At 68.4% G+C, this 56,495-nt stretch carries 53 protein-coding genes (2 of these 53 cut by a window edge); 38 read left to right on the plus strand and 15 right to left on the minus strand.

Annotated features, from left to right (window positions below):
• The 17 genes from ACLJPX_RS14190 to ACLJPX_RS14270 form a co-directional block, all read left to right on the plus strand.
• Positions 1–1,069, plus strand: the 3' portion of a protein-coding gene (locus tag ACLJPX_RS14190) for a non-ribosomal peptide synthetase (RefSeq protein ID WP_410600480.1). It extends 728 nt beyond the left edge of the window; 1,069 of the gene's 1,797 nt are visible here — the last part of the coding sequence; the start codon falls outside the window, past its left edge; the stop codon is at positions 1,067–1,069.
• Positions 1,070–1,116: 47 nt separating this feature from the next.
• On the plus strand, positions 1,117–4,185 hold the full coding sequence (locus ACLJPX_RS14195; protein WP_410600481.1) for a condensation domain-containing protein: 3,069 nt from the start codon (positions 1,117–1,119) through the stop codon (positions 4,183–4,185).
• Between the two features lies 1 nt (position 4,186).
• Positions 4,187–4,525, plus strand: coding sequence for an acyl carrier protein (locus ACLJPX_RS14200; RefSeq protein WP_410600482.1), 339 nt, complete (start codon positions 4,187–4,189; stop codon positions 4,523–4,525).
• Positions 4,526–4,528: 3 nt separating this feature from the next.
• Positions 4,529–7,981 (plus strand): thioester reductase domain-containing protein, encoded by a 3,453-nt coding sequence (locus ACLJPX_RS14205; protein WP_410600483.1) that lies wholly within the window; start codon positions 4,529–4,531, stop codon positions 7,979–7,981.
• The gene (locus ACLJPX_RS14210) at positions 7,978–8,961 is read left to right on the plus strand and encodes a 3-oxoacyl-[acyl-carrier-protein] synthase III C-terminal domain-containing protein (protein WP_410600484.1); all 984 of its coding nucleotides are present in this window, start codon (positions 7,978–7,980) and stop codon (positions 8,959–8,961) included. Before ACLJPX_RS14205 ends, ACLJPX_RS14210 begins: the two co-directional genes overlap by 4 nt.
• On the plus strand, positions 8,949–10,517 hold the full coding sequence (locus tag ACLJPX_RS14215; protein WP_410600485.1) for an amino acid adenylation domain-containing protein: 1,569 nt from the start codon (positions 8,949–8,951) through the stop codon (positions 10,515–10,517). Before ACLJPX_RS14210 ends, ACLJPX_RS14215 begins: the two co-directional genes overlap by 13 nt.
• 43 nt (positions 10,518–10,560) lie before the next feature.
• A complete protein-coding gene (locus ACLJPX_RS14220) occupies positions 10,561–11,802 on the plus strand; it encodes an MFS transporter (RefSeq protein WP_101610568.1) in 1,242 nt (413 codons plus the stop codon).
• Position 11,803: 1 nt separating this feature from the next.
• Positions 11,804–12,865, plus strand: a complete 1,062-nt coding sequence (locus ACLJPX_RS14225) for a MupA/Atu3671 family FMN-dependent luciferase-like monooxygenase (protein WP_410600486.1) — start codon at positions 11,804–11,806, stop codon at positions 12,863–12,865.
• Positions 12,862–13,428: a flavin reductase family protein gene (locus tag ACLJPX_RS14230; RefSeq protein WP_410600487.1), complete on the plus strand. Its 567-nt coding sequence runs from the start codon at positions 12,862–12,864 to the stop codon at positions 13,426–13,428. Before ACLJPX_RS14225 ends, ACLJPX_RS14230 begins: the two co-directional genes overlap by 4 nt.
• The gene (locus tag ACLJPX_RS14235; protein ID WP_410600488.1) at positions 13,425–14,279 is read left to right on the plus strand and encodes a hypothetical protein; all 855 of its coding nucleotides are present in this window, start codon (positions 13,425–13,427) and stop codon (positions 14,277–14,279) included. The genes ACLJPX_RS14230 and ACLJPX_RS14235 overlap by 4 nt, the downstream gene beginning before the upstream one ends.
• 78 nt (positions 14,280–14,357) lie before the next feature.
• Positions 14,358–15,515 carry an acyl-CoA dehydrogenase family protein gene (locus ACLJPX_RS14240; RefSeq protein WP_410600489.1) on the plus strand — a complete coding sequence of 386 codons (1,158 nt, stop codon included), beginning with the start codon at positions 14,358–14,360 and terminating at the stop codon, positions 15,513–15,515.
• Positions 15,516–15,524: 9 nt separating this feature from the next.
• Positions 15,525–16,742, plus strand: coding sequence for a hypothetical protein (locus tag ACLJPX_RS14245; protein WP_410600490.1), 1,218 nt, complete (start codon positions 15,525–15,527; stop codon positions 16,740–16,742).
• A complete protein-coding gene (locus ACLJPX_RS14250; protein ID WP_410600491.1) occupies positions 16,739–17,638 on the plus strand; it encodes a 3-hydroxyacyl-CoA dehydrogenase family protein in 900 nt (299 codons plus the stop codon). Before ACLJPX_RS14245 ends, ACLJPX_RS14250 begins: the two co-directional genes overlap by 4 nt.
• The gene (locus ACLJPX_RS14255; protein ID WP_199192894.1) at positions 17,635–17,907 is read left to right on the plus strand and encodes an acyl carrier protein; all 273 of its coding nucleotides are present in this window, start codon (positions 17,635–17,637) and stop codon (positions 17,905–17,907) included. The genes ACLJPX_RS14250 and ACLJPX_RS14255 overlap by 4 nt, the downstream gene beginning before the upstream one ends.
• Positions 17,904–18,662 (plus strand): 4'-phosphopantetheinyl transferase family protein, encoded by a 759-nt coding sequence (locus tag ACLJPX_RS14260; RefSeq protein ID WP_410600492.1) that lies wholly within the window; start codon positions 17,904–17,906, stop codon positions 18,660–18,662. Before ACLJPX_RS14255 ends, ACLJPX_RS14260 begins: the two co-directional genes overlap by 4 nt.
• A gap of 68 nt (positions 18,663–18,730) precedes the next feature.
• Positions 18,731–19,993 carry a sulfite oxidase gene (locus tag ACLJPX_RS14265; protein ID WP_410600493.1) on the plus strand — a complete coding sequence of 421 codons (1,263 nt, stop codon included), beginning with the start codon at positions 18,731–18,733 and terminating at the stop codon, positions 19,991–19,993.
• Position 19,994: 1 nt separating this feature from the next.
• A complete protein-coding gene (locus ACLJPX_RS14270) occupies positions 19,995–20,519 on the plus strand; it encodes a winged helix-turn-helix domain-containing protein (protein WP_410600494.1) in 525 nt (174 codons plus the stop codon).
• On the opposite strand, the gene ACLJPX_RS14275 is transcribed toward ACLJPX_RS14270, so the two are convergent.
• On the minus strand, positions 20,506–21,699 hold the full coding sequence (locus ACLJPX_RS14275) for a type I restriction endonuclease (RefSeq protein ID WP_410600495.1): 1,194 nt from the start codon (positions 21,697–21,699) through the stop codon (positions 20,506–20,508). The genes ACLJPX_RS14270 and ACLJPX_RS14275 overlap by 14 nt on opposite strands.
• A 251-nt stretch (positions 21,700–21,950) precedes the next feature.
• On the opposite strand from ACLJPX_RS14275, the gene ACLJPX_RS14280 reads away from it, so the two are divergent.
• The 3 genes from ACLJPX_RS14280 to ACLJPX_RS14290 all read left to right on the plus strand — a co-directional run bounded on the left by ACLJPX_RS14280 (position 21,951) and on the right by ACLJPX_RS14290 (position 24,640).
• Positions 21,951–22,787 carry an alpha/beta fold hydrolase gene (locus tag ACLJPX_RS14280; protein WP_410600496.1) on the plus strand — a complete coding sequence of 279 codons (837 nt, stop codon included), beginning with the start codon at positions 21,951–21,953 and terminating at the stop codon, positions 22,785–22,787.
• Positions 22,788–22,833: 46 nt separating this feature from the next.
• The gene (locus ACLJPX_RS14285) at positions 22,834–23,418 is read left to right on the plus strand and encodes a DUF7010 family protein (protein WP_410600497.1); all 585 of its coding nucleotides are present in this window, start codon (positions 22,834–22,836) and stop codon (positions 23,416–23,418) included.
• A gap of 94 nt (positions 23,419–23,512) precedes the next feature.
• Entirely contained in the window at positions 23,513–24,640 is a 1,128-nt protein-coding gene (locus ACLJPX_RS14290; RefSeq protein ID WP_410600498.1) for an acyl-CoA dehydrogenase family protein, read from the plus strand.
• A 108-nt stretch (positions 24,641–24,748) separates the two neighbouring features.
• Here ACLJPX_RS14290 and ACLJPX_RS14295 read toward each other — a convergent pair whose 3' ends face one another.
• The gene (locus ACLJPX_RS14295; RefSeq protein ID WP_410600499.1) at positions 24,749–25,195 is read right to left on the minus strand and encodes a MerR family DNA-binding protein; all 447 of its coding nucleotides are present in this window, start codon (positions 25,193–25,195) and stop codon (positions 24,749–24,751) included.
• Positions 25,196–25,324: 129 nt separating this feature from the next.
• Here ACLJPX_RS14295 and ACLJPX_RS14300 point away from each other — a divergent pair, with 129 nt between their 5' ends.
• The gene (locus ACLJPX_RS14300) at positions 25,325–26,122 is read left to right on the plus strand and encodes a TIGR03084 family metal-binding protein (protein WP_101610556.1); all 798 of its coding nucleotides are present in this window, start codon (positions 25,325–25,327) and stop codon (positions 26,120–26,122) included.
• Positions 26,123–26,220: 98 nt separating this feature from the next.
• On the plus strand, positions 26,221–26,862 hold the full coding sequence (locus ACLJPX_RS14305) for a histidine phosphatase family protein (RefSeq protein ID WP_410600500.1): 642 nt from the start codon (positions 26,221–26,223) through the stop codon (positions 26,860–26,862).
• On the opposite strand, the gene ACLJPX_RS14310 is transcribed toward ACLJPX_RS14305, so the two are convergent.
• The 4 genes from ACLJPX_RS14310 to ACLJPX_RS14325 all read right to left on the minus strand — a co-directional run bounded on the left by ACLJPX_RS14310 (position 26,859) and on the right by ACLJPX_RS14325 (position 31,228).
• On the minus strand, positions 26,859–28,064 hold the full coding sequence (locus tag ACLJPX_RS14310) for a cytochrome P450 (protein ID WP_410600501.1): 1,206 nt from the start codon (positions 28,062–28,064) through the stop codon (positions 26,859–26,861). The genes ACLJPX_RS14305 and ACLJPX_RS14310 overlap by 4 nt on opposite strands.
• Before the next feature lie 37 nt (positions 28,065–28,101).
• Positions 28,102–28,806, minus strand: a complete 705-nt coding sequence (locus tag ACLJPX_RS14315) for a TetR family transcriptional regulator (RefSeq protein WP_410600502.1) — start codon at positions 28,804–28,806, stop codon at positions 28,102–28,104.
• A gap of 106 nt (positions 28,807–28,912) precedes the next feature.
• Positions 28,913–29,851 (minus strand): alpha/beta hydrolase family esterase, encoded by a 939-nt coding sequence (locus ACLJPX_RS14320; RefSeq protein WP_410600503.1) that lies wholly within the window; start codon positions 29,849–29,851, stop codon positions 28,913–28,915.
• A gap of 138 nt (positions 29,852–29,989) precedes the next feature.
• Positions 29,990–31,228, minus strand: a complete 1,239-nt coding sequence (locus ACLJPX_RS14325) for a glycoside hydrolase family 3 N-terminal domain-containing protein (RefSeq protein ID WP_410600504.1) — start codon at positions 31,226–31,228, stop codon at positions 29,990–29,992.
• Positions 31,229–31,537: 309 nt separating this feature from the next.
• Here ACLJPX_RS14325 and ACLJPX_RS14330 point away from each other — a divergent pair, with 309 nt between their 5' ends.
• From ACLJPX_RS14330 to ACLJPX_RS14340, 3 genes are read left to right on the plus strand one after another with little or no spacing between them, the layout of a single operon-like run.
• Positions 31,538–31,888: an ArsR/SmtB family transcription factor gene (locus tag ACLJPX_RS14330; RefSeq protein ID WP_101610550.1), complete on the plus strand. Its 351-nt coding sequence runs from the start codon at positions 31,538–31,540 to the stop codon at positions 31,886–31,888.
• A gap of 29 nt (positions 31,889–31,917) precedes the next feature.
• On the plus strand, positions 31,918–32,403 hold the full coding sequence (locus ACLJPX_RS14335; protein ID WP_410600505.1) for an SRPBCC family protein: 486 nt from the start codon (positions 31,918–31,920) through the stop codon (positions 32,401–32,403).
• 5 nt (positions 32,404–32,408) lie between these two features.
• Complete coding sequence (locus ACLJPX_RS14340) at positions 32,409–32,984, plus strand: TIGR03086 family metal-binding protein (RefSeq protein WP_410600506.1); 576 nt, start codon at positions 32,409–32,411, stop codon at positions 32,982–32,984.
• Between the two features lie 6 nt (positions 32,985–32,990).
• Here the strand turns inward: ACLJPX_RS14340 and ACLJPX_RS14345 are convergent, their stop codons facing one another.
• Positions 32,991–33,473, minus strand: coding sequence for a MerR family transcriptional regulator (locus ACLJPX_RS14345; protein WP_410600507.1), 483 nt, complete (start codon positions 33,471–33,473; stop codon positions 32,991–32,993).
• Between ACLJPX_RS14345 and ACLJPX_RS14350 the strand changes: the two genes are divergently transcribed.
• Positions 33,472–34,566, plus strand: coding sequence for an alkene reductase (locus tag ACLJPX_RS14350; protein ID WP_410600508.1), 1,095 nt, complete (start codon positions 33,472–33,474; stop codon positions 34,564–34,566). The two genes, ACLJPX_RS14345 and ACLJPX_RS14350, sit on opposite strands and share 2 nt — an antisense overlap.
• 28 nt (positions 34,567–34,594) lie before the next feature.
• Positions 34,595–35,920 (plus strand): amidase, encoded by a 1,326-nt coding sequence (locus tag ACLJPX_RS14355; RefSeq protein WP_410600509.1) that lies wholly within the window; start codon positions 34,595–34,597, stop codon positions 35,918–35,920.
• Positions 35,921–36,001: 81 nt separating this feature from the next.
• On the opposite strand, the gene ACLJPX_RS14360 is transcribed toward ACLJPX_RS14355, so the two are convergent.
• The 4 genes from ACLJPX_RS14360 to ACLJPX_RS14375 form a co-directional block, all read right to left on the minus strand.
• Positions 36,002–37,117 (minus strand): cell division protein DivIVA, encoded by a 1,116-nt coding sequence (locus tag ACLJPX_RS14360; protein ID WP_410600510.1) that lies wholly within the window; start codon positions 37,115–37,117, stop codon positions 36,002–36,004.
• 118 nt (positions 37,118–37,235) lie between these two features.
• Positions 37,236–39,227 carry an SDR family oxidoreductase gene (locus ACLJPX_RS14365; RefSeq protein ID WP_410600511.1) on the minus strand — a complete coding sequence of 664 codons (1,992 nt, stop codon included), beginning with the start codon at positions 39,225–39,227 and terminating at the stop codon, positions 37,236–37,238.
• A 99-nt stretch (positions 39,228–39,326) separates the two neighbouring features.
• Entirely contained in the window at positions 39,327–40,013 is a 687-nt protein-coding gene (locus tag ACLJPX_RS14370; protein WP_410600512.1) for a class F sortase, read from the minus strand.
• Between the two features lie 13 nt (positions 40,014–40,026).
• Positions 40,027–41,496: a SpaA isopeptide-forming pilin-related protein gene (locus ACLJPX_RS14375; protein WP_410600513.1), complete on the minus strand. Its 1,470-nt coding sequence runs from the start codon at positions 41,494–41,496 to the stop codon at positions 40,027–40,029.
• Positions 41,497–41,810: 314 nt separating this feature from the next.
• Between ACLJPX_RS14375 and ACLJPX_RS14380 the strand changes: the two genes are divergently transcribed.
• From ACLJPX_RS14380 to ACLJPX_RS14400, 5 genes are all read left to right on the plus strand, one after another.
• Positions 41,811–42,647 (plus strand): Bax inhibitor-1/YccA family protein, encoded by an 837-nt coding sequence (locus ACLJPX_RS14380; RefSeq protein WP_410600514.1) that lies wholly within the window; start codon positions 41,811–41,813, stop codon positions 42,645–42,647.
• Between the two features lie 73 nt (positions 42,648–42,720).
• Positions 42,721–43,242: a hypothetical protein gene (locus ACLJPX_RS14385; protein ID WP_410600515.1), complete on the plus strand. Its 522-nt coding sequence runs from the start codon at positions 42,721–42,723 to the stop codon at positions 43,240–43,242.
• Between the two features lie 225 nt (positions 43,243–43,467).
• Entirely contained in the window at positions 43,468–43,953 is a 486-nt protein-coding gene (locus ACLJPX_RS14390) for a hypothetical protein (RefSeq protein ID WP_410600516.1), read from the plus strand.
• Positions 43,954–44,165: 212 nt separating this feature from the next.
• A complete protein-coding gene (locus ACLJPX_RS14395) occupies positions 44,166–45,434 on the plus strand; it encodes a YeeE/YedE family protein (RefSeq protein ID WP_410600517.1) in 1,269 nt (422 codons plus the stop codon).
• 235 nt (positions 45,435–45,669) lie between these two features.
• Positions 45,670–47,202, plus strand: a complete 1,533-nt coding sequence (locus ACLJPX_RS14400) for a DHA2 family efflux MFS transporter permease subunit (RefSeq protein WP_410600518.1) — start codon at positions 45,670–45,672, stop codon at positions 47,200–47,202.
• 84 nt (positions 47,203–47,286) lie between these two features.
• Here the strand turns inward: ACLJPX_RS14400 and ACLJPX_RS14405 are convergent, their stop codons facing one another.
• A complete protein-coding gene (locus ACLJPX_RS14405) occupies positions 47,287–48,507 on the minus strand; it encodes an acetyl-CoA C-acetyltransferase (protein WP_101610537.1) in 1,221 nt (406 codons plus the stop codon).
• 181 nt (positions 48,508–48,688) lie between these two features.
• Between ACLJPX_RS14405 and ACLJPX_RS14410 the strand changes: the two genes are divergently transcribed.
• The 6 genes from ACLJPX_RS14410 (at position 48,689) to ACLJPX_RS14435 (ending at position 54,731) form a co-directional block, all read left to right on the plus strand.
• A complete protein-coding gene (locus ACLJPX_RS14410; protein WP_410600519.1) occupies positions 48,689–50,059 on the plus strand; it encodes a cystathionine beta-synthase in 1,371 nt (456 codons plus the stop codon).
• 233 nt (positions 50,060–50,292) lie between these two features.
• Complete coding sequence (locus ACLJPX_RS14415; protein ID WP_410600520.1) at positions 50,293–51,687, plus strand: hypothetical protein; 1,395 nt, start codon at positions 50,293–50,295, stop codon at positions 51,685–51,687.
• 152 nt (positions 51,688–51,839) lie between these two features.
• Positions 51,840–52,397, plus strand: coding sequence for a hypothetical protein (locus ACLJPX_RS14420; RefSeq protein WP_410600521.1), 558 nt, complete (start codon positions 51,840–51,842; stop codon positions 52,395–52,397).
• Positions 52,398–52,433: 36 nt separating this feature from the next.
• Positions 52,434–52,904: a hypothetical protein gene (locus tag ACLJPX_RS14425; RefSeq protein WP_410600522.1), complete on the plus strand. Its 471-nt coding sequence runs from the start codon at positions 52,434–52,436 to the stop codon at positions 52,902–52,904.
• A 42-nt stretch (positions 52,905–52,946) separates the two neighbouring features.
• Positions 52,947–53,522 (plus strand): hypothetical protein, encoded by a 576-nt coding sequence (locus ACLJPX_RS14430; protein ID WP_410600523.1) that lies wholly within the window; start codon positions 52,947–52,949, stop codon positions 53,520–53,522.
• 51 nt (positions 53,523–53,573) lie between these two features.
• Entirely contained in the window at positions 53,574–54,731 is a 1,158-nt protein-coding gene (locus ACLJPX_RS14435) for a cystathionine gamma-synthase (RefSeq protein WP_101610532.1), read from the plus strand.
• A gap of 130 nt (positions 54,732–54,861) precedes the next feature.
• Here ACLJPX_RS14435 and ACLJPX_RS14440 read toward each other — a convergent pair whose 3' ends face one another.
• From ACLJPX_RS14440 to ACLJPX_RS14450, 3 genes are all read right to left on the minus strand, one after another.
• Positions 54,862–55,140 (minus strand): hypothetical protein, encoded by a 279-nt coding sequence (locus ACLJPX_RS14440; RefSeq protein WP_410600524.1) that lies wholly within the window; start codon positions 55,138–55,140, stop codon positions 54,862–54,864.
• A 130-nt stretch (positions 55,141–55,270) separates the two neighbouring features.
• Positions 55,271–56,137, minus strand: a complete 867-nt coding sequence (locus ACLJPX_RS14445; RefSeq protein WP_410600525.1) for a ferredoxin — start codon at positions 56,135–56,137, stop codon at positions 55,271–55,273.
• An 8-nt stretch (positions 56,138–56,145) separates the two neighbouring features.
• On the minus strand, positions 56,146–56,495 hold the 3' portion of the coding sequence (locus ACLJPX_RS14450) for a hypothetical protein (RefSeq protein ID WP_410600526.1). 103 nt of this gene lie beyond the right edge of the window; only the last 350 of its 453 coding nucleotides appear in the window; its start codon lies off the right edge, out of view — the gene reads right to left on this strand; it ends in the stop codon at positions 56,146–56,148.

Here is a 56,495-nt window from a genome sequence, read left to right on the forward strand (position 1 = left end):
CACCGAGGAAATCACCACGATGTTCCTCACCACGTCGCTGTTCCACACGGTGGCCTGGGAGCGTCCTGACGCATTCGGCTCGATGAAGAACCTGGTCGTCGGCGGGGAACAGCTCGACCTCGCCGCGGTCCGGCGGGTGCTCGCCGCGCGGCCGCCCGCCCGGCTGGTGAACGGTTACGGGCCGACCGAGGCCACCGCCTTCGCCACCTTCTTCGCCTGCACCACCGAAAGCCTGGCCGGTGCCGAACGGATCCCCATCGGGTACCCCCTGCAGAAGACGACGGTCCACGTAGTGGACGAAGACCTGAACCCGGTGCCCGCCGGGGAATCGGGTGAGCTGTGCCTCGGTGGGCCCGGGGTGGCCACCGGCTACCTGAACCGCCCCGAACTCACCGCGGAACGCTTCGTGATCGCGCCGTCCACCGGTGAGCGGGTGTACCGGACCGGAGACCTGGTCCGCGAGGTCGCCGGTGGTGTCTTGGAAATGCTCGGCAGGAAGGACCGGCAGATCAAGCTGCGCGGCTTCCGGATCGAGCTGGAGGAGATCGAGCGGGTCGCGGTTTCCACGGGTCTCGTCGATGCCGCGTTCGTGGAAAAGGTGGGTGAGGGGGCGTCCGCCGAGCTGGTCGCGTTCCTGTTGCCCGCCAAGGGAACAGACGAAGACCCGACTGACGCGCTGGCGGGGGAACTGACCGCGAAACTGCCCGGCTACATGATTCCCGCCCATTGGCACGTGCTGCCCGAGTTGCCGGTCGGCGCGACCGGGAAAGCGGACCGCGCCCGGATGCTCGCGTTGTTCGCCGAAGCGGGCCGCGACGAACCAGCCGGAGACGATTCTTCCGACGACCCGGTTCTCAGTCAGGTCAAGGGAATCCTGCGAGACGTGCTGGGCAGGTCGAACTTCTCCGCCGCCGACAACTTCCTCGACATCGGCGGGAATTCCGTCCTCGCCGTCCAGGTCGCGTCCCGGATCCAGCAGCGGTACGCGGTTCCGCTGGAACCGGCGGACGTGCTCCTCGCCGAATCCTTCGACGCGCTGGCGGTCCACGTCCGCACGGCGGCGTCGTAACCGATGGCCATCCGCGTCCACGGAGCAACGAACCACCGGGGGAACCGTTGACCAACTCGACCTTGCCCGCGCTGACCCGGTCGGGCGCTCGTGTCGCGCCGCTGTCGTTCGCACAGGAACGGCTGTGGTTCATCGACGCCACGACACCGGGTTCGGTGACCTACAACGTCCCGATGTTGATGAACTGGCGCGGCCGCGCGGACGTCGAAGCGCTGCGCGCCGCTTTGACCGCCGTGGTGGCGAAGCACGAGATCCTGCGCACGACTTACCAGGTCCGAAATGGACAGCCGGTGCAGGTGGTCGGGGACCTCAAGGACGCCGGGGTCGCCGGGGCCGCCGAGGCCGCCGAGGTCGAGGTGATCGAGCTCGACGGCGTCGCGGACGCGGGGCAACGGATCCGTGCGGAAGCCGGGGAACGAGCCGCGAAACCGTTCGACCTGGCCGCGGGTCCGCTCCTGCGCTGTACGGTGTGGCGCGGCGCTCCGTCCGGGGACGCGCTCCTGCTGGTGATCCACCACATCGCCGTCGACGGCTGGTCGATCGCGGTGCTGCTGGAAGATCTCGGCAAGGCGTACCAGGACGCGATCGAGGGACGGCCGGCGTCGTTGCCCGGACTGGACGTCCAGTACGCCGATTTCGCGGTGTGGGACCGCGCGGCCGGTGCCGATCCCGAGCTGCGGCAACGGGTCGCCGACCGTGCGGCGGATCTGCTGACCGTGCCCGGCGGGGTGAACCTCACCGGCCGACGGGCCAGGGCGGGCTCCCCGGAAGGTGCTGTTCCCGGTGCTCAGCACACCTTCACGGTGCCCGGACCGGTGGTCGCGGACCTGCGAGAGCTGGCGAAGACCCTGCGCGCGACACCGTATGTGCTGCTCTTCGCCGCGTTTCAGCTGGTGCTGCGGCGGTGGTCCGGGCAGCCGGAATTCCTGGTGGGGACACTCGCCGCCAACCGCCCGCATCCGGACCTGGAGAAACTGGCCGGGTTCTTCGTCAACACCGTGCCGCTGAAATGCCGTTCGGAAACGGACTGGACGTTCGCCGAACTCTGCGGGCAGACCCGGAAAGAGGCGTTCCGGTCCCTTACCTACCAGCGGATCCCGTTCAATCAGCTGACCGCTGAGGTCGCCGCGGCGAAGGGCGCCCGCGTCGGACTGGTGGACGTGGGATTCGCGCTGCAGAACGTGCCGGCGCCGAAGCCGCCCGCTCCGGAGTTGTGGACTCCGCCGGTCCAGCTTCCGACCGGTACGGCCAAGTTCGACCTCCTTCTGTTGCTGGAGGAGGCACAGGACGAGATCACCGGCATGGTCGAGTTCGCGACCGATCGCCACCCCGGCGGCATGGGCCGGTTCGTCGGCGACGATTTCCTGGCCGTTCTCACGAAGGCGGTGGCCGAACCCGGCAGTACCGTTCGCGACCTGCTCGCCGGGATCGACGACGTCGACGACAGGCTGGCGGGCTGGGAGCCGGACCCGGAGGACGTCGCGGAAGAGCCCGAGTGGCCTCCGGCCGAGGTTTGGCGGGGCGAGTTCACCGAGGAGCAGCGGTGGGCCGCGGACCTCTTCGTGGACGTGCTGCCCAAGGTGGCCAAGGGAGATCTGACGCTCACCGTCGCGGACCTGGTTCCGGAGACGAACTTCTTCTCCCTCAGCGGGCATTCCCTGCTCGCGGTCCACATGCTTTCCGAGGCTCAGCGGCGCCACGGTATCTGGGTGCCCCCGGCCGACTTCCTGGCCGACCCCACGGTCGCCGGGCTCGGCCGGTTGCTCGCCGCGGGTGCCGAAGCACCGGCCGGAAAGCCCGTCGGCACGGCACCGGATCCGGCGGACCGGTACCCGGCGACTTCGGTGCAGCAGCGATTCTGGTTCCTCGACCGGATCGCCGGGCTGCGGTCGGCTTACGTGCTCCCCATGGTGATCGAACTGCGGGGCGCGATCGACCAGGACGCGCTCCGCCGGGCGCTTCAGCAGGTCCTCGGCCGCCATCCCGCGTTGCGTTCCCGGTTCGAGCTCGACCGGAAGCTGCGGCGGCTCTTCTACCGCACGGACTCGCCGCCTCCCGAGATCATGGTGAGCGACGGTGAACGGTGGGACGACGCCCGGCTCGAAGCCCGGCTGGCGAAGGTGAGCTGGGACGGGTTCGACCTGGCGACGGGAGCGCTCGCGCGCGCCGAGGTCATCACGCGGAAAGACCGGATGCTGGTCGTGGTCAGCGCGCACCACATCGTCAACGACGGGTGGTCGCAGCAGATCCTGTCCGAGCAGCTGGCCGAGGCCTATCGGGCCGAGCGGGAAGGCAGGCCCGCCGAGCTTCCGGCATCCGTCCATCCATCCCAAGTGGACGGTTCGAATTCATCCGCGGCCGCCTCACGGGAAGAGCGGGCCGCCGTGCGAGTGTCCGAACTGGACGGTGCCCCGACCGATGTGCTGCTCCCGTACGACCGGCAGCGGACGAACACCCAGCCGACCCTCGGCGCGTCCCGCCGGGTGAAGCTCGGGGAAGAACTGACGGCCCGGCTGCGCGAGGTCTGCGGCGAACTCGGCTGTACCACCTTCATGGCGACAGCGGCGCTGCTCGCGAGCACCCTCGGCGGCCGGAGTGGGCAACGGGACTTCCTGTTCGCGATCCCTTGGGTGGGCCGGGACGCGCCGGAGTCCGCGAACGCGGTGGGCATGTTCGTCAACACGCTGGTGCTCCGGGTGGATTCGAGTGGTGAGCCCACTTGGCGGGAGCTGCTCGGCCGGGTCCGTGAGGCGAGCGTTTCCTGCTACCGCAACGCGGACGTGCCGTTCGACGCGATCGCGTCGGCGGTGCATCCCGACCGCGGCCTCGACCGGCCGCCGGTGACGCCGGTGTACCTCGCTTCGGCCGACGGCGTGCCGACGCCCGCCGAGCTGTCTCCCGGCATCGAAGCCCGCTACCTCCCGCTGCGGCCGCTGCACGTCAAGTACGAGTTCGAGCTCACCGTCACCGAACTCGCCGACGACCTGCTGCTGTCCGCTTCCTATCTGACCGACCTGTTCGACGAAGACACCATCACCGATCTTCTCGCCACGCTCGTGACGAAGGCGATGAACCTGACGGCTGATCCGGATGCGAAAGCGAATAAGGGGAACTGAAGTGAACGAGACCGTGATCGCTGAGCCCGACATCGTCGGCAAGGTGCGAAGCGCGTGGGCGGACGCGCTCGACATCGCCGTCGAAACCGTTCCGCTGGAGGTCAACTTCTTCGACGCCGGTGGCAACTCGCTGCTGTTGCTGCTGCTCTGGGAGCAGCTCAACGGAATGACCGAACGCGACCTCAGAGCTGCCGACCTCTTCGAGCACAGCACGGTGGTGGCACAGGCCGCGTTGCTCGGCAGCGAGGAGACCGCCGGACCCGCGGAGCTCGGCGGTCGCGAACGCGGCCGGTTGCTCGGCATGGCACGGCGCACCCAGTCGACCGAAGCGGGCAACTGACCCATGACGAACGAGACCGATATCGCGGTCGTGGGCGCCGGTTGCCGTTTTCCCGACGCCTGGACCCCGGAACGCTTCTGGCGGAACCTCGACGCCGGTGTGGTTTCCATGCGGGAACAGGACGAGGACCGGCTCCGGGCGTCCGGTGTGTCCGATGCGGACCTGAAGGCGCCTGACTTCGTCCGGGTGGCCGCGACCCTGCCGGGAGCGGAAGACTTCGCCGCCGAGTTCTTCGGGGTGTCGCCCACCGAGGCCGAGACGATCGACCCGCAGCACCGGCTGCTCCTGGAAAGCTGCTGGGAGGCGCTGGAGTCCGCGGGACATCCGCCGCGCGCGGACGGTCCGGTGACCGGCATCTTCGCGGGAGGCGCGCCGAGCCGGTACTCGGCCGCGCTGCTCGCGGCGAAGACCATGGAGTCCGGGCTGATCGAGGCGTTCGACGACCTCGGGCTGACGCTGGGCGGCCTCGGGGACCTGATGACGTCGAGGATCGGCTACAAGCTGGGGTTGCGCGGGCCGACCGTCGGCGTGCAGACGGCTTGTTCGTCCTCGCTGTACGCGGTGCATTACGCGACCCTGAGCCTGCTCTCCGGCGAATGCGACATCGCGCTGGCCGGCGGTACGACGATCGCCGAGCCGGTCACCGGGTACCGGTACCAGCCGGGCGGCCTGACCTCCGAGGACGGCTACTGCCGCTCCTTCGACGCCACGTCGACCGGAACCGCGTTCAGCTCGGGGATCGGCGTGGTGGCCCTGCGCAGGCTTTCCGACGCGCTCGCCGACGGCGATCCCATCCTTGCGGTGGTCCGCGGCAGCGCCATCGGGAACGAGGGCTCGAACCGGCCGGGCTTCACCGCGCCGACGCCGTCCGGGGTCGCCGACGTGGTCGCGGCCGCGCTGCGGGTGGCCGACGTCCCGGCACGGCTGCTGCGGTACGTCGAGGCGCACGGGTCGGGCACCGCCCTCGGCGATCACATCGAGCTGCTGGGGCTCACCGACGGCCTGCGGGCCACCACCTCCGACAGCGGATTCTGCGGGCTCGGCTCGGTGAAGGCGAACATCGGGCACACCGGTGCCACCGCCGGTATCGCCGGTTTCCTGAAGGCGGTGCACATCGTGCGCACCGGGAACCTGCCGCCGCAGCCGATGTTCGACCGGCCGCGGGATCCCGGCATCCTCGCCGAAAGCCCGTTCTTCGTGCCGACTAGCGCGAGTTCGAACCTCGACCGGGACCGGCACGTGCTGGTCAACTCGATGGGCGTCGGCGGCACGAACGCCGTCGCGGTGCTCGCCCCGCCGCCCGCGCCCGTGCGGCCCCCGGCACCGGAGACCGAGGTCGTCCGGCTGGTGCTGTCCGGGCGCAGTCGCGCCGAACTGGACGCGCTGTCCGTGCGGCTCGCCGATGAGCTGGACACCGGCGCGCCCGCCGTCGCGGACGTGGCGCACACGCTGAGGGTCGGACGACGGTCCTTCACCGAGCGGCGGGTGGTGACCGCCGCGGCCGGCGAGCTCGCGTCGGTGCTGCGCCTGCCCCGCCCGCCCGCCGCCCGCACGATGCGCACCACCGCCGCGCGGCGCGCGATCGTCGTCGCGCCGGAAGGACTGGACGTGCCGCGCGCGGTGCTCGCCGCGTTGCCCGGCAAGCCCGAGGTGGTGCGGGAGGCGCCCGCGCGACCGTCGGCGGACGAGTTCGTGCTGCTCGTCGGCACCGGCGAACCGGGACCGGCCCGCCACGTCCTGGCGCTCGAACCGGACACCGACCCCGGTGTGCTCGCGGACCGGGTCGAGGAGGCGCTCACGGCGGCCTGGCTGCACGGCGTCGACGTGGCTTGGGAGACGGTCTCCGGTGGCCGTGGCCGCCGGGTCGCGCTGCCGACGTATCCGTTCTCCCGGCGCCGGTATTGGGCGCTCGACAGGATGCCGCCGATCGCCGCGCCTTCGAGCTGGTCCCGGCCCGCCGAGTCCACTGTGGACACCGTGAGCGCGGTGAACCCGGAGGAGCCCGGATCGATCGAGGCGGAACTGCTCGACCTGTGGCGCGATCTGTTCGGCGTCTCCACGATCGGCGTGGACGACGAATTCGGCCTGCTCGGCGGGACCTCCCTGCTGTACGTGCAGATGGCCCTGAAGGTCCAGCAGCGCCACCAGGTCCTCATCAACGTGCACCGCTCGGGCGGCAGCCGGACCACGGTGCGCAGGGTCGCCCAGATCGTCCGGGGCAAACTCGGCGCCGAAGGCAACGAAGCCGTTTACCAGGTCGCGGACGGGGACGGCGACCTGATGGACGCCGACCTGCAACTGCCGTTGGCCGACGTGGCCGAAACGGAAGCGCCGGGTACCGATGTGCTGCTGACCGGCGCGACCGGCTTCCTCGGCGCGTTCCTGCTGCACGAGTTGCTGGCCTCGACCGAGGGCAGGATCTACTGCCTGGTGCGGGCCGCCGACGAGGCCGAGGGCCGGGAGCGGCTGAGCAACGCGGCGAAGGCGCTGGGGCTGCCCGAAACGGACTCGGACCGCGTCCACGTGGTGCCCGGCGACCTGCACGACGTCGCCAGGGTCTGCCGCGAGTACCGGGACGGCGAGCTCGCCAAGCAGGTGGGCCGGGTGTTGCACTGTGCGGCCCGGGTGGTCTTCACCGAGCCGTACCGGGTCCTGCGCGAGAGCAACCTGCTGCCGATGGTCGACCTGCTGTCGTGGATGCGGGGCAACGGAATCCGGGACTTCTCCTTCGTCTCCACCGTCGCGGCGACCGGGATCGCGATGGGCACCGGCGGGAAGATCCTGGAGACCAGGGAACAACCGCTGGATCCCGAGCAGGGCGGGTACGGCGTCAGCAAATGGGTCGGCGAACGGCTGCTGGAACGGGCCGAGCGCGACGGTATGCGGGTCCGGGTGTTCCGGCCGGGCGTCATCGTCTCTTCCCGGGCGACGGGGGCCTGCAACGAGAAGGACCTGGTCTGGCATCTGCTGGCCAGCGGTCTCGCGGTGGGCGCGCATCCGCTCGACGAGCGTGCCTGGCCGATGGCGCCCGTCGACGTGGTGGCCAAGGCCATCGCGGAACTCTCGTTCGTCCCGGGTTCGGTCGGCCGCGCGTATCACCTGGTGCACGAGAAATTGATCAACCCGCGGCAGATGTTCGAGCTGCTGGCCGAAGCCGGCCTGCCGACCGAGGCCGTCGATCCGGAGGAATGGAAGCGGCGGGTGGCCGAGAAGGCGCTGGCGACGGGTGACGAGGTGCTGTCGAACATGACCCTCTACGAACTCGAGGGCGAGGAGAACCTCGGCGAGGACGACATGGAAGCCAAGGGCTGGCAGGACTGGCTGAGCCGTTCCGGACTGAGTTCCGAACCGACCGGAGAGCTGCTGCGCGGCGGGCTGGAGTACCTGGCCGAAGGCAAGGCCGCGGCGGGCGAACTGGTGGCGAATCTCGTGAGGACGAGGGGAACGCGCTCATGACCAGGGAAGACGGCTCCGGCGCGATCGGTATCGGCGCGATGCACTGCCTGCTGCCCGAAGACCGGGTGGCGGTCACGGACCTGCCGGAATTCACCCAGCTCGGCCATGAAGAGCTCCAATTCGTCGAGAAATGCGGCGTGCGGACCGTCGGGGTGTTCACCGAGACCGAGCAGGCCGCCCTCGCCGCGCAGGCCTGCCGGGAACTGCTGGCCGAGCATCCGGTCGACCCCGACATCCTGCTGATGGTCGGCCCGCGGTCACCGGACGTGCTGCTCGGCTCGGACGTGTGCCGCGTGCAGGCGGAGAACAAGATGGACTCGGCGTTCGCCTTCAGCGTGGACGGGCTGGGCTGCACCGGCTCCAGCGCCGCCTGGGCGCTGGCGCGGGACCTGCTGGTGGCCGATCCCGGCCGCGAGAGCGTGATGATCACGCACACCAGCCGTCCGACCGGGGCGGACCGGATCCGGTTCCCCGTCACCGTGGTCGGCGACGGCGCGTACGCGATGACGATGGTCCGGGGCGGCCGTCCGGTGCTGCGAGGGCACCGGCAGGAGACCGACGGCTCCTTCAACGACCTGTTCCGCGTGGACTACAAGCAGACGCCCTGGTACGAGTGGCGCGAAGAGTGCCTGGACCTGTCCAGGTACACCTTCGAACTCGCGACGCACAGCCAATTCCGGCTCAGCCGCCTCGTCGACCGGGTCCTCGCCGAAGCCGGAGTCGGCAAGGACGCCGTCGCCACCACCCTGATGCAGAACGTCGCGGCGAGCGCGTTCGGCTTCTACACGTCGCTGCTCGAACTGCCGATCCACGACGTCTGCCTGGCACAGCTGACCGAGTACGGGCACCTCGGCGCGATGGACGTCGTGCTCAACCTCGACCGGCTGCTCGCCACCGGCGAGCTGTCCGAGGGCGATCTCGTGCTGGTGCTGAACAACAGCCCGGTGGCGGCCTGGGCGGTGACGTTGTGGGAAGTCTGAACGGCACACCGGAAACGCTGTACGACTGGTTCGCCGCGTCGGCGACCAGGTGGCCGGACGAGATCGCGGTCGAAGTGCGGGAGGTCGGCCTGACCTACGCGCGGCTCCACGAATGCGCGCTGGCGCTCGCCGGCCGGATCGTCGCCGAGCACGGCCGCGCGCCGGAGCGAATCGCGCTGCTCGCTTCCCGCAGCGTGGTCGCGTACGCCGGCTATCTCGCCGGCCTGTACCTCGGCTCGGTCCTCACCCCGCTCAATCCGGAGTATCCGGCGGCCCGCAACCGCACGGTCTGCGAGCTGGCGAACGTGGACCTGGTGCTGGCCGACGAAGCGGGCTCCGCGCAGCTCGGCGATGACCTCACCGCCACTGTGCTCACGCCCTCCGACGAAGACGTGCTCGCGGCCCGGCCCACCGGCGGACCACGGCCGCGCGAGACGACCGGTGACGACGTCGCGTACGTCCTGTTCACGTCGGGCTCCACCGGCCGCCCCAAAGGCGTGCCGATCCGGCACCGCAATCTGTCGCCTTACGTGGCGCACAACATCGAGCGCTACCAGGTGAAGCCCGGCTGCCGGATGTCGCACGCCTTCGATCTGACCTTCGACCCGTCGGTGTTCGATCTCTTCGTCACCTGGGGCGGCGGCGCGACCCTGGTCGTCCCGCGGCGTACCGAACTGCTGACCCCGGTGGACTACCTGGCCCAGCGCCGGATCACGCACTGGTTCTCGGTGCCCTCGGTGGTTTCGGTCAGCGCGGACCTCGGCAACCTTCCGACCGGACGGGTGAGCGAGCTGCGCTACAGCCTGTTCATCGGCGAACAGCTCACGGGACGGCAGGCGCGGGAGTGGCGGGCCGTCGCGCCGGACGCGGTACTGGAGAACGTCTACGGCCCGACCGAGCTGACCGTCGCCTGCACCGAATTCCGGCTGCCGGACGATCCGGGACACTGGCCCGTCACCACGAACGACACGGTGCCGATCGGTCCGGTGTACGACTTCCTCGACCACGTGATCCTGGACGAGGCCGGGCTTCCCGCGGCGGAGGGCGAGCTCTGTGTCCGCGGCTCCCAGCGTTTCGACGGCTATCTGGACCCTCAGGACGACGTCGGCCGGTTCCTCACCCACGACGACACCGGGACGACGGTGTACGACGGGACCGAGCCGCTGACCGAGGCGCACTACTACCGCACGGGGGACAGGGTGCGGTGGGAGTCCGGCAACCTGGTCCATTTAGGACGGTTGGACAACCAGGTCAAGGTCCGCGGCTACCGGATCGAACTCGGCGAGATCGAGGCGGCCATGCGGCGGCACCCCGAGATCCGGGACGCGGTCGTGCTCGCGATCAAGAACGAGGACGAAACCGAACTCGTCGGCTGCTACACGGGTGAGCCGCAGGCGCCCCTGCGTTTCCTGCACTGGCTGTGCGACCAGGTGCCCATCCACATGGTCCCGCGGCGCTTCGAGCATTTCGATTCCTTGCCCCTCAACGCCAACGGCAAGATCGACCGGAACGGGTTGCGCGATCTGCTGCCCGCCCGCCGCCCGGTCAAGGCGTAGCGATGGACATCCGAAACCGCGCAGAGAAAGGAATCGCTCGCTGATGTCCTACCTCCGAGAACTGATCCCCCCGCCGGGGCCGGTCCGCGTGCTGTGCCTGAGCAACCTGGCGAAGACCGTGGGCAACGGCGTGTTCATGGCGGTGAGCATCCTGTTCTTCACCCGCACCGCGGGGATCCCGGCCGGTGAGGTGGGGCTCGCGCTCACGATCGGCGGAATCCTCGGGATGGCGGCGAGCGTGCCCGCCGGGCAGGCGGCCGACCTCCTCGGCCCGCGCAACACCACGATCGTCTTCATGTGCCTGCAAGGCGCGCTGATGTGCTGCTACGCCTTCGTCGGCGGGTTCGTCACCCTTCTGGTGGCGACCAGTCTGGTGCTGATCGCGGAATCCGCGACGGACGCGGCGCGGGGCGCGCTCATCGCCGGGATCACGCGGCCGGAGGAACGGGTCCGCGCCTGGTCCTATCTGCGGTCCATCAGCAATCTCGGGGTTTCCCTCGGCGCGGTGGCGGGCGGTATCGGGTTGCACTTCGACACCCGCACGGCCTACATCTCGGTGTTGATCGGCGGCGGTCTACTGGTCATCTCGGCGGGGTTGGCGTATTTCAGGCTGCCCACCGTGCCGCCGGTACCCGCGCAGTCCGAGGGCGCGCGGCTCGTCGTGCTGCGCGACAAGCCGTACGCGACGATTTCCTTGCTCAACGCCGTGCTCACCATGAACACGGTCATCCTCACCGTCGCGTTGCCGCTGTGGATCATCCAGCAGACGAAGGCACCCGCCTGGCTGTACTCCGCGCTGCTGTTGCTCAACACGGTCACCGTCGTACTGCTCCAGGTGCGGACCAGCAAGGGAAGCGATCTGCCTCCCGGCGGGGCCAAAGCCCTGCGCCGGTCGGGTTTCCTGCTGGCGGCCTGCTGCGCGCTGTTCGCGCTCGCGGCCGGGCAACCGACCTGGCTGGCGGTGCTCATCCTCGTCGCCGGTGCGCTGGCGCACGTCTTCGGCGAGATGCTGTGGAGCGCGGGTTCGTGGTCGCTGTCCTTCGGCCTCGCACCCGAACACGCGCAGGGCCAGTACCAAGGGTTCTTCGGCATGTCGACGCAGTTCGGCACGATGGTCACCCCCGTGCTGGTGACCGGGTTGATCGTCGGTGTCGGCCAGCTCGGCTGGCTGATCTTCGGGGTGGCGATGATCGCCGCGGGCGTGGCCGCGCCGTCGGCGACCAGATGGGCCCTGCGCACCCGACAGCCGTCCGCATCCGCGACCGAATCCGTGACAGGGGCGTGACATGGACTTCAGCCTGTTCTACTTCGCCAACGACAGCCACGAACGTGACCGCAACCGCTATCAGCTTCTGCTGGACGGGGCGCGGTTCGCGGACGCCAACGGCTTCACGGCCGTGTGGACGCCGGAGCGGCATTTCCATTCCTTCGGCGGTCTCTACCCCAACCCGTCGGTGACCGGCGCGGCGGTGGCCGCGATCACCGAGCGGGTGCAGATCCGCGCCGGCAGTGTGGTCGCGCCGCTGCACCATCCGATCCGGATCGCCGAAGAGTGGTCGGTGGTGGACAACCTCTCCGGCGGACGGGTCGGCCTCTCCTTCGCGTCCGGCTGGCACGCCGTGGATTTCGCGCTGCGCCCGGAGAACTACCGGGACCGCAAGCAGATCCTGGTGGAGTACGTGGACCAGGTGCGCAGGCTGTGGCGTGGCGAGGCCATGTCCGTCGTCGACGGTGTCGGCACCGAGCAGCAGGTGCGCGTCTTCCCGCCGCCGGTCCAGCCGGAGCTGCCGGTCTGGGTCACCAGCGCGGGCAACGCCGAAACCTTCCGCGCCGCCGGGCGGGCCGGTGCGGGCCTGCTCACCCACCTGCTCGGTCAGGACCTCGACGAGCTCGCCGAGAAGATCGCCGAATACCGCCGTGCGATCGCCGAACGCGAAGACGCCGACGGATGGCCGGGGCGGGTCGCGCTGATGGTGCACACCTGCCTCGGCGACGACGAGGACGAGGTGCGCGAACAGGTCCGCGAGCCGCTGCACGACTACTTGCGCAGCTCGCTCGGTCTGCTGCTGGGTTCCCAGCTCAACGGCGCGCGCAAACTCGATCCGGCCAAGCTGCACAAGGAGGACGTGGATTTCCTGGTGGGGCGCTCGTTCGACCGGTACTACGACGACGGCGCGCTTCTCGGCACGGTCGGCAAAGCACAGAAGATGGTGGAGCGATTCCGTGACGCCGGAGTCGACGAGGTCGCCTGCCTGATCGACTTCGGGGTGCCCACCGAGACCGTGCTGGCCGGTTTCGAACACCTCAACCAGGTGCGGGAGCTGTCGACCGCGCCCGCCGGCTCGTGAACCCTCGCGACGGCGGCACGCGGGAGGCGGCCCCGCCCGCTTCCAGCCTCGAACGGACCGGGGAACGGTTCCGCCGCACGGCGAGCCGGTTCCCGACCGGGGTCACGGTCCTGAGCACCGTCGTGGACGGGCAGCCGCACGGAATGACCGTGAACGCCTTCACCTCGGTTTCGGTCGACCCGTTGATGATCCTGGTGTCGGTGAACCACGATTCGCGGACCTACCGGCACATCAGCTCCTCGGCGGTGTTCGCGGTGACCATGCTCAGCGCCGGCCAAGAGGGCGTCGCCCGTGCCTTCGCCGACCCGAAACGCCCGTCCGGTGCGCGCTCCTTCGTGGACATACCGTGGCGAGCTGCCCCGTACACCGGCTGCCCGATCCTGCCCGAAGGGGTCGGCTACTTCGACTGCGTGCTGGACCGGATCCATCCCGTCGGCGATCACGCCGTCCTGATCGGCGCGGTACGCGCGTTCGACGTGCTGACCGGCCGCCCTCCGTTGTTGTTCCTGCACAGCGAGTTCACCGAACCCGGCCGACCGAGTCCGAAAGGGAAACAGCGATGAGTCCACAAAGGACCGACAGTGCGGAGTTCCGTGCCGCGGTCGAGCGGCTGCGGGTGCCCGGAATGGGTACGGAATCCGTCGGGCCGCTGCTGAAGTCGCTCGTCCACCTGGTCCGCCCGCGCCGGGTCCTCGAAGTGGGAATGGGCTACACCACGCCGTTCCTGGCGGGCGCTCTCGCCGAAGTCGAGGAACTGGTGCGCGCCGAGTCGGAGGCGCTGGCCGCGAAGTCCCGGCCCTACCTCGACCGCGAAGGCGAGCTGGACGAAACCTGGCTCAACGAAGAACCTCCGCTGGCGCGACCCGATTACTACCTCGAGCCGTATCGGCCCACCCTCGTCGCGGTGGACGATCTGTCCATCGAGGAATCTTCCGCGGGCAGGGTGCGGACGGTGCTGCGGGAACTGGACCTCGAAGACCGGGTGACGGTCGTGAACGCCGACCTGCGCGAGTGCGCGGACCTCCTGCCCGCGGAGCTGACGCCGATCGACCTGGCGTGGGTCGACGCGTGGGAGTGCCTGTACTTCGTGGACAACTTCTGGGAGCTGATCAACCCGGACGGCGGCCTGGTGATCCTGCACTACCTGATGACCTATCCCGAGGGGGACGCGATTCTGCGCTATCTGGCGGGAATCCAGCGGTCCAAGTCCGGCGAGATGGAGATCGTGAACCTGCTCGAACCGCACAAACTCGCGCAGAACAGCTTGACCGTGCTCCGCCGCACCGGCGGCGCGGTGAAGCGGCGCTACGCCCGGGCGGGCACCCAGGTCGTCGATTTCAGCGACGAACTGCGGTCGAGCGTGATCGAGCACGCGGCACAGGCCGAGCAGGACAAGGCCCCGCTGGCGAAATGACGACAACGCAAGGGATTCATCCGGGAGGAAGCTTGTACCGACAGGGGACGGCCGGTATTCACTGGGGAGGGGAACGGGATGGACTTCGCGCCTACCGCTGAACAACAAGAACTTCGTGACCGGGTGATCCGGTTCGCCAAGACCACGATCGGTACCCGTGCGGCGGAACACGACCGGGAAGGCACGTTCGACGAGGACGGCTGGAAGCTGTGCGCGGATTTCGGCGTGCTCGGCTGGCCGATCGCGACCGAGTACGGCGGTTCCGGCTACGATCCGCTCACCGCGATCATGGCCTACGAAGGTCTCGGCTACGGATGTGCCGACAACGGCCTGGTGTTCGCGATCAACAACCACGTGTTCGCCTGCGCGGTCTACATCGCCGACCACGGAACGGAAGAGCAGCGGCGGCGGTGGCTGCCGCCGCTGTGCGACGGCTCGATGGTCGGGGCGCACGCGCTGTCCGAACCGGAGACCGGGTCGGACATGCTCGCCCTGACCACCAAGGCGGTCCGGTCCGGGGACGGTTACGTCCTGACCGGCACCAAGAAGTTCATCAGCAACGGTCCGCGCGCCGATCTGTTCATCGTGTTCGCCAGGACGAGTGAAACGGAAGCACCGCAACGGTCGATCTCCGCCTTCGTGGTGGAGCGGGACACTCCCGGTCTCTCCGCGGAACTGATTCCCAAGGCCGGGTTGCGGGGCACGCCGATGGGCGAGATCGTCTTCGACGGCTGCGTGCTCCGCGAGGATCAGCGGCTCGGCGCCGAAGGTGCCGGATATCAGCTGTTCACCTCCACCATGGAGTGGGAACGCGGGTTCATGTTCGCCAGCGGGGTCGGTGTGCTGGCACGACTGCTCGACCGCTGTGTCGAATACGCGAGCACCCGTCAGCAGTTCGGCCGGGCGATCGGCGCTTTCCAGGCGGTTTCGCACAAGATCGCCGACATGCGGGTGCGGCTGGAACTGGCGCGGCTGTTGCTCTACAAGGTCGGCTGGCTGCGCTCGCGCGGCAGGCTCGCCCTGCACGAGGCGTCGATGTTGAAGCTGTATGTCAGCGAGAGCCTGAGCGTCAGCGCGCTGGACGCGATGCAGATCCACGGCGCCCGTGGCTACACCGAAGAACTGGGCATCGAACGGGAACTGCGGGATGTGCTGGCGGGCACGATCTACGGCGGTACCTCGGAAATCCAACGGTCCATCATCGCCGGCCTGCTCGGTGTTCCCACGTCGGTCTGAGGAGGACGAATGCACGACTATCGGCTCGATCTGGAAAAACCGCTGATCGACGCTCATCTCGACGAATTGCGCCGCCGCGTCTACTTCGTGTCGGAGGACATCGTCGACTTCCAGCTGGTCTTCTCCGGCAACGAGGTGGTCGCCGTGGTGGTGACGACCGACGAGCCCGCGGACGCCGGCGAGCTCTCCAGGAAACTGGAGTTCGTCGTCGAGAACGACGTCCGGACCCAGCTGCCGACGCCGCCGAAGGTGGTGTGGCGATCGGACTCCACCCGGGTGCCGCTTACCGACGTCTTCGAGGGAATGCTGGCCGATGGCGTGGTGCACGAGATCGGCCCCGGTCAGGTGGCGCTCGGCGAACCGGCGATCACCGCGCTGAACACGCTGGACGGATTGCTGCGCCGCATCATCGACGACGAATTCGACGCGCGCGAGTACCGGTATCCCACGCTGCTCCCGGTCACCGCGCTGCATCGCAGTGGCTACCTGTCGTCGTTCCCGCAGCACATGATGTTCGCCGCCCGGCTGGACGGCGACGTCGACACCTATCGCGCCTTCGCGAAGGAAGTCACCGAGCGCGCCCAGATCGGTGAACACATCCTCGGGAAATGCGGTCCGGTGGACCGGTGCCTGCCGCCGACGATGTGCTACCACACCTTCGACCAGTTCTCCGGGTCCACATTGGACAAGGAGAACATGGTGGTGACGGCGAAGGGCGGATCGTTCCGGCACGAGGCCCGCTACCACCGGACACTGGAACGGCTGGCGGACTTCACTATCAGGGAAACGGTCTTCCTCGGCTCGGCCGAGTTCGTCCGGAGCGCCAGGGACCGGTTCCGGGACCGGGCGATCGAACTGGTCGCCGAACTCGGGCTCGCCGGGCGGTGCGAGGTCGCCAACGACCCGTTCTTCGCCAGTGTCGAAGGAGCGGCGCGAGCGTCTTCGCAACGGCTGCTCGAACTCAAGCACGAGCTGCACCTGGATGTCGGCCCGCAGGGGCAGAGCATCGCGGTCGGCTCGTTCAACCTTCATGAACAACATTTCGGAGAGGCCTTCGGCATCAAGGGCCCGGACGACGAGACGGTGTATTCGGCCTGCGTCGGCTTCGGGCTGGAGCGCCTGACCTACGCGGTGCTGTGCCAGTACGGATGGGACATGGCCGGCTGGCCGGAACCGCTACGGGAACGGGCCGAGCGGCTTCTTCGAGCGACCAGGGGAGATCGATGACGGACACCACTACGGTCAGGCGCGTCGGCGTACTCGGCGCCGGCACGATGGGCATCGGTGGCGCGCACGCGTTCGCCGCGGGCGGATTGCCCGTGGTGCTGGTGGACACCTCCCGTGCCGCCCTGGACCGCGCACGCGACGAGATCGCCAACAACGCCAGGCTCTACGGCATGCTCAACCGCGCGCTCGCGGGAAGCACGCCCGCGGACGTGCTCTCGCGCATCACTTTCACCACCGAGGCGGACGAACTCGCCGACGTCGACTTCGTGGTGGAGAACGTCACCGAGAACTGGGAGGTGAAGCAGGACCTGTACCGCGAGATCGACCGGATCTGCTCACCGCGGTGCGTTTTCGGGGTGAACACCTCGGCCATTCCCATCACCAAGATGGCCTCGGTGACCGAACGCCCGGACAGGGTCATCGGAACCCATCTGATGAACCCGGTACCGCTCAAGCCGCTGGTCGAGGTCATCCGCGGGTTCCACACCTCGCCCGAGACCACCGAACTCACGCGTGAGGTCTTCCGCCGTATCGGCAAGGATTGCGTCGTGGTCGAGGATTCCTCGGGTTTCGTGACCAACCGTGTCGCGATGCTTTCGGTCAACGAGGCGATTCTCCTGCTCCAGGACAACATCGCCTCGGCGGGCGACATCGACCGGCTCTTCCGGCAGTGCCTCGGGCACCAGATGGGACCGCTGGAGACCGCGGACCTCATCGGGCTGGACACCGTGCTCTATTCCCTCGAAGTGCTGCTCGACAATTTCAACGATCCCAAGTTCCGGCCGGCCCCACTGCTCCGCAAACTGGTCGCGGCCGGCCGACTGGGCCGCAAGAGCGGCCATGGTTTCTTTCCCTACGAGCCGGTCAACGCCGGGACGATGGCAGGTGCCGAATGACTGAGGACCGCATTTCGATCATCCGCGCTTTCATCGCGCAGAACGTCCGTGACACCGAACTCACCGACGATCACGACATCTTCGCCACCAGCAGCGTCAGCTCGATGTTCGCCGTCCAGCTGGTGATGTGGGTCGAGCGGACCTTCGGCGTCGCCGTGGTCCCCGCCGACCTCGACATCGCCAACTTCCGGACGGTCAACCACGTGGCCAAGTTCGTCGAGTCCAGGCTCGGCGCCGTCGCCGAGAAGGAAGGCGCCACGGCGTCGTGACCACGACGTCCTCGGCCGTCTCCCCGGTGGCAGCGCCCCTGCCCGGCGCGCTGCCACCGGGGGCCTGCCACGTGTGGTGGGCGAGTACCGCGCAGGCGTCCGAAAGGCACCTGGCACTGCTGGACCCGGTCGAACGGGCGCGCCGTGCCGGGATCGCGGGGCAGGCGGACCGGGACCGGTTCACCGTGGGCTGCGCGCTGCTCCGCCTGACGGCGGGCGGCTACACCGGCGTGGCACCGGAGCGGGTCCGGATCACCCGGTCCTGTCCGGACTGCGCCCTCCCGCACGGCAAGCCCGCCGTCCTCGACGGGGACATCGAGGTCTCGGTGTCGCATTCGGGCAAGCGGATCGCGGTCGCGGTGTCGCGGGCCGGTGCCGTCGGCGTCGACGTCGAAGAGATCCGCGCCGACGCCGACGTCCGGGGGATGGCCGCGTACCTGCTGTCCCCTGCCGAAGCGGCCCGGCCCGCCATCCCCGGCGTCGACGAGTTCGCGGCTTTCTACGCGTCCTGGACCAGGAAGGAAGCCATCGTCAAGGCGACGGGTGACGGATTGAGGATGCCCTTGGCCGGTCTCACCCTTTCCTCGCAGGGAGAAAAGGTGAGGCTGGTGGCGGCGGAGGGCCGGGAGGAACTGGCAGGCCAGGTCACGATCAGAGACCTCACGGCGGGCCACGGGTATGTCGCGTCCGTCGCGGTGCTCGGGGCGCGGCTCCTCGAGGTTCGCGAACTGGACGGGAGCACGCTTTTGGCGTGAAGACGCAACCGGTTCCGCTCTGTGGACGTGCTGGTCCGCACGGACGGTCGCTGCCGACAATGACCCGCATGACCGGAACCGGCCTGACCGACGAAGCCACCTACGACCGCACACGGCTCGCGCAGTGGCGTGCCGGGCAAGCGCGAGGTGACGGGATGTCCCGGCGCGGGCTGCTTCGCCTGGCGGCCGGCGGCACTCTCGCGCTGACGGCGTTCGGGACGCTTCCGGTGGGGATGGCGTCGGCCGCCTCGCCGATCGTGAAACCGTTGCCGCCGGAGTTCTTCGAGGTCTACGGCACCAACGCGGAAACGCGCTGGGAGGCTCTGAGCGGTCAGGGTTATCTGACGCCGATCGACCGGTTCTTCGTGCGGAACCACACCGCCACCCCGTCGATCGACGCCGCAGACTGGCGCCTGAAGCTGTTCGGAACGGGGCTGCGCGGTGCGCCGACGGCGGACAGGCCCGTCGAGTTCACCTACCGCGACCTGCTCCGGTTGCCTTCGGAGACGATCACCTCCGCCATCGAATGCGCGGGCAACGGCCGGAGTTTCTTCACCAGCCAGCAGGGGCAGGCGGTGGCCGGCACGGCGTGGAAGCTCGGCGCGATCGGGGTCGCGCGCTGGCGCGGTGTCCGGCTCTCCACCGTGCTGGCCAAGGCGGGACTGACACGGCACGCGGTGGACGTCCTCCCGGAAGGACTGGACGCCGACTACGTGACCGGCGGGGTCAACCTGGGAAAGGTTCGCCGTCCCTTGCCGATCGCGAAAGCGTTGCAGGACGTCTTGCTGGCCTACGAGATGAACGGGCAGCCGCTCCCGCCGGACCACGGCCACCCGGTACGGCTCGTCGTGCCGTCCTGGGTGGGCATTTCGTCGATCAAATGGCTGGGGCGCGTCGAAGTCTCGGAAACGCCGCTGATGTCGCCCTGGAACACCCAGTACTACCGGCTGCTCGGGCCGGGCTATCCGGCGGAGGGCACGGTGGTGACCCGGCAGGTCGTCAAGAGCGCGTTCGAACTGCCGTGGAACGCCGAATTCGCGGCGGACGGCAGGCATGTGCTGCGCGGCCGGTCGTGGTCGGGCAACGGCCGGATCCGGCGCGTCGAAGTCGACGCCGGCACCGGCTGGCGGCAGGCGAAGTTCGTGGGCACTTCGGCGGACCGCGGCTGGCAACGCTGGGAGATCCCGTGGCGCCCCAAGGCTTCCGGCACGCACACCCTGCGGGCGCGGGCCACCGACATCACCGGTGCCGCCCAGCCGGACGTCACCCCGCACAACACCCAGGGCTACCTGTTCGACGCCGTCGTCCGCCATCCGGTCCGGGTGGTGTGAGATGACGCAGTCGGTCGCGGTGAACGGGGAACCGACCGTCGAGCTGACCCTGGCGTTGCGGGTGAGCACCGACTCCGAGCACGCGGCCGCGATCGCCGCGCGCCTGCTCCGGTCCTTTGAGGACACTGTCGGCGTGACGCTGACGGCACGGACGTTCCACGAGGGCGAGACGAACTCCGGTCAGGTCGTCGAACTCGCCGGACGGCGGCGGCGCCTCAGCGATTCCACGCCACCACTGCGTATCGAGCCTGATTCGCGGCGAGTGCTGTTGTGCGGCGAGGTCCTGGATTTCACCAGGCTGGAGTTCGATCTCCTGCTGTTCCTGAGCCGGAACCCGGACCGCGTCTTCGACCGCGGCACCCTGATGGCGCGGGTGTGGGAACTGAGCGGCGGCAACGGACGGACCGTGGACGTCCACGTCCGCAAGATCCGCGGGAAGCTGGAACCCGTGCTGACGCCGATCACCACGGTGCGCGGGGTCGGCTACCGGTTCGACGGTGCGGGCCAGGTACTCATCGCGGACTGAGTGAGGAGTCTGCGAAGTTCGGCTCAGAGTCTTCAGGCGCCTTGGACTCGATGGCGACTGAAGAGTTGTATCGAGCCACGGTCTTCCGGAGTTGGTCGGCGTGTTGGTAGATGTCTTCGACCGCCGCGATGGGGATACGTGTCTCGACCTTGTTCTCGTCGAAGATACCGAGGTACTTCTTTGAACGGTTGAACCACAGCCGGGCGATAGGCTTGCGATTGTTGTCATCGAGAAGTACGCCGAAATAGGTCTTCGTGTCACGGGCGACGATCCGCGCTGCCGGGACCTCTCCGCAAACGATGGCACGTACGATCCGGTACCCCTCGAGTTCTTCTTCGGTAGTGACCACATCGCCGTTGCTGTCACGCGCCCTTGCTTCCTCGGGCACTGCTGGCTGGCTCTCGGCGGGAGTACCTTGCTCGGGAAGTTCGGACGCTCCGCTTGAAACGCTGACGAAGGAATCGGGCCCGCCCAGTGCGTTCTTCAGCCGGTCGTTGACCTGCTCGTTGAGGAACTGGCGGGCCGCCTTGTCCACGAGCGGGGCGAACTGTTCGCGAACTCGTTGGGTGAAGGACCCTTCGTAGACACGGCAGGCCAGGAACTTCACCCATTCGTCCTCGGGCGTCTTGAACTGGGTCGCGAGGATGCGCTTGATCTGGCCGATGTACTTGAGCTCTTCGGCCGCGTTGATGACCGAGTCCAAGTTGAAGGACTCTTTGCTCAGCTTCGCGAGCTCTGGGATGAGGGTATCGTCGATATCCGAAAAATCCAGGACCAGAAAGGGCTTCGCGTCCATTCTGTTCGGCGCGTCCAGGTCGGTGTAGAACTGGTACGTCTCGCCGTTCGTGAGGATGGCGATCCTTGCGTTGGTGACGGCGAAGTACCGGAAAAGCTGGGACGCGTGCTCGATGCGAAGCGGATCGTTGATCTTTTTGGCCTCGACCAGGACCTGCACCTGCCCGTCGTGCACGATGGCATAGTCGATCTTCTCGCCCTTTTTGGTTCCGACGTCGGCCGTGAACTCAGGGATGACTTCGGCGGGGTTGAAGACGTCGTAACCAAGGACTGTACTTATGAAGGGCATCACGAAAGCGTTCTTGGTGGCTTCTTCCGTTTGGATATCGGCCTTGTGCTTCCGGATCTTCAGAGCCAGAGCTTGTGCGCGCTCTGCGATCTCCATGCTTGCCCTCCATTTGACATGTTCTCGGGCGGGCCTCGGCCGCGCCTGTCCCCAGAAGCTCGCGTCTGTGTTGCGGGACATAGGTCGTTGGCAGCGGCTCTCGTGTTACATCCGGTGATCTATCGACTACATGGGAGGTGGTCAAGTGGCTGCGTAACAAACCCGGGCGCCGGAAGGCCGTGGGGTCGCGGCGCATGATCTATCGCTCATGATCATCACCCGGGCAAAGCCGGAATGTCAGGATACGAACCGTGACTCCGACCTACGTTCTCGTCCACGGCTCCAACAGCGCCTCGTTCACCTGGGGCCCGCTGCAGCGCGAGCTCGCCCTGCTCGGCCACCGCACGCTGGCCGTCGACCTTCCCGGCCACGGCTTCAGCGCCGGTTTCCAGGCGGCCTACCAGGCGCCGCAAGACCTCGCGGCCCTGGCCTCGGCGCCGTCGAACCAGGCAGGCGTCACCGCCGCCGAAGCCGTCGAGCACGTGATGGACATCGTGCGCGAGGTCGCCGTGCACGGGCCGGTCATCCTGGTCGGCCACAGCCGCGGCGGGGTCGTGCTCACCGGGGTGGGCAACGCCGTCCCGGAGCTGATCGAGCGGATCGTCTACGTCTCCGCGTGGTGCGCCGTCGACTTGACGCTGGGCGAGTACATGCAGGAGCCCGAGTACGCGACCAGCGCGCTGAACGACGTCGGCGGTGTCGTCGTCGCCGACCCCGCCGCGCTCGGCGCGCTCCGGATGAACTGGCGCACCGCCGATCCCACACTGCTCGCCGCGTTGAAGACGGCGATGCTCGAAGACGGCACCGAGCAGGAGTTCTTCGCCTACCTCAACACTCTTGAGCCGGACGAGAGCCTCGACGCCGGTACCGAGAAGGCCGACGCCGCCACCTGGGGCCGGATCCCGCGCACCTACGTCAGGCTCACCGGAGACCTGTCGATCCCGCTCGCGCTGCAGGACCGCTTCATCAAGGAGGCGGACGCGCTCACGCCGGACAACCCGACCGACGTGCGTTCGCTCGAAAGCAGCCACGTCCGCTTCCTCATCCACCCGAAGGAGGCGGCGGCCATTCTCGCCGGGCTCGCCTGAGCCCCGGGGTACTGTTCCGCAGGGGGGAGGAGGAGACCCGAGAACGATGACGGACGGACCATTCACCAAGGGACACCTGATCACGCTGCTGATCAGTTCCGCGATCGGGGTGGGATTCGGGGCGGGGTGGTGGTTCTTCGGAGCCTCTTCCGTCTCCGGCGGATCGATGCCGCTGGTCGTCTTGGGCGTCCTCGCGGTACTGGGCCTGGTGGGCTGGCTCGTCCTGACCGCCCGTCGCGGTGCCGGGCTGCCCGCGGGCGGCGGCCGGGAGGAGAGCCCGTTCGGCAAGCGGTACGGGATCGCCGTGTTGCTCATGCTGGTGGGGATCTTCGCCGGAGCGCGGGTGCTCTCGGCGGTCTTCGAAGCTCCCGAAGCCGTGCCCGCGTGGGTGCTGTTCGTGGTCGGCTTGCACTTCCTGCCGTTCGCGAAGCTGTTCGGTTCACGGCGTTTCCTGGTGCTGAGCGTGTTGTTGTGCGTCGTCGCCGTGCTCGCGGCCGTGCTCGCGATCGCGGGCTGGACGGCGGCCTGGCAGCTCGTGCCGGGCTTCGGCGGGGCCGTGATCCTCTGGGCGACCGTCGTCGCCGGGCTGCTCGATACGGCTCGTCAGGGAGCGACGAGCCCGGCTTCGTAGCGAAGATCGTCAGCTGGACCCGGCTTGCGCCCGATGACGGCGAGGGCTCATGCGGGTCGCGAGGAGGCCTTCGCGATTCCGGCATGATGCGGTCATGACCGAGCCCGCCCATCCGTTCGCCCCGCCCGCCCACGAACGCCACTGGATCGAAACCGTCACCGAACTGGCGAAGGACTTCGCCGCGACGGCCGCCGAGTTCGACGAAACGGCCGAACTGCCCATCGCCAACCTTCGCGCGTTGCACGCGACAGGACTCGACAGGGCGACATTGCCCGCGGAGTTCGGTGGCGAGGGCCTCAGCTATCGGGCCTACGGCGAGATCGTCCGGATCCTCAGCGCCGCTTGTCCCTCGACGGCGTGTATCTGGGTGATGCACATCGGCGCCGCGGTCGGCCTGGTCCAGCTGTCCGATCCCGCGACGGGCCGCTTCTACGCCGGGGAACTCATCGGCGGCAAGCGGTTCGCCAACGCGCTGTCGGAACCGAGCAGCGGCAACATGTTCCTGATGCCGCAGCAGATCGCCGAGCCCGTCGACGGCGGATTCGGGCTCACCGGCGCCAAGCGGTTCGTCTCCGGCTGTGAGGCCGCAGACCACTTCCTGGTCAACGCGCTCGTCGGCGGCGTGCCCACCTTCTTCGGCGTAGCGCCGGACGACACGATGACCTTCGTGCCCATCTGGGACACGATGGGACTGCGCGCGAGCCGCAGCCAGCTCGTCTCCTTCGAAGGGACCGTCCTGCGGGAAGACCGCAGGTGCCCGCCTTCGGCCGAAAGGCGCCCGAACCACATCTCGGCCGGGCTCGCCTTCTTGTCACTCGGGATAGCCGACGCGGCGGAGGACGCTCTCGTCTCGCACGCCCGAAGCCGCGTCATTCCCGTGACCGGACAGCCGCTCGCCGAGATGCAGTGGCTGCGGTTCGAAGTCGCGGATGTCCACACTCGCCTCGAAGCCGCGCGCATGTACGCCCAAAACATGGCGTGGCTGGCGGATCAGAACTCGCCGGAGTTCCTGCCCGCGACCATGACGGCGAAGGTGCTCGCGAACGACATCGCCCGCGATGTCGCCCAGCTGGCGCTGAAGGCGGGCGGCGGTTCGGGTTTCCTGCGCACTTCGCCGATCCAACGGCTGTTCCGGGACGCGCAGGCGGGCGGGCTGATGGCCTATTCGGCCGAAGTCTGCAAGGACCTGATCGGGAAGACGGTGCTCCTGCCGCAGGACTGACCGCGGATGGACCCGGCCGGGTGACGTCACGCCCGGCCGGCCCCGCCGAAGCGGGTCAGCAGCAGCCGGTGCCGCAGTCACAGTCGCACCAGTCGTCGTTCCGCATGATCATCCACCTCCTCTTCCGGGTTCGTGGTCAGGCGGGCACCACGCGCCGGGAAGGGGATCTGCGCAGCTCTCGCCGGACATCCCGGACAGCATGGAAGTGAGTTCGGCGCGCAGCGCGCCGAGCCGTGTCATCTCCGCGTCGATTTCGGCGAGATGGCGTTCGAGCATGGTTTCGGCGGGTTCGCACGGGCACACCCCGGTGTCGCGCACGCTCAGCAGATCGCCGATCTCCGTCAGCGTGAGCCCGAGCCGCTGGGTGCCCCGGATGAACCGCAGCCTGTCGATGACGCCCTCGTCGTAGCGCCGGTGTGCCCCGGTGGTCCGCGCCGGTGCGGGCAGCAGGCCGATGCGCTCGTAGTAGCGCACGGTGTCCGGTCGCACCCCGGCTCGTGACGTCACCTGGGACATGGTCAACGCCGTCAGCGCCGTCGTCGCTTCGGTTCGCATGTCCCGAGGGTAGAACTTGGACCCGGCTCCAGAATCAAGTCCGGAATTCGACCGGGCTCGCGAGGAGAAGACGACGGCGCGGCGTGTCCGCATCATTCGAAAGGGTGGAAACGGCGAGAGGACGGCACGGTGACTGACTTCCGGTACGTGATCAGGGACCTCACCACGGAGGGTGAACAGGTCGACGCCCTGGTGTCCGAGCTGGACGACGCGGGATGGGATCTGCCCACCCCCGCGGGCGGCTGGTCGGTCAGGCACCAGATCGCTCATCTTTCCTTCATCTTCAAGATCGCCGGACTGGCCGCGGCCGAGCCGCAGAAGTTCGCCGAAGTCATGAAGAGCTCGATGACGCGGGGATTCGACGCCGCCGTCAACGCGGCCCTCGACGACTACCTCGGTGACCCCAACGAGGTCCTCCTGAGCCGGTGGCGCGCCGAACGCGACGCCGGTATCAAGGCGCTCGCCGCGGTCCCGGCGGACCAGGTCGTGCCGTGGCTGGTCAACCCGCTGCCGCCGGCCATCCTCGCCTGCGCGGGGATGATGGAACTGTTCGCGCACGGCCAGGACGTCGCGGACGCGTTGGGGGTACGTCCGGAGCGGACCGACCGGCTCGCGTACCTCGTCGGCTTCGCCGTCCGCGTGCGGGACTTCGGCTACGAGGCCCGGGGCCTGACCCCGCCGGAGCAGGAATTCCGCTTCGAGATCACCTCGCCGTCCGGCCAGCTGTGGACGTTCGGACCCGAGGACTCGCGGCAGCGGATCACCGGCAGCGCGGAGGACTTCTGCCTGCTGGTCACACGGCGCCGTCACCGCGACGACCTCGACGTCCGTGCCGAAGGCGCGCTGGCGGACCACTGGCTGGACATCGCGCAGGCGTACCGCGGGCCCGCGGGCGAGGGGCGCGCGCCGGGGCAGTTCGACCGCTGAGAACCGCACCACGTCCACGGTGATTTACGGCATCCTGGAAGTCGCGATCAACTCCACTCGGTGCGATCGTCGAGGCACACGGGGTCTAGGAGGCGATCGTGGCACGGGTGTGGTTGATCAGGCACGGGGAAAGCGAGACGAACGCGGGGCTTCCCGGCGGCGAGCCGGGTGCCTCGGTGCTGACCGAACTGGGCAGACGGCAAGCCCGCGAAATCGCGAAATCGCTGGCCGAGCCGCCTCGGTTGATCGTGACGTCGCCGTTCGTGCGGGCGCGGCAGACCGCCGAACCGACGATCGAACGGTTCCCCGGCGTGGAGTGCGAGGAGTGGCCTGTCCAGGAGTTCACCTTTCTCGGCGAACTCCATGGACAGGTCACCACCACGGCCACCCGGAAGCCGTACACGGAGGCGTACTGGAACCGGGCCGATCCGCACCACGCGGTGAACGGCGCGGAATCCTTCGCCGCGCTCTTCACCCGGACCCAGGAATTCCTGACGCGGCTGGGCGAGCGGGAACCCGGGCCGATCGCCGTCTTCACGCACGGACTCTTCATCCGCGCCGTCATGTGGTCGCTGCTGACCGGGACCACCACCCCGGACCGTGAGGCCATGCGCGGATTCCGCACGTTCGCCGACACCTATCTCGTGCCGAACGGCGACATCACCGAACTGCGGTACACACCGGGGAAGCGGATTCCGCGAGTGGTGGTCCCGCTCGCCTCCCGGTTCGCCGCCCGCTAGGGCTTCAGCAGCAGCTGGAGCTTGTTCACCCCGGTCATGTGCGGGCTGGGGATGAACGCGGGCGGAGCGGCCGGATCGGTGCGCAGATCGGGGAACCGGTCCAGCAGGATGTTCAGCGCGGTCTTGCCTTCCAGCCTGGCGAGCGGAGCGCCGATACAGAAGTGGATCCCGCGGCCGAACGCCAGGTGCGGGTTGTGCGCCCTGGCCGGATCGAAGGTCCCCGGATCCGTGAACGTGCGCGGATCCCGGTTCGCCGCCGCGACCCAGACGAAGAGCATGCTGTCCGCCGGGATCGTCCGGCCGCCCAGTTCGACCTCGGTCGTGGTGGCGCGCGCGACGAGCGCGAACGGGCTGAGGAAACGCAGCGATTCCTCGATGGTGGCGGGCAGCAGCGAACGGTCCTCTCGGACGCGCCGGTACTCGTCCGGATGGGAATCCAGGCACAGCACGGTGTTCCCGAGCAGCATCGTGGTGGTGATGTGCCCGGCGAGCAGCAGCACGTTCGCGAAGTTGACGACTTCGTTCTGAGTCAGTTTCTCGCCGTCGACCTCGGCTTCGACGAGTTTGGTCAGCAGATCCTCGCGCGGGTTCCGCCGCCTGTCGTCGACGTGCTCGGAGAGGTAGTTCACCAGGTTGTTCACCTGCTCGCGCGTTTCCTCGGCGGCCTTCTTGTCCTCCTCGGTCTGCTTGAGCAGCGACCGCTGCTGGCTGTTGTTCAGCAACTTGTCGACCCATTCCTTGAACAGGTCGCGATCGCCGGCCGGGATACCGAGCAGTTCGGCGATGACGATCACCGGTAGCGGATAAGCCAGGTGGGTCACCAGTTCCATCGAGTCCGCGCCATCGACGGTGTCGAGGAGTTCGTTCGTCAACTCGGCGATCCGCGATTCGAGATCGGCGACGACCTTCGGGGTGAAGGCGTGACTCACCAGCGTGCGCAGCTTCTTGTGGTCCGGAGGGTCCATCTGGAGCAGGTTGCCTTCGACGAACTGGTCCTTCTCCGGCGACATCTCCGCGGGGATCAGGCGGGCGGTGTCGGAGGAGAACACCTTGGGATCACTCAGGGTCTTCAGTGCCTCGGCGTGGCCGTAGACGTGCCACATGCCCGCCTCGGGATCGAAACGGACCGGGTCGGCCGGGAATTCGTCCCGAAGCCAGAACTGGCTTTCGTGGACACCCCAGGTTTCGGCGATCGTGGTCATGGCTTGCCCCCTTCTTCTCGTGGTGGAAGAGCTCGGATCAGGCGGGCTCCTCGGTGCCGTCCTGCCGGTAGATCCAGGCGCGATAGGACGAGACCAGCTCCCGGAACGCTTGGATCACTTCGGCCGCGGTCGCGGCCACGTTCGCCGGGGACGGCGGCTCCGGCGGCTCGAACGCCCTCCGGATGACGTGCGCGAGGGCATCGGCCTTTTCCTCGGCGGTGAGGCCGGTGCCGTCGGTGGTGAAGCTGTCCATCAGGTAGAACCCCAGCGCCGAGGCGCGCAGGGTGAAGAGCAGGTCCGGGATGTCGTCGCGCAGCAGCCCGCGGTCGGTCATCGTCTTCAGGTACCGCTCGGTGACGACGGCGTCCTGATCCTGCAAGGGATGTTTCTTCAACCGGCCCAGCAGTTCGGTGTTGCCGGTGATGAGCGCGCCGAGCAACGGATTCCGCTGGGTGTACAGGAAGACCGTCCGCTGGAATCGATGCGGGATGACTTCCGCCGGATCTTCGTCCAGCCGGTCGAGGAGACTCTCGGCCGCCCTGAGCGATTCACGCAGGAGCAACGCGTGGAAGAGGTTTTCCTTGGTGCGCCAGTGCAGGTAGACCGTGCCCTTCCCGACGTCGGCCTGCTTCGCGATGTCCTCGATGGTCACCTTGCGATAGCCCAGCCGGATCAGCAGGACGCCGGCCGCGTCGAGGATGCGATCGGCGCGGCCGGCGGTGCGGTCCGGACGTTCTGCCACGTGTGCTCCCAGTCTCTGACTTCATGACCAGATTTGCTTATCTGGTCATCCGGTCAGTACGACGGTAGCGCCGAGGTGACGGGTCCGGCAAGGAAAACGGCGGTTTTTACCGCAGACGGTGGGCGAGCAGGAACTTCCAGATGACCGGGGTCGCGTTGATGACGGTCGGGGTGGCGGAGTCGTTGTTGGGCGCCGTACTCGGCCAAACGTGCCCTGCGCCTTCGACGCGGTAGTGCTGGAGCGAGCAACCGAGCCAGCGCTGGACGGTGACGTCGGTCTTCGGCGAGTACTGGATCGGGCGCGGGAAGCAGCCGTTCCGGTCCGCCCATCCGGCGAGCCAGTCCGGCAGTGTCGGCAGGCCCTTGGCGGGATTCCCGGTGTACGGGATCGTCGCGTCGGCCGTGCCGTGGAAGTCGAGGATCGGCGCCGGGCGCGACGGGTGGCATTCGCCGCCCTGCGGGTAGAACGCGCCGGCGACCGGTGCGAACGCCGCGATCCGGCCCGGCATCCGGCAGGCGAGCACGCCGACGAACCCGCCGCCGTTCGACTTGCCCGTCGCGTAGATCCGGCGGGAGTCGACGCACAGTTCCCGCTGGAGTGCGTTCAGCAGGTCGCTGGTGAAGAGCACGTCGTCGGCGGCCGCCGAGTACGGTGCGCCGGTCCAAGCCGATTCACCGTCAGTGCCCGGAAGTCCTTGCGGGTAGACGGAAATCGCGTCATACGCGGAGAACCCGGAGAGTTCCTCCTGGTACTTCGAGGTCCGCTTGTGGCCGTGGAACGACAACACCAGCGGGTACGACCGCGACGGCCGGTACCGCTCGGGCACGTGCACCGTGTACTCGCGGACCAGGCCACCGGACGTCAAAGTCCGCAGCGTCGTCGCTCCCGCGGGCACCGGGGACGGACGGTGGCAGCCGGTGGTCGGCACCGGACGATCGATCGGCGACGGCGCGGCCGACGCCACCGGTGCGGCGAGCAGGGTCAGTCCGGCAGCGGCGGCCGCCATCAGCGCGAGACGGCGTAGATACTTCGTGGGACCAGGCACGCGATCCTCCTTGATCGGGCGGCGGGGCGGTGATCAGGGTCACTCCCGGCACCGGCCTGGTCAGCATTGTGTTCATTGAGTTTTCGGACTGCTTTTCCTGTCACTCCGTCGTGGCCGCGATACCGGGGCCACGGCAGGTCAGCCGCAGGCCTTTTTCGCCTCGAGTACCCGGGTCAGTGCCTCGTCGACCCGGGCGGCCGGGAGCTCGCCGGACGCAAGCGCTTGCTCCAGCGTGGTCAGCACCGTGCCGACGTTGCCGCCGGAGGACCACAACGCCTGATCCGCCCCCGCCTGCAAGGCCTTGAGGACCGCCGTCGGCAAGGGGTACTGCGCCGTGATCGCCTTCATCGCCCCGAGATCGTCCGTGATCACCGGGCCGTCGAACGCGTAGTCCTTCCGCAGCAGCCGGTACGCCGGCGCCGAGAGAGTCGACGGGGTTCCGCCGGTCAGATCGGGCACGTCCAGATGCCCGACCATGACGCCGACCTCGCCGTACTCGCCGATGTCGCGGTACGGCACCAGGTCGACCTTCCGCAGCGAGGCCAGCGGTGGCGTGCGCACCAGTCCCTTGTGGGAGTCCCCGGTGGCGTGCCCGTGCCCGGGGAAGTGCTTCAGCACCGGTTGCACCCCGGCGTCCCGCAAGCCCTGCGCGAACGCCAGGACGTACTTGCGCGCGACTTCGGGATCCGAGCCGAACGAACGGTCGCCGACGATGTCGCGGTCCGGCTGGTCCGTGATGTCGGCGTCGGGCGCGTAGTCGACGGTGACGCCTCGGGCCCGCATCTGCTTGCCCCGCTCGGCCGCCTTCGTCCGCACCTGTGCCGGCGTCAGGGTCGCTGCCATCTTCCGGGCGCTCGGCATGGCGCCGTCGAGGGCGTCGATCCGCTGAACGCGGCCGCCTTCCTCGTCGATCGCCACCGACACCGGGACCTTCGCGGCCCGCTGCACCTCGTCCAGCGCGCGGTTCTGCAGCAGGGCGGTCTCGTTGCCGCCGAGGAAGATCCCGCCGATCTGCTGATCGCGCACCAACTTCACCACAGCCTGGGGATCGCCGGCGTTCACGCCGACCACCACCAGCTGGGCAAGCCGCTGCCGGGGGCTCATCCCGGCGATGACAGTTCCGCAACCCGGATCAGGTGCCTCCTCCGCCCTCGGTGACGGCGAGGAAGGAGGCGGGATGACGCTGGACGGACTCGAAACAGTGCTGCTGCGCGGCGGTACCGTCCCGGCCGGTTGTGCCGATCCGGCCTGTTCGTTCGCCGTACCGCACTGCACGCTGGTGGCCAGAACGGCGGCCGCTCCCAGGATGACGGTCGTCCATCGCTTCGTCGTCTTCGGGCGCCCGGAGTTCATCAGCTCGTTTCGTTCGTCGTCCATGCCGGTACCGACGGTAACCCCAGTTGCCCTTTAGTACGCGCTCGCGTGCCCTTTCGTTCGTGATCGTGCGGGCTCGGGCCTCGGCTCCACCTCCCTCCTCTTTCGTGTTCTCCCTCGTCAAACCGCTGTTCGGCCTTGACAAGTCGATCTGCTCCGCCGTAGATTACCACATGGTTATGGAACCGCAAGGTTATCGAATGGCTCTTGTCGCCGCGGCATGAGAGTCCGATCGTGAGAACTCGAACTCGTGAGAAGGCTCAGAACCTGTGAAAACGGCTCGAGCTTGTGAGAACAGAAAGGCGGGCGACCGTGGCCCAGGATCTGCTCGATGCCACCTTCGCGGCACTCGCCGACCCCACCCGCCGCGCGATCCTCGCGCGGCTCGCGCGCGGCGAGGCCACTGTGACGGAGCTGGCCGAGCCGTTCGCGATGAGCCAGCCGGCCATCTCCAAGCACCTGAAAGTGCTGGAGCGGGCAGGGCTGGTGGCACGGGGGCGTGACGCCCAGCGTCGCCCCTGCCGCCTGGTGGCCGAGCCGCTGAAGAACGCGAACGAATGGCTCGGTGGCTACCGCCGCTACTGGGACGAGGCCTTCTCGCAACTGGACCTCGTCCTCGAAGACGAGTTGCGGCACCCGGAGCGCCGGGACGAGACCGACTGACCACCGCACGAGCGGAAAGGAACAACACGATGGGACGCACTCTCAGCGTGGTGAAATCCGGCGATCTCGAGATCGTCATGACGAGGTCCTTCGACGCGCCGAAGGCGCTGGTGTTCGACGCGTGGACCAAACCGGAGCTGGTTCGCCGCTGGTTCGGTCCGCGCGGCTGCGAGGTCGTCGAGTGCGAGATCGATCTGCGCGTCGGCGGCAGGTGGCGCTACCGGCTGCGTCACGACGGCGGGATGGAGATGGTGCTGCAGGGCGTCTACCAGGAGATCAGCCGTCCGGAAAGGCTCGTGTCCCTGGAGACGAACGAGGACTGCGACGCCTCGGAAGGGCAGGCTCTGGCGACGCTGACGTTGGTCGAACACGGCGGAGTGACCACCCTGACCCAGGTGCTGCGGTACGGCTCGGAGCGGATCCGGGACGCCGTGCTCGAATCCGGGATGGAGCGGGGCGTCGGCGAAGGCTTCGACAAACTGGCCGAGGTCGTGGCCGTCTCCGCGAGGGCGTGAACACGATGAACGCCATCGCGGACCGCTATCGCGTCCGGGCCGACGCCTTCGAGAGCAAGGTCGCCGCCGTCGGAGCCGGGCAGTGGGAGAACAGGTCTCCGTGCGCTGATTGGAACGCCAGGGATGTCGTCGGGCACATCGTCGACATGCACGGCGCGATGCTGCGCCCGGTCGGACGTGAGCTCGGGCCGGCGCCGTCACTCCTGGAAGACCCGCTCGGCGCCTTCCGGGCGGCTCGTGCCGATGTCGAGGCCGTCCTCGCCGATGCCGTGCTCGTGGCCACGGAGCACGAGACACCGGCGGGGAAGATGACCGCCGGGCAGCACATCGACCAGGTCGTCAGCGCCGACATGGTGGTCCACGGCTGGGATCTGGCCCGTGCCACCGGTCAGGACGGCACGATCGACCCGGCGGAGGTCGCCCGGATGTGGCCCGGAGCGCAGGAGATCCCCGACCAGATGAGGATCCCCGGTGCCTTCGGGCCGGGAATCGTCGTCTTCGGTCCCGAAGTGAAAGTGCCCGAGGACGCGCCTTTGCAGGACAGGCTGCTCGGGCTGCTGGGCCGCGATCCGAACGCCTGACAGCGGTCAGACGTGAATGCCCCGGTGTCGCCGGGCCGGCCGGGAAGGAACCGGGACCTCGGCGGCGTCGGTCCCCTTGGCCGCGGCCAGGACACGCTCCAGAACCGACAGAGAGGTGGTGAGCAAGGAGATCTGGTTCTGGATCCGGGTCTTGGCGATCTCCAGTTCACCGGTCATCTCCGGTGAAGGCACCAAATGTGTGTCGTCGCCGGAAACACAGGGAAGGAGTTCCGCGATCTTGCCGCTGCACAACCCGGCCGAATAGAAGAGCTGGATCTGCAGAACCCGGGCGATGTCGTCCTCGGTGAAGGTCCGGTAGCCGTTGCCGCTCCGGTCGGGACGCAGCAGGCCTTCCGTCTCGTAGTACCGCAACGAGCGGACGCTCACCCCGGTCCGCTCCGCCAGTTCGCCGATCCGCATGAGGCCACAGTAACCGGGGACACCGAGGTTGACCGTGACGCCGGTGTCAGGGTTTAGCTTCGCGTTCATGAGGCTGCTCGAAGAATTTCGCGGTGCCGCGATGCGGTTGCCGAACCGCGTCGCGATGGCCCCGATGACCCGGGGGCGAGCCGACGACAAGACAGGCGTGCCACATCCGCTGACAGCCGAGTACTACGCGCAACGTGCGAGCGCCGGCTTGATCGTGAGTGAAGGTGTCTGGGTCACCGAGACCGGCAAGAGCGGTCCGGGTATCCCCGGCCTGGCGACAGACCGCCAGGCCGAGGCCTGGCGTGAGGTGACGGAGGCCGTGCACGAGGAAGGTGGCCGCGTTTTCGCGCAGCTCTGGCACGCAGGCCGGGTCTCCCACCCCGGTGTGATGGGCCGGACCCCGGTGGCGCCATCGGCGGTCCGGCAGGCCGGACGGATCTTCGTGGCAGGCGGCTGGACGGAGACGGTCGAGCCCCGCGCGCTCGGCGAGGACGAGATCGGCGAGGTCGTCCAGGACTTCGCCGCGGCGGCACGCCGGGCCGTCGACGCCGGGTTCGACGGCGTGGAACTCCACGGTGCCAACGGATACCTCATCCAGGAGTTCCTCGCCCGCAACACCAATCGCCGGGAAGACCGTTACGGCGGTTCGCCCGCCGCCCGGATCGGTTTCCCGCTCGAGGTGGTGGCGGCCGTGGCCGAACAGGTCGGCGCGGCCAGGGTCGCTCTGCGGATTTCGCCGGGCAACCCGGAGAACGACATCGTGGAAGACGACTGGAAGGAGGTGTATTCACGACTGCTCACAGAACTACGCCGGCACGAGCTCGCGTACCTGCACGTCATCGACACTCCGGAGGCCGAGGCGCTGTCCTACCTGCGGCCGTTGTGGCCGGGGGCGCTCGTCGCGAACCTTCGCTCTGAGGAGCCGACGTCCCAGGCCGAAGGTGAGTCCTTGCTCGAAGCCGGGCTGGCCGACGTGGTCGCCTTCGGCAGGCTGTTCATCGCGAACCCGGACCTGCCCGCCCGATTCGCGCTCGACGCCCCGCTCGCCCGGGCGGACCACGCCGTCTACTACGGCGCCCGGCTCGACGGCTACACCGATTTCCCGGCTTTCGAACCGGACTCGGCGAAGTTCGCCTGTTCGGCGCGCAGCTGATCTTCGCGGCCCGCTCTACAGTGCGGGGATGGTCAAGACGGCAGTGGAAATCGCGGCGGCTGTGCGTGCCAAGGAACTCGACCCGGTCCAGGTGACCCGTGAGGCGTTGGCCAGGATCGCGGCGGCCGACGGGGTGATCGGTGCGTTCCGCCGGGTCCGGGCCGAAGAGGCGCTCGCCGAGGCCGCGGCCGTCGCCGAACGCGCGGACCTGGCCGACCTGCCCCTGGCCGGAGTTCCGATCGCGGTCAAGGACGTCGCGCCGGTCGAAGGCGAGTACGCCTCGTGGGGATCGCGTGCGGGCTCGTCGACGGTGTCCAAAGAGGACGGTGAGATCGCGCGACGCCTCCGCGCGGCCGGCGCGGTGATCGTCGGCCTGACCCGGGTGCCGGAGCTGTGCATCTGGCCGTCGAGCGACGATCCGGACGGGACGGCGCGCAATCCGCGTAATCCGTCCTACGCCGCGGGCGGTTCGTCGGGCGGGAGTGCCGCGGCCGTCGCGGCCGGGCTGGTGCCCATCGCGCACGGCACCGACGGCCTGGGCTCGATCCGGCTGCCGTCCGCGATGTGCGGCATCGTCGGCCTCAAACCGGGCAAGGGCGTGGTCCAGGTGCCGGGTGAGGACGGCTGGTTCGGCCTGTCCACGCACGGTCCGATGACGACCACCGTGGCCGACGCGGCCGTGCTGATGTCGGTCCTCGCGGAACAGCCCGGCCTGGCGGACCTCGCCGACCCGAAGCGGTCCCGCATCGCCCTGTCGACTCAGGTCCCGTTGACGAGGGCGCCGTTGCCGCGCGCATTCAGCCGGGCCGTCGCCCAGGCCGGAGAGCTTTTCCGCGCGGCCGGGCACACTGTCGCGCCCGGAACGCCCCGGTACAGCGCAGGAGCCATCGGCGGCCTCCTAGCGCGGTGGGTCGCGGGCCCGGCCGAACAAGCGGCCGAGTTCGATCTCGGCGCACTCCAGCCCCGGACGCGCACGCACGTCCGGCTCGGGCATCTGATGGCGAAACGGGTCCGCGAGACCACCCGCGAGCGCTGGCTGGAGCGTGCCGAAGAATTCTTCGCCGACCACGATGTCCTGGTCACGCCCATGCTCGCGAGTCTCCCGCTCAAGGCCCGCAGGTGGCACGAAAGCCGGTGGATCGCCAACGTGCTGCCGTCCGTACGCGTCGCGGGCTTCGCCGGTCTGTGGAATCTCGCGGGCTATCCGGCCATGTCGGTGCCGGTCGGCGTGCATCCTTCGGGCATCCCGGCCTGCGTTCAGCTCGTCGCCGCGCCCGGCGGGGAAGCGCTCCTCCTCGGCCTCGCGGCCCAGCTCGAAGCGGCCAACCCCTGGCCCCGCACCACCACCTCCTGACCCTGGAAAGAGAGCAAGGGACCTTTGCTATCACTCTCCGAAAGAGAGTGATAGCAAAGGTCCCTTGCTACTTCGCGCTGGTCAGGAGCCGGTTTTGGCGGGCGACGGCTTCTGGCCGTTCGCCTTCGGGCCGTTCTGCTCGCCCTGTCCGTTCTTCGGCGCAGCGGCGGCAGGCGCCGAAGAAGCGGGCTTGGCGGGAGCGGGTTTGGCCGGGGCGGCGGCCTTCGACGCGGGCTGCTCGGCGGGCTTGGCGGCAGGCTTCGTCTCTTCGGCCTTGCTGTCGCCGCCGACGAGCTTCGAAGCGTGCGGGATCACCGACTCCTCGGGCAGTGCCGCGAGCATCGTCTCGCTGCCCTTCAGGACCTCGTCGGCCTGCAGCAGGCTCTTGCGGGCCTGCTCGCGGATCTCCGCCAGCCTCTCGACCTTCCGCTGGGCGGCGGTCGTGCGCTGGGCGGCCGTCGTCGTGGCCTCGTCGAGCCGGCGCTTGGCCTCGGCGGTGGCCTCGTCGACGCGGCGCTTGGCCTCCGCGGTCGCTTCCGCGATCCGGCGTTCGGCCTGGTTCTTGCTGGCCGTCTGCTGGTCGGCGATGTGCTTCTCGTGCGACGTGCGCTGAGCCGTGATCGTCTGCTCGAACTCGCGCTCGATCTTCCGGCGCTTGCGCTCGGCCTCGTTGTCCAGCAGTTCCCGGCGCTGGGCGGCCTCGACGGTCAGCCGGTGGACCTCGGCCCGCGTCTCGGCGAGCGCGGATTCGTGCTCGGAGTGCAGCGCGTCCGCCTGCTTGTCCAGTTCGGCGACGAGCCGCGTGTAGCGCTCGCGGAGCTTCTTCGACGCCTCGCTCGAAGACGCCCAGTGCTTCTCGGCCGCGACCTCGGCACGCTTCGTGACCTCTTCGGCACGAGCCTGCGCGAGCGTGACGGTGCGCTGCATCCGCTCGTCGAGGTCCTCGAGCCGCTCCGGCGGCTTCTTGAGCTCCTCGATCCTGGCGTTGAGCTTCGCCACCTCGTGGCGCACGGTTTCGAGTTCGCGCGACGCCGACGTCGCCTGGGCGATCGCGGCGTCGCGGTCGGTGATCACGCGATGCAGCTGGGCTTCGAGATGATCCAGATACTGGCGCACTTCGTTCCGGTCGAAGCCGTGCCAGGCCTGGGTGTACTCGCGCCGCAGGGGCAACAGGCCGTTGTCTCGCTCGGGAACCATGGTCACGACGGTACCTGCGTACCCGGCGTCGCCGTTGTCAGGCTTGGTGATTCACCGACGTGTGTCGTCTTTCAGCTGCTGTTCCTCACCTGAACGGCCGCCACCCGTGTGCGCAGTGTCACCAATGGAAGCCGCGGCTGAGCCGGGCGAGGGCCATCGCGGCGCGGGACAGATGCTGCTCGCCCTTGCCGATCTTGAGCCCGCCGCCGCCACCCGCGGCCGCCGAGTCCGGGAACACGCGGAATCCTTGGTAGGCCACGGCATCCGTGAGCCCCGGGGTGAGCGTGTAGGCGAGACCGATGGCCTGCCCGGCGGGTGTGCCGATGTGCTTCGGACGTTCCTTCAGCGCCTTCATCACCATGTCCGCGGCCTGATCCGGCGATTTCGTCGGAAACGCGTCATAGATCTTCGTCGGCCGGATCATCGGCGTGCGCACGAGTGGCATGTGGATGGTCGTGAAGGTGATTCCGTCGCCGTGGGTCTCGGTCGCGGCGATCCGGGAGAAATAGTCCAAAGCGGCCTTCGACGCCGCATACGCCGAAAAGCGCGGCGCGATTCCCTGCACACCGATCGACGAGACGTTGACGATGTGCCCGAATTTCCGTTCGGACATATGCGGCAGTACCGCGAGGATCAGCCGGACCGCGCCGAAGTAGTTGATCGCCATCGCGCGTTCGTAGTCGTGGAACCGGTCGTACGACAGTTTGATCGAACGCCGGATCGACCGGCCGGCGTTGTTCACGAGCATGTCGATCCGGCCGTGGTCGGCGAGCATCGCGTCGACGGCCTTGTGCACCGACTCCTCGTCGGTCAGGTCGGCCGGGTACACCGACGCCGTGCCGCCCGCGGCGATGATCTCGTCCCGGACCTCTTCGAGTTCGTGCTGGCGCCGCGCCACCAGCAGCGGCACCCCGCCCGCCGCCGCGACCTTGATCGCGGTCGCCCGGCCGATCCCCGACGACGCGCCCGTGATGATCACGCGACGGCCGTCCAGTTCGCCGCGAGGACCGTGCTTGCGCGCGCGGAACGGGTCCAGGTGCTCACGCCAGTAGCGCCACAGGGTGGGCGCGTAGTCCTCGATCCGCGGCACCTCGACACCGGAACCGATGAGCGCCTTGCGGGTCGACGCCGACGAGAACACCGACGGGAACGCCATCGTCTCCAGCAGCACCGGCGGGATGCCGAGCCGCTCCATCACGGCGTCGCGCGCGATCGTGAAGCCGGGGATGTGCTCGCTCAGCTTCACCAGGTTGACGATGCCCTTGGACACGCGTTCGTTGAGCTGCACGGAGATCGTCGGCGCGCCCGCCGCCTTCGCGAAGGCGTTGTAGACCGAGACGACCGGCTGCGGCTCCGGGTTGACCAGGTGGAACGCGCGTCCGTCGAGGCCCTTGGTGGTGACCAGCGCGAGCAGCGACTTGGCGACGTAGTCGACCGGGACGACGTTGGTGTCGCCGAGGTCGGGGCCGACGATCGGCACGTCGGGCAGCCCGGCCAGCCTGCTGATCGCGGGGAACAGGTAGTACGGGCCGTCGATCTTGTCCATCTCGCCGGTCTCGGAGTTCCCGACCACGACCGCGGGCCGGTACACCCGCCACGGCACGTCCTGCTGCTCGCGCACGAGGCGCTCCGCTTCGAACTTCGTGCGGTGATACGGCGTGACGAGCCGCTGGCCGACGTCGAACATCTCCTCGGTGAACATGCCTTCGTGGTCGCCCGCGACGGCGACCGAGGACACGTGGTGCAGGCAGCCCGCGTTCAGCTCGGCGGCGAGCGCGATCACCTGCGTGGTGCCTTCGACGTTGGCCTTGATACTGGCTTCGTCGTCGGCGGTGAGGTCGTAGAGGGCGGCGAGGTGCACGACGTGGTCGACACCGCGAAGGGTCTCGCGGTCCTCTTGGCCGACGCCGAGCAGAGGTTCGCCGAGGTCACCGGTGACGAGGGTGACGCGTTCCGGATGCGGCCAGGCGTTCACGAGCTTCGCGAGTTTGTCCCGCGAGGACGCGCGGACAACGAGCGCGACCTCGTCGACGTCCTCCCTGGTGAGCAGCAGCCGGGTGAACTGGCGCCCGATCAGTCCGGTCGCCCCGGTCACCAGAAAAGTCGCCATCTGCTTCACCCTTCACCGTGTTCGCCCGCGTCCACCGGCATTCTGCTGCATCACCACGGCGCTGACCACCACGGCACCCGTGAAGTTACTCACGGGTAACTAGGCCGGGTCGGCGATGACGACCCGATTTTCGGCATAGCCGGTCTCCCCGCCGACCCAGCGGCCGCCGCAGGTGACGAGGACTATCCGATGTGGACCGGACTGGCCGAACAACTCGTCCGCCCGCTGCGGCAGTTCGTTCTTCTTCAGCGTGATCAGCTGGGAAACCTTGTACTGCCAGGACTTCCCGGCCTTGTCGACCACGGTGACGGCGCCGCCGATCCGCTCGGTCCACAGCTCCGCGAACGGGCCTGTCGCGCCCTTCCAGTTCACGTGCCCGGCGAACACGCTCGCCCCGGTCGCCGAACTCAGCTCGGCGCCCCACCAGGTCACCTCGCCGAGGTTTTCCGGCACCGGCAGTTCCGCGCCCGGCCCGAGTTCCTTGCGCACGAGTTTCGCCGCGCCGCCCGCGGGCAGCCGGATCGTCCCCGGGCCCTGCGGTTTCGGGGCTTCGGGTTCCTTCGGCGGCGGCGGAGTGGCCGAAGGCGTCGTGGGGACGATCTCCGGCGGCGGCGGAGCGACATCTTGCTGCGCAGGTGCGGCCGGGGCGCCGCCCGCGACGGAGACGGAGACGGGCTGGGCCGTCCCCGCCACCACGGTCGTCGGCGGCCAGATGATCAAGGCCGCGACGAGGTCCGCGCACAGGACCGTGACGGCTCCCAGCGCGAACCCGCGTCGTACTGACATTCCTGAACCCTCTTTAGCGTCGCGAAGACCGCCGCGCGGCCACGCCCACCATCAGCGAACCGAGCAGCGCGAGCGCGCCGACGCCGAGGATCCCGGCGGTCGACGCCGAGTTCTCGACGGTGCCCTGCATCATCGCCACCGGCCGGTCGCCGGCGGGGATGGTGCGCGGTACCTCGTTGGGCGTGTTGGCGACCTTGAGCGCCAGCGTCTCACCCGGCTTGACCTCGCCGCAGGCGGACGGCGGATTCTTCGGGTCGAACGCGTTGGTGTAGCCCGGCGGCGCGTTGACCTCGACCACGCAGATCTCCTGCGGGGTCCGCAGGTTCTCCACGGTGACCGTCCCGGTCTCGCCTTCGGTGGTGACGACGGCGGGCTTGCCGTCGGCGCCGTTGAGCGGCTTGCCGTCCTGGCCGAGAGCGGCGGCGGACTTGTCCTTGCCCGTGATCCGCAGCGCGGCGCCCGCGATGCCCTTGCCGGTCTTCGCGTCGACCTTGGTCACCTGGACCTTGCCCGGCTTCGAGACGACGGCGACACCCTGCGCCTTCAGTTCCTTCTCGCCACCGGTCGAGACCACCTTCTGCACGCCTGTCTGGAGCGGGAACTGCACGTATGGCCGGTCCGCGGGGGCGGACAGCGAGCTGGCCAGCTTCGGCTGCTCGCCGGTCGGCGTCACCTTGACCGTGACTGTGCCGTCCTCGCCGGTCTTCACCGTGGTGGCCTTCTCGGCCTTGGCTGTCGAGGTCGACGCGGGTTTGGTGGTCTCACCGCCGTCGACGGTCGCGTTCGACGGCGTCAGCTTCACCGGTACTCCGGAGATGCCCTTGCCCTTGGCGTTCTTGACGCTGATCGTCCACTCGCCCGCGGTGCCGATGTGCTGGTCTTCCTTCGGCGGTGCGATCGCGGTGGTCCACGGCCCGCGGTTGGCCTCGGCGTCCTTGGTCATCTTCTCGAGGGCCGTGGCGGCATCGGCGTGCTGCGCCTTCAGCTTGCCGAGGGCGCCCTGGATGTCGTAACCGATCTCGTCCGGCTTGAGGTTCGGCTTGAGGTCGGCGTCGGAGCGCGGCTTCGACGTCCACGAGTGCAGCAGGTGCGCGAGCGCCGCCGCCTCGGCGTTGTCCTGCGTGCCGCCGTAGCGCAGGAGCAGGTAGGAGATGTTGGCCGCGATGTCGTCCGGCAGCTTCTGTCCCCACTTGTCGAGGAGTTCGTCGCCGGGCTTGTACTTCTCGGCCGAGCCCGGCGCCTTCAGCTGGAAGCTGACGCAGAACACGTGCTTGCCGTTGACGACGTAGGAACCGAGCCAGTCTCGGTCCCTGGGTTTGCTGTCGACTGTCTGGCCGGGTGTGATCTTGTAGCCGACGCCTTCGTTGTCGGCGGCCGAAGCAGGTGTCACCGCGACGGTGGCGGACAGGGCGCCGAGCAGGCACGTCGCGATCAGGCTGGTCAAGGCGCGCGAACGCACGCTCGGGCGTGTGGTCCACCCCATGGTGTGTTGACTCCTTTGGCCGTGCTCTGCCCCGGCGCCTTTACGTCGATGCAGGTCACACGATCGATAGGTTCCCCGACACGCCTTCGGTGAGTAACCGAACACGCAACGTGCAGGGTGTCCTGTGAGCAGCGGTTTTGGCAATAGGGCATCAGGTGGGGTATCGGTGAACGGTCGGTGATCTCCGCCGCATACGGTGTGGGGGATGGGTCTCGCCGGGAATGTGGGTAAAGTCGTCTTTACTTCGACGGGAACCGGGCGGCCCCCGCGGTCGTTGAACCCCATGCAGGTGCCAGTAGATCCAGGAGGATCAGGTGCGATCCAGTAGCAACCCGGCGTTCCGGAACCTGCCGCGTGGCGCGGCGCAGTACGGACCCAACGTAGGCTTCAACCAACCCCAGGGCGGCGTGCCCGGCTACGGCCCTCCGCAGACCTCCGCCGGTGCCGACGACCGTCCGATGACCGTCGACGACGTCGTCATCAAGACGGCGCTGAGCCTCGGCACCGCGCTGGTGACCGGTGTGCTCACCGCGATCTGGGCGATCAGCCAGATCCCGTTGTCGGCGTCCGGCAAGATCATCGGCATCCCCGGTGCCGTGATCGGCGCGCTCGTCGGCTCGATGATCGTCGGCCTCGTGATCTCGCTGGTGATCATCTTCAAGAAGATGCCGAGCGGCCCGCTCACGCTGGCGTACTCGGCCGTCGAGGGTGTCTTCCTCGGTGCGCTCAGTGGTCTGTTCGAAGCGCTGTACCCCGGTATCGCGCTGCAGGCGATCGTCGGTACCGCCGGTGTCTTCATCGCGATGCTGGTCGTTTACAAGACGGGTGCCGTCAAGGTCACCCCGAAGCTGACGAAGTGGATCATCGGCGCCGTGGTCGGCGTCGCGATCATGATGCTCGTCAACCTCGTCACCAGCCTTTTCTTCAATTTCAACCCGCTGCGTGACGGTGGTCCGATCGCGATCATCTTCAGCCTCGTGGTGATCGGTGTCGCGGCGTTCAGCTTCCTGCTCGACTTCGACCAGGCCGACCGGATGATCCGCGAAGGCACGCCGTCGAAGTGGTCCTGGTACGTCGCCTTCGGCCTGATGACCACGCTGGTCTGGCTGTACCTCGAGATCCTGCGGTTGCTGTCGTACTTCCGCGAATGACCGATGTCTCTCCGTGAAAGGGCGCTCCGAGCGATCGGGGCGCCCTTTTCGTCGTGGTGAATACTCTGCTGACATGACCGAGCACAAGCGTTCGAAGTGGTTCTGGGTGGGCATCCTGGTGCCGGTCGCCATCGTTCTGCTCAGCGCCACGACCTGGATCGTCGGCTACGTGTCCAGTACGGACAACGCCGAAGTGGGCGACTGCTACGCGATCACCACCTTCGGCAACGTCGGCGTCGATCCGGTGAAGGCGGATTGCGGTTCCGCGGAGGCCAACGCGAAGGTCGGCGCGAGGACCGAAGGCGGCGTCGCCTGCCCGGACGGCGAGTACGACGAACTCAGCGTCGACGGGACGTTCTCCTCGTACAAGCTCTGCATGATGATCAACGCGAAACAGGGCGACTGCCTGGTCAACTTCCTGGCCGACACGGTGGCGTACCAGAAGGTGGCCTGCACGGATCCCACGAAGGACGCGGAGATCGTGAAGGTCGCCGACGGTGTCGCGAGCGACAAGGCCTGCGAGGACACTCAGGCGACTCACCTCGAGGTGTACTCGACACCGCCTTCGACACTGTGCATCAAGAGCGGCAAATAGCAGACTCGACCAGGGGCTTTCACTCTTTCGGGGGCCCGGTTCATGACCTTGATCACGGTGCGTGTTTGATACCGAGGTTCTCATTCCTCTTCACAACTGTGAGGTTTCTCGGTGACCACTTCCCAGCCGGCCCCTGGGGGCCAAACGCCGGTGGGACAGCCCGACGCTTTCGGACCGCCTCCCGGCGTACAGCCGGCGGCGCCCAAGCGGTCCAAGCTCGCGTGGTTGAAGTTCGCGCTTCCGATCGTGATCGTCGTTCTCGTCGCCGGCGGGTACGCGGTCAACTACCTGACCGGCACCGACGGTGCCAAGGTCGGTGACTGCCTCGCGGTCACCGAATTCACCAGCAAGGCCGACCCGAAGCAGGCCGACTGCGGGGTCGCCGAAGCCAACGTCAAGGTCGCGGCGAAGGTGGGCGACAACGAGTCCTGCCCGGAAGGCCCGTACGACGAGTACTCGCAGTCCGGTCGCATCTCGTACAAGCTCTGCCTGATGATCAACGCCAAGCAGGGTGACTGCCTGACCAACTTCGGCGCGGGCACCGCGGGCTACAAGAAGGTGCCTTGTTCGGACCCGGCCAAGGAGGTCGAGTTCGTGAAGATCGCCGAGGGGCAGGCGGACAAGGCGGCGTGCGAAGGCACTGAAGCCACCAACGCCATCAGCTACTCGACCCCGCCGACGACGATGTGCGTCATCAAGGGCGACAAGTAATCCGTCGTTTCGCGTGAAGGCCCCCTTCTCTCGGCTCAGCTGCGGGAAGGGGGCCTTCACGCGCTGGGGGAGCAAGGGACCTTTGGTATCGCCGCCGCCATCCGGCCGTGTGTGAGCCCCCATTCGTCGCACAGTGTGGGACGGGCTGCGACCGGACGGTCACCGGTCCTAACGTTGCTCGTCCCCAACCCGCCGATCGACCTGGAGTCCTGGTGGCGACGACAGAAACCCAAGCCGGTGAGAAGAAGTTCCTCGACTTCCCGACCTCCTGCGCCGCCCCGGTCCCGCGACCGGAGGAGCCGGTCAAGATCGTGCCGCTGGCTGTCGCGGGTGTCCTCGCGGTCGGCCTGACCTGGTACGTCTGGGCGGCGCACGGGGCGAAGTTCGGGGTCCTGCTCATCCTCGGCCTGCTGCTCGGGCTCGCGCTCTTCCACTCCCGTTTCGGTTTCACCTCGGCCTGGCGCCAGCTGATCGCGGTCGGCAACGGCCAAGGCCTGCGGGCGCACACGCTGCTGCTCGGCACCGCCGCGACCCTCATCGCGCTGATCGTCGGCACCGGCTCCGGGCTGTTCGGCAGCAAACCGAATCCGACCGCGGGCGGGCTGGGGCTCGCGTTGTTCGTCGGCGCGACGGTTTTCGCCATCGGGATGCAGCTGGGCGGCGCGTGCGCTTCCGGAACCCTGTTCGCGGTCGGTTCCGGGCAGTCGACGATCGTGCTGACCCTCGGCGGGTTCATCACCGGCTCGGTCCTCTACACGTGGGCGTATCCGCTGCTGTCGGGCTGGCCCGAGTTCAAGGGGATCCTGCTGTCCGACCACGTCGGCTGGTTCGGTTCGTGGGCGATCACCATCGCCGTCCTCGCCGCGATCGTGCTGGGCACCCGGTTCGTGCAGAAGCGCCGCAACCCGCCGCCGGTCGACGTCGTCCCGACCGCGCGCGGCTTCGCCCGGATCTACCGCGGTTCCTGGCCGATCCTCGTCGGCGCCGTCGTCCTCGGCGTGCTGGCGGGCGCGGTCTTCCTGGTCTCCGGCGGAATCTGGGGCGTCACGAGCGCGTTCAGCCTGTGGGGCGCCAAGATCCTGCAGGTGTTCGGGCTGCACCCGGAGACCTGGGAGTTCTGGCGGATCAAGGCGAACGCGGCTTCGCTGGCGGGTCCGATCTGGAAGGACAAGAACAGCCTCACCGACATCGGCATCATGATCGGCGCCGGGGTCGCCGCCGCGGCGGCGGGCGCGTGGAAGATCCACAGCTCGATCCCGTGGCGCACCGCCGTGGCCGCGGTGCTCGGCGGCATCCTGATGGGTGTCGGCGCGCGGATGGCGGGCGGCTGCAACATCGGCGCCTACCTCGGCGGGATCTCGGTCGGCAGCCTGCACGGCTGGCTGTGGGGCGTCTTCGCGCTCGGTGGCACCTGGATCGGGCTCAAGCTGCGACCGCTGTTCGGGCTCGGCAACCCGGCTCCCAAGGACAGCGTCTGCTGATCACTCTTTGTGACACCTCGTACGCGGTCCTGCCCTTTCGGTCCGCGTACGGGGAAAAAGTTGGCATGTAAAACCCGCGTTCGGCTACCCTCGGCTACATACCCGAGCTTGCGCCTTAATGCACAAGCTCGGTCGGGGAAGGCCTGGCGATGACGTCGGGCGTCAAATTCCGTAGTCGCGACCACGGGGGTTGTCGCGTCCGAGGGAAACACTGAGTATCAGGGACGGGTTTTTCATGTCAACGCAAAGTCCGGCCGCGCCGGGCGGCGACAAACTCGACGCGGGCGTGCTCAAGGTCGCCGTCGTCGTCATCCTTGGCGCGATCATGGCGATCCTCGACACGACGGTCGTCAACGTCGCGCTCCAGAAACTGACCATCGAGTTCCAGACCTCGTTCGACACCATCCAGTGGATCGCGACCGGCTACATGCTGGCGCTGGCCACGGTCATCCCGATCACCGGCTGGGCTTCGGACCGGTTCGGCACGAAGCGGCTCTACATGACCGCGATCGGGCTGTTCCTGATCGGGTCGATGCTCGCCGGCATGGCGTGGGACGTCGAATCGCTGATCGTCTTCCGGGTCCTGCAGGGCTTCGGCGGCGGCATGCTGATGCCCGCCGGCATGACGATCCTGACCAGGGCCGCCGGACCGCACCGGATCGGTCGCGTGATGGGCGTGCTCGGCGTGCCGATGCTGCTCGGCCCGATCGGCGGCCCGATCCTCGGCGGCTGGCTGGTCGACGCGGTGAGCTGGCGCTGGATCTTCTACATCAACCTGCCGATCGGCCTGATCACCATGGCGCTGGCCTGGCGCCTGCTGCCGAAGGACCGGCCGGAACCCAGCGAGCGCTTCGACTTCGTCGGCATGCTGATGGTGTCTCCGGGCCTGGCGGCGCTGATCTTCGGCGTTTCGAACATCCCGGCGGCGGGCGGTGTCGGCGCGGTGGACGTCTGGCTGCCCGCGCTGGCCGGGGTCGGGCTGCTGGTGGCGTTCGTGTTCCGGGCGAACCGGGTCACGAACCCGCTGGTCGACCTGAAACTGTTCAAGAACCGGTCGTTCTCCGTCGCGATGGTGACGATGACGTTCTTCTGCGTCGCGTTCTTCGGCGCGATGCTGCTCCTGCCGACGTATTTCGTGCTGGCGCGCGGTGAATCGGCGATGAACGCCGGTCTGCTGCTCGCCCCGCAGGGTTTCGGCGCGATGCTGACCATGCCGATCGCGGGCCGGTTCGCGGACAAGATCGGCGCGCGGAAGATCGTGCTGCCCGGTCTCGTGCTGATGCTCGCCGGGCTGATCGCCTTCACCCAGCTCACCGCGACGACGCCGTACTGGCTGCTGCTCTCGGCGCTGTTCGTGATGGGGCTCGGCATGGGCGCGACGATGATGCCGATCACCTCGGCCGCGTTGCAGACGCTCAAGTCGCAGGACATGGCGAAGGCGTCGACGGCGACGAACATCGTGCAGCAGACCGCGGGCGCGATCGGCGCGGCGGTGCTGTCGATCATCCTGGCGGCGCTGCTGGCCGGGAAGTTCGGTGTGCCGACGGCGCAGGGACAGCTGGCGGCGACGGCGGCGGTGTTCAACCCGGCGACCCACGAGGTGGCTTCGGGGCTGGCCGCGGACGCGTTCTCGACGACGTTCCTGTGGTCGATGATCCTGCTCGCGCTGTGCCTGATCCCGGCGGCGTTCCTGCCGAAGACCAAGCCCGCGCTGCCCGAGGGAGTCGACGGCGAGGTCCCCGCGGCCCCGCCGATCATGACCCACTAGGGCCTGGAAGGAAGCAAGGGACCTTTGCTCACGTCAGTTAGCGTGCTAACGAACGTGAGCAAAGGTCCCTTGCTTTCCTTTAGATCAAGACAAGCGTTCCAGCACCATCGCCATGCCCTGGCCGCCGCCGACGCACATCGTCTCGAGGCCGAACTGCTTGTCGTGGTGCTGCAGCGAGTTGATCAGCGTCGAGGTGATCCGCGCGCCGGTCATGCCGAACGGGTGGCCGACGGCGATCGCGCCGCCGTTGACGTTCAGCTTGTCCAGGTCGATCCCGAGGTCCTTGTACGACGGGATGACCTGTGCGGCGAACGCTTCGTTGATCTCCACGAGGTCGATGTCGCCGGCCGACATCCCGGCGCGGGCGAGTGCACGCTTCGACGCCTCGACCGGGCCGTAGCCCATGATCTCCGGCGACAGCCCCGAAACGCCGGTCGAGACGACGCGGGCGAGCGGCGTGAGGCCGAGTTCCTTCGCCTTGGTGTCGGACATGATGATCACCGCGGCGGCGCCGTCGTTGAGCGCGCAGCAGTTGCCCGCGGTGATCCGGCCGTCGGGGCGGAAGACCGGCTTGAGGCCGGAAACACCTTCGAGGGTGACGCCGGCGCGCGGGCCGTCGTCCTTCGAGATCACGGTGCCGTCCGGCAGGGTCACCGGGGTGATGTCCTTGGCCCAGAACCCGTCCGCGATGGCCTTCTCGGCGAGGTTCTGCGAACGGACACCGAACTCGTCCATCTCCTCGCGCGAAACGTTCTTCAGGCGCGCGAGGTTCTCGGCGGTCTGGCCCATCGCGATGTAGACGTCCGGGAGGACACCGTTCTCGCGCGGGTCGCTCCAGCTGTCGGCACCTTCGGAGGCCACCTGCGCGGTGCGGGCCTCGGCGTCGGCGAACAGCGGGTTGTGCGTGTTCGGCCAGGAATCCGAGCTGCCGTTGGCGAAGCGCGAAACGGTCTCGACACCGGCGGAGATGAAGACGTCGCCTTCGCCCGCCTTGATCGCGTGCAGCGCCATGCGGGTCGTCTGGAGGCTGGAGGAGCAGTACCGCGTGACCGTGCAACCTGGCAGGTGGTCGTAGCCGAGTTCGACCGCGACCGTGCGGCCCATGTTGAAGCCCTGCTCGCCACCGGGGAGACCACAGCCCAGCATGAGGTCTTCGATCTGTGCCGGGTCGAGTTCGGGGACCTTGTCGAGCGCGGCGCGGACCATCTGCGCGGTGAGGTCGTCCGGGCGGATGCTCACCAGCGATCCCTTGCCGGCGCGGCCGATCGGGGATCGGGCGGTGGAGACGATGACGGCTTCGGGCATGGAACGACACTCCCTTGTTTCCGATCCAGACACGCGCTAAGCGGTTGCTCACCTCGCATCCTTCACCGGTTGGAGGTGCGGGTCAAAGGCGAACGCGATCCACGCCACACCACCCGGTGACGCGGTGATGCCGCCGGAGTTGAGTGGACACATCCCGACCTGCGGCGTTTAGGCTGTCAGCGTGGATTACGTCGAGCACATCGTGGACCTCGTGGGCAACACCCCTCTGGTCAAGCTGAACGCACTGGCCGAGGGGCTGCAACCGCTCATCCTGGCCAAGGTCGAGTACGTCAACCCCGGCGGCAGCGTCAAGGACCGCATCGCGCTGCGGATGATCGAAGCCGCGGAGCGTTCCGGCGAGCTGAAGCCCGGCGGCACCATCGTCGAGCCGACGTCCGGCAACACCGGCGTCGGGCTGGCCATGGTGGCGCAGCGCAAGGGGTACAAGTGCGTGTTCGTCTGCCCGGACAAGGTCAGCGAGGACAAGCGCAACGTGCTCAAGGCCTACGGCGCCCGCGTCGTGGTCTGCCCGACCGCGGTCGCGCCGGAACATCCGGACTCCTATTACAACGTCTCCGACCGTCTCGTGCGTGAGATCGAGGGCGCCTGGAAGCCGAACCAGTACGCCAACCCGGAGAACCCCGCCAGCCACTACCACTCGACCGGCCCGGAGCTCTGGCGACAGACCGAGGGCAAGATCACGCACTTCGTCGCGGGCGTCGGCACGGGCGGCACGATCTCGGGCACCGGCAAGTACCTCAAGGAGGTCAGCGACGGCCGTGTCCAGGTCATCGGCGCGGACCCCGAAGGCTCGGTGTACTCCGGCGGTTCCGGACGGCCGTACCTGGTCGAGGGCGTCGGCGAGGACTTCTGGCCGGAGACCTACGACCGGAACGTCGCCGACCAGATCATCCCGATCTCGGACGCGCACTCCTTCGACATCACCCGTCGTCTCGCGCTCGAAGAGGGCCTGCTCGTCGGCGGCTCGTGCGGGATGGCCGTCGCCGCCGCGCTCAAGCTCGCCGAGGGCCTCGGCCCGGACGACGTCGTGGTCGTGCTCCTCCCCGACGGCGGCCGCGGCTACCTCACCAAGGTGTTCAACGACAGCTGGATGTCCTCCTACGGCTTCCTGCCGCCGGACTCCAGCGGCGCGACCGTCGGCGACGTCCTGATGAAGAAGAGCGGCTCGCTGCCCAGCCTGGTGCACAGCCACCCGAACGAAACGGTCGCCGAGGCGGTGGCGATCCTCGCCGAGTTCGGCGTCAGCCAGATGCCCGTGGTCAGCGCGGAACCGCCGGTCATGGCGGCCGAGGTCGTCGGCGCGGTCAACGAACGCGATCTGCTCGAAGCCCTCTTCACCGGCAAGGCGCAGCTGGCCGACAGGCTCGAGCAGCACATGTCGGCGCCGTTGCCGACCATCGGCGCCGGTGAACAGGTGAGTTCGGCGATGAACGCGCTCTCGGGCGCCGACGGTGCGCTGGTGCTGGTGGACGGCAAGCCGGCCGGCGTCGTCACCCGGCACGACCTGCTCGCGTTTCTCGCGGGACGGTAAAGAGGCATTTCATCGGATGGTCGGGCCGGGGCGTTACGAGCGGCCCACCCGGCTATCCGATAGCGTGTTGGGTGAGTTGAACTTTTATGTCCTCGTCAAGGGGGTTCAAGACCCAAATGAGTGCTCCGCAGCCACCGAATCAGCCTTGGGGTGGCGCCCAGCCACCGCAAGGACCCCCGAGTGGCCCCCAGCCGCAGCAAGACAACCCGTTCGGTTCCCCGGAACCGACCCAGGTGGTGCAGCCCGGACAGCCTGCCCAGCCCGACTACGGGCAACCGCAGTACGGGCAGCAGCCCTCGTACGAGCAGCCCCAGGGTGGCGGGTTCGGCGACACGCCGGAGCCCACACAGGTCGTGCAGCCGGTCCAGCCGGGTTCGGGCGACGCGAACGCGACCCAGGTCGTGCAGCCGGTGAGCCCTGGCGGGGAGACCCCCGCCAGTGAGTCCACCCAGCTCGTGCCGCCGGGTTCGCAGCCGCCCGCCATCCCGTACGCCCCGCCGCCGAGCGCGGCCGACAACCCCGCCGCGGGTGCCTATGGCGCCCAGGGTGGCGGTTTCGGTCAGCAGCAAGGCTTCGGCGGACCCCCGCAGGGCGGGTTCGACCCGTCGCAGGGACAGCAGCAGCCCGGTTACGGCCAGCCGCAGCAGGGCTTCGGCGGACCGCCCCAGGGCGGATTCGGCCAGCAGCCCGGTTTCGGCGGACCGCCGCAGGGCTACAGCCCCGCTCCCACCGGTGGCGGAGGCGGTAACCCGCTGTTCGGGTTCATCGCCGGTGGCCTCGTCGGCCTCCTCGGTCTTCTCGCGCTGATCTTCAGCTTCGTCTACTTCGGCGACGCGAGCGAGTTCTCCGAAGGCGTCGACAGCCAGTCCTCCAAGCTCGGTGAGGAGGCGGTGAACAAGCTTCTCGACCAGTTCGGCTTGGCGTCGCCCGGCACCGTCTGGCTTTACGTGATCCTGCTGCTGGTCGCTTCGATCATCGCGACGGCGGCCGGTGCCGGTCTCGCGCTGGCGAGCAAGCTCCCGGCTTCGATCAAGAAGATCGTCCCGATCGCGGTCACCGCGGGCGGTGCTCTGCTGCTCCTCTTCGGCATCCTGCTCCTGGGCGCCACGACCGCGTCCGGTGACGGCGTCCCGAACGAGGTCAGCATCGGGATCGGCCTGCCACACCTGATCTTCGGCATCCTGATCCTGATCGTCGGAGTGCTGGGCCTGATCCCGCCGACCGCGCAGTTCGTCGGTCTCGGTGGCGGCGGCTCGGTGCTCGGCGCGCCGCAGAGCGGCCAGCCCGGTGGTTTCGGCGGCCCGCCGCAGGGCGGCTTCGGCCAGCCGGGGCAGCCCAACCCGTACGGACAGCCGCAGCCCGGCCCCTACGGCCAGCCCGGTCAGCCCGGCCCGGCTTCGGGTGGTTTCCCGCAGCAGGGACAGCACGGTGGTTTCGGGCAGCAGCCCGGACAGTCCGGTCCGCCCAGCGGCGGATTCGGCCAGCCTGGTCAGCCGCCGCAGGGCGGCTACGGCCAGCCTCCGCAGCAGCACGGTGGTTTCGGGCAGCAGCCCGGGCAGCCGGGTCAGCCCGGTGGCGGTTTCGGCCAGCCGGGTCAGCAGCCCGGTCAGCCGCCGCAGCAGTGGTGATTCGCCGCTACTGAACGGTTTTGCGCAGAACACCTCCGGTCTTTCGGCCGGGGGTGTTCTGTTTTCACAAGGTCTCCGGATTCGCCGACCGTGTCCTGGTCCACCGGGCTAGGGTTAGCGCCGTTAACCCACACCCGGCTGATGGGGGCGACGTGACCGGTCCGTACGGATATCCCGCGCAGCCCGGACCGGCAGGCTTCGGCTTTCACGCACCGCAGATCCGGCCGAGTGGGGCGACGGCGATCATCGCGGCACTGCTGGGACTCGTCGCCGCGGGCGCCGCCGGGTACCTCCCGGTCTACTTCTTCCTCGAACTGCCGTCCGGGTTCAGCATCGGTGACCTGCCCGGTCTCGTGCTCACCGCGTTGGGGCTGTACCTGCTGGCCGCGTTGCTCCTTCTGGTCGGCGCGCTGTCGGCGTTCTTCCGTTCTGTCGCGGGCGCCGTCCTGCTGGCGCTCGGCTCGCTGATGGTGATCACCGCCGTGCTGATGGAACCGTTGGCCTTCAACGGGGCTTACGGCCTGTACTTCCGCATGCAGTTCGAGTTCGAGACGTTCGTCGCCTTCGCTCGCGTGGTCATGTTCGCGGTCGTCCCGTTCACGCTGATCTTCGCGATCATCCCGCCGACACTGAAGTATCTGCGCTGGCGCCCTTCCCCGGCCCAGCCCTACCGGCCGCAGAATCAGGTTCCCCGGCAAGGTGGATGGTGAGACCCTGAGTGGTCCGGCCTGACTTGGGGGAGTTCCATGAGCCAGAACCACTCTTCGGCGACCGCGATCGGCGCGGCCGTCCTCGCTTTCTTGTGCGGCATGCGTTACCTGTCCGAAGCGGGCACCTTCGTCATGCAACTCGTGGTCATGGAGCCGGCTCCGCGGTATTTCGCCGGGGCGGCCTGGAACGGGCTTCTGGCGGTGACCCTGTTCGTCGGCGGTGTCCTGTTGCTTCTGAGAAGGACCCTCGGCCGCACCCTCGTCGTCATCGGGGCGGTGCTGGCGCTCTTGGCCACGCTTCTCGCGAACGGTGAGGTCCGGGCCTATTTCTTCGCCGAGGTGGACGGGCAGCCTCTGGTCACGAGCGAGTTCGCCGCGTTCCTTCTGTTCGCGATGGCCGTCGTCGCCGTGGTGCTGTCGGTGATCCGGCCGACTTCGGATTGGCTGGAAGGAAAACGGCGTGATGACGAAGAACCGCGGAAACAGGATCGCCTTCCGGGCTGGTAGCCCGGCTGACAGGATGAGGCGAGGATTTCGACAGGGGGAGCGATGACGTACCAGCAGTACCCGCCGCATGGCGGGTATCCGCCACCCGGTGCCTACCCGCCGCCGGGAATGGCGCGGCAACCGAACGGCGCCACCGGGATCATCGCCGGGATCCTCGCGATTCTCGGCGGGCTCTGGTTTCTTGCCGGCGTCGCATTCCACGTCATCGAGCTCTCCCATTTCACCATTTCGTTCCTCGTGGCCGGCGCGGTACTCGACTTCCTCACCGCGGCCCTGCTTTTGAGCGGTGGCATCCTGCTGCTCCTGCGCAAAGGCGCCGGGCGAGTGCTCACCGTCGTCGGCGCCGGGGCGACGCTCGGTTTCGTGGCCCTGGCCTTCGTGCTCCGGGCGATCGGCGCGGGCTTCTACTTCACCTACAGCGGGGTGACCCTGCAGTTCGGCGTCGGCCTGCTCCTCATCGTGGTCCTGGCCCCGGCGATCGCGACCCTCGTGCTGGCGCTGATCCCGCCGACCGCGCGCTGGGTGGCGGCCAAGAAGCAGCCCGCGGGGTTCGTGCAGCCGTCTCACCTCGGCTATCCGCCGCCGCACCAGCAGGGCCCGCCACCCGGACAGTGGTGAGTTCAATCCCAGTCGATGGGATCTCGAGGCGGTGGTCGTACCCTGGGAGGTATGGCCGACGACTACTCTCTGCTGGGCTTCGAGACACGCGCGATCCACGCCGGGCAGACCCCTGATCCCCGGACCGGCGCGGTCATCGTGCCGATCTATCAGACCTCGACCTACGCGCAGGACGGCGTCGGCGGCACGCGCGAAGGCGACTACGAATACTCCCGTACCGCGAACCCCACGCGCACCGCGCTGGAGGTCGCGCTCGCGGCACTCGAAGGCGCCCGGCACGGTCTGGCCTACTCGTCGGGGATGGCGGCGAGTGACGTCCTGCTGCGGGCGACCCTGCGGCCCGGCGACCACCTCGTGCTCGGCAACGACGCGTACGGCGGCACGTTCCGGCTGATCGACAAGGTGCTCAGCCTGTGGGGCGTCGAGCACACGGTCGCCGACCTGGGGAACATCGCCGAGGTCCGCGCCGCGATCCGGCCGGAGACGAAGCTGATCTGGTGCGAGTCGCCGACCAACCCGATGCTGGGGATCGCCGACATCGCCGCGCTGGCCGAGGTCGCGCACGGCGCCGGCGCCCGCCTGGTCGTCGACAACACCTTCGCCACCCCGTACCTGCAGAACCCGCTTTCGCTGGGTGCCGATGTCGTCCTGCACTCGACGACCAAGTACCTCGGCGGGCACTCGGACGTCGTCGGCGGCGCGATCCTGACCAACGAGGACGAGCTGCGCGAGCAGCTGTTCTACCTGCGCAACGCGGCGGGCGCGGTGCCCGGCCCGTTCGACGCGTGGCTGACCCTGCGCGGGATCAAGACGCTCGCGCTGCGGATGGAGCGGCACAGCGACAACGCCGAGCTGATCGCCCGGATGCTGCTGAAGCACCCGAAGGTCGATCGCGTCTACTACCCGGGCCTGCCGGAACACCCCGGCCACGAGATCGCTTCGAAGCAGATGCGGCGCTTCGGCGGGATGATCTCGTTCACCCACGTCGACGGCGAGCAGGCCGCGCTCGACGTCGCGTCGAAGACGAAGCTGTTCATCCTCGCCGAGTCGCTGGGCGGGATCGAATCGCTCATCGAGCACCCCGGCCGGATGACCCACGCGAGCACCGCCGGGTCCACCCTCGAGGTGCCGGACAACCTGCTGCGCCTGTCCGTCGGCATCGAGGACGGCAGCGACCTGGTCGCCGATCTGGCCAAGGCCCTGGGCTGACCGCCGCCGAGCCCAGAGTGGGAGCAAGGGACCTTTGCTATCGTTAGCGTACCCACGCTAACTAAGTGACAGCAAAGGTCCCTTGCTCTCTTTGCGCTGGTCAGCGCGGTGTGGTGGGAGAATTGCCCGGTTACGGGCGGAAGTTACTGGGCGCGATACCGCTCTTCGCGTCCGCTTCGTGCGTAGTGCCCTGAGGGGCGGCAGGCAGTTCTGAGCCGTCGACGCAGCCACCGACGAGCTCGATGTGGTTGTCGTGCCGGATGTACTGGCCGGGGTCCACGCAACCGGCGCGATCGACCGTGTAGACGGCGGCGCCGGTCAGCAGGGCGGCCGACGTGAGGGCCAGCACGACCGGGAGCAGCCCGGCTGAACGGGTCGCCCGGGCCCTGCCGATGTTCCCCCGTGTCATGCGCGCTCCCTGGTCGCCTTCGCCGCCGTCGTCAAGAGTACCTGGATGGTGAACTTGTCACGTGACGTATCCGTCAGGTGGCATCATCCGGTCAGCGATCCGGTCGCTCACGCCGTGAGAACGCCGCGCTTCAGGACGCCTGCTGGCCGGTGATGGCGGCGACCGCGAGTTCGCGTTCGGGCTCGCCGACCTCCGGCAGAGTGAACCGCGACGCCCGGATGTGGGTGAGCAGTTCGGGATCGGGCGCCACATCGTGCTCGCGCAGGTAGTAGGCGACCGCGCCCGGCCAGTACCAGCTGCCGTCCGTGCGGAAGTTCAACGGTACCAACGGTTCCCGGTCGGGCTCGAACGCGTCGGCGTCGTAGGTCCGCGACGCCAGCACGACCGGCGCGCCGTCGAGGTACTCCAGCACACGGTCCCGTTCGGCGGGGGACAGCGGCTCGCGGTTCACCACCGGACGGCCCGACTCGTCGAGGCCGTCGTAGACCCGTGGCGAGCGCAGGGCCTCCGGGGCTTCGGCGGGCGGAGTGGCGACCAATTGCTCGGCCGGCGGTGCGGCTTCGAGTCCGGCACGCTGCCGCAGCCAGTTCGGGATGTTCTGTTCGGCGCGAGGGAAGAACCGCAGTTCGTCCTGGAAGCCGATCAGGGGCGGCGCCTGCCGCCACGGCGGCTCGACGTCCGGGAGGAAGTCCGTGCTGAGCACCGTCGCCGAGCCGTAGACCAGGATCGCGCTCAGCCAGGTCCCGCGGCCGGGCTGGTACATCCCCGCGCGCAGGTTTCCGAGCAACTGCATGGCTTCCGGGCTCGGCTGCACCGGCCGTGGCAGACCGTCCTGCCCGGTGACGAGCAGGTCGGCCTCGACATGCCTGCCCGCCGCCCGGTACTCGACCCGCATCTGCTGCCAGCCAGGCGGAAGCGGCGTCGCGAGGGCATGACCGATCTGCCAGACGAGCTGCTGTTGCTGCTGCTGGTTCACCGGCGTCGGCGGCTGGGTCATCGTCTTCCTCAGTCGGTCTTGGCGCCGGAGGCGGCCAATCCACGCTTGAACCAGTCCGGCATGTACGCCTCGCCTCGGGGGAACCGTTCCTGCTCCAGGGCGAACTCGTCCGGTGCGGGGTACGGCTGGAAGTCGGGTTCGTTCTGCCAGTTGTACTGCACGCGGAACCGCGACGGGGGTTCGATGACGAGCCTGGCCGAGAACCAGGTTCCTTCGCCTTCTTGGTACATGCCGCCGCGCAACCGCTGGAACATGCGCCACGTCTCGACGGACGGTTCCCACACCTGGTAGGTGCCGTTCGGGTCGAGCACGCCGACCGCGACGTCGATGTTCTTGCCGACCACCCGGTAGTCCAGCA

It is taken from the genome of Amycolatopsis sp. lyj-90 (assembly GCF_046549035.1).
In the GTDB taxonomy this organism is placed as follows: domain Bacteria; phylum Actinomycetota; class Actinomycetes; order Mycobacteriales; family Pseudonocardiaceae; genus Amycolatopsis.

Bases quoted from the DNA above. Each gene is read 5' to 3' on its own strand.
- ACLJPX_RS14375 (WP_410600513.1), bottom strand. From the start codon at position 41,496: ATGGGGTGGACCACACGCCCGAGCGTGCGTTCGCGCGCCTTGACCAGC.
- ACLJPX_RS14295 (WP_410600499.1), bottom strand. From the start codon at position 25,195: ATGCGAACCGAAGCGACGACGGCGCTGACGGCGTTGACCATGTCCCAG.
- ACLJPX_RS14255 (WP_199192894.1), top strand. From the start codon at position 17,635: ATGACTGAGGACCGCATTTCGATCATCCGCGCTTTCATCGCGCAGAAC.
- ACLJPX_RS14370 (WP_410600512.1), bottom strand. From the start codon at position 40,013: ATGTCAGTACGACGCGGGTTCGCGCTGGGAGCCGTCACGGTCCTGTGC.
- ACLJPX_RS14240 (WP_410600489.1), top strand. From the start codon at position 14,358: ATGGACTTCGCGCCTACCGCTGAACAACAAGAACTTCGTGACCGGGTG.
- ACLJPX_RS14325 (WP_410600504.1), bottom strand. From the start codon at position 31,228: ATGGACGACGAACGAAACGAGCTGATGAACTCCGGGCGCCCGAAGACG.
- ACLJPX_RS14435 (WP_101610532.1), top strand. From the start codon at position 53,574: ATGGCCGACGACTACTCTCTGCTGGGCTTCGAGACACGCGCGATCCAC.
- ACLJPX_RS14345 (WP_410600507.1), bottom strand. From the start codon at position 33,473: ATGAACGCGAAGCTAAACCCTGACACCGGCGTCACGGTCAACCTCGGT.
- ACLJPX_RS14365 (WP_410600511.1), bottom strand. From the start codon at position 39,227: ATGGCGACTTTTCTGGTGACCGGGGCGACCGGACTGATCGGGCGCCAG.
- ACLJPX_RS14270 (WP_410600494.1), top strand. From the start codon at position 19,995: ATGACGCAGTCGGTCGCGGTGAACGGGGAACCGACCGTCGAGCTGACC.
- ACLJPX_RS14310 (WP_410600501.1), bottom strand. From the start codon at position 28,064: ATGACCACGATCGCCGAAACCTGGGGTGTCCACGAAAGCCAGTTCTGG.
- ACLJPX_RS14210 (WP_410600484.1), top strand. From the start codon at position 7,978: ATGACCAGGGAAGACGGCTCCGGCGCGATCGGTATCGGCGCGATGCAC.
- ACLJPX_RS14385 (WP_410600515.1), top strand. From the start codon at position 42,721: ATGACCGAGCACAAGCGTTCGAAGTGGTTCTGGGTGGGCATCCTGGTG.
- ACLJPX_RS14405 (WP_101610537.1), bottom strand. From the start codon at position 48,507: ATGCCCGAAGCCGTCATCGTCTCCACCGCCCGATCCCCGATCGGCCGC.
- ACLJPX_RS14290 (WP_410600498.1), top strand. From the start codon at position 23,513: ATGACCGAGCCCGCCCATCCGTTCGCCCCGCCCGCCCACGAACGCCAC.
- ACLJPX_RS14275 (WP_410600495.1), bottom strand. From the start codon at position 21,699: ATGGAGATCGCAGAGCGCGCACAAGCTCTGGCTCTGAAGATCCGGAAG.
- ACLJPX_RS14220 (WP_101610568.1), top strand. From the start codon at position 10,561: ATGTCCTACCTCCGAGAACTGATCCCCCCGCCGGGGCCGGTCCGCGTG.
- ACLJPX_RS14430 (WP_410600523.1), top strand. From the start codon at position 52,947: ATGACGTACCAGCAGTACCCGCCGCATGGCGGGTATCCGCCACCCGGT.
- ACLJPX_RS14425 (WP_410600522.1), top strand. From the start codon at position 52,434: ATGAGCCAGAACCACTCTTCGGCGACCGCGATCGGCGCGGCCGTCCTC.
- ACLJPX_RS14445 (WP_410600525.1), bottom strand. From the start codon at position 56,137: ATGACCCAGCCGCCGACGCCGGTGAACCAGCAGCAGCAACAGCAGCTC.
- ACLJPX_RS14235 (WP_410600488.1), top strand. From the start codon at position 13,425: ATGAGTCCACAAAGGACCGACAGTGCGGAGTTCCGTGCCGCGGTCGAG.
- ACLJPX_RS14400 (WP_410600518.1), top strand. From the start codon at position 45,670: ATGTCAACGCAAAGTCCGGCCGCGCCGGGCGGCGACAAACTCGACGCG.
- ACLJPX_RS14205 (WP_410600483.1), top strand. From the start codon at position 4,529: ATGACGAACGAGACCGATATCGCGGTCGTGGGCGCCGGTTGCCGTTTT.
- ACLJPX_RS14285 (WP_410600497.1), top strand. From the start codon at position 22,834: ATGACGGACGGACCATTCACCAAGGGACACCTGATCACGCTGCTGATC.
- ACLJPX_RS14225 (WP_410600486.1), top strand. From the start codon at position 11,804: ATGGACTTCAGCCTGTTCTACTTCGCCAACGACAGCCACGAACGTGAC.
- ACLJPX_RS14355 (WP_410600509.1), top strand. From the start codon at position 34,595: ATGGTCAAGACGGCAGTGGAAATCGCGGCGGCTGTGCGTGCCAAGGAA.
- ACLJPX_RS14335 (WP_410600505.1), top strand. From the start codon at position 31,918: ATGGGACGCACTCTCAGCGTGGTGAAATCCGGCGATCTCGAGATCGTC.
- ACLJPX_RS14360 (WP_410600510.1), bottom strand. From the start codon at position 37,117: ATGGTTCCCGAGCGAGACAACGGCCTGTTGCCCCTGCGGCGCGAGTAC.
- ACLJPX_RS14265 (WP_410600493.1), top strand. From the start codon at position 18,731: ATGACCGGAACCGGCCTGACCGACGAAGCCACCTACGACCGCACACGG.
- ACLJPX_RS14250 (WP_410600491.1), top strand. From the start codon at position 16,739: ATGACGGACACCACTACGGTCAGGCGCGTCGGCGTACTCGGCGCCGGC.
- ACLJPX_RS14350 (WP_410600508.1), top strand. From the start codon at position 33,472: ATGAGGCTGCTCGAAGAATTTCGCGGTGCCGCGATGCGGTTGCCGAAC.
- ACLJPX_RS14340 (WP_410600506.1), top strand. From the start codon at position 32,409: ATGAACGCCATCGCGGACCGCTATCGCGTCCGGGCCGACGCCTTCGAG.
- ACLJPX_RS14440 (WP_410600524.1), bottom strand. From the start codon at position 55,140: ATGACACGGGGGAACATCGGCAGGGCCCGGGCGACCCGTTCAGCCGGG.
- ACLJPX_RS14245 (WP_410600490.1), top strand. From the start codon at position 15,525: ATGCACGACTATCGGCTCGATCTGGAAAAACCGCTGATCGACGCTCAT.